Below are 56,658 nucleotides of genomic sequence, written 5' to 3'. Positions count from 1 at the left end.
GGACACTGGTGGGCGGAGCATCCGGACGTGGTGGAGACGGCGGACTTCCGCATCGACGCGCTGACGGAGCTGGTGGGGTTGGCACTCCCGGCGGCCCCGACCGGGGACGAGGAGGCGCGGGCAGCGCGGCCGAGGACGCTGCGGGCGGTGCGCTAGGACCGTGCGCCAGGACAGTGCGTCGGGCGGTGCCTTGCCGGGCGTCTCCCGAGGACCGACCGGCGTGCCCGCGCCGGAAACCACGCCGGAAACCGCGCCGGGAACCAGGGCGGCCTCCCACCGGATGTCCGGTGGGAGGCCGCCCGTGGTCGGGGCCCGGCAGATCCGCCTAGGCGGTGACCGCCTTGGTGGCCTTGCTGACCTCCGACCCACTGGCGTGGCCGGCGAGACGCGCGGTGACCTTCACCGTGATCGTCCGGCCCCGCTGGGCCGCCTTCAGCCGCAGCTTGGTGGCGGTGGCCCCGGAGATGGCCTTGCCGTTGGCGTACCACTGGTAGGTGTACGACGACGGCTTCGGCGTCCATGTGCCGCGGCCGACGGTGAGGGTGGCCCCCACCTTTGCCTTGCCGGAGATCACCGGCGCGGTCTTCGCCTTCGGCGCGGCGCCCTTGGCGACCGTGACCGCCGCGCTCGTCGCACTGCCGTCGGCGTGCCCGGTCAGCCGGGCGGTGACGGTGACGGTGAGCTTCTTGCCGAGCCGCGATGCCGGTACGACGTACGTGGCGGCCGTCGCGCCGGAGATCGCCGCGCCGTCCGCCTTCCACTGGTACGCGTACGACAAGGGCTTCGGTGTCCAGGCGCCGCGCCCCACCCCGAGCGTCGCGCCGACCTTGGGCGCCCCGGAGACCACCGGGGCGGCCGTCGCCTTCGGGGCCGCGCCCTTGGCGACCGTGACCGCCGCGGAGGTCCCCGTGGCGTCCGGGTCGCCGGTGCGCCGGGCCGTGACGGTGACGGTGAGCTTCTTGCCGAGCAGCGACGCGGGCACGGCGTACGTGGCGGCCGTCGCGCCGGAGATCGCCGCGCCGTTAACCTTCCACCGGTACGCGTACGAGGACGGCGTCACCGTCCAGGAACCGGTGCTCGCGCTCAGCGTCGCGCCGACCTTGGGCGCCCCGGTGATCACCGGCGGCTCGGTGGAGGCGAGCGGCGCGGGCGTGACGGTGAACGAACCCCGCGGGTGGGCAGTGGCGTTGTGCGTGACGACGGTGACGTTCCAGGTGCCCGGGGCGGCCCCGGTCAGGTCGAGGACCGCCGTGAGCGTCCTGCGGTCGGCGGAGACGGCGGTGGTCGTCGACTCCAGGTCCTTGCCGCCGAGGCTGAGCCGGACGAAGTCGTCCTTGTGCAGCGCCGTGCCCGTGAGTGTCACGGTCGCCTTGCCGCCGGCAGCGGCGGTGGTCGGGCCGACCGCGCCGATGGTGACCGTCTCCGCGCCGCAGCGGATGCCGGAGCAGACGGCCTCCGCCGAGTACGAGGTCTTCGCGGCGGTCTCCGGCAGCGACAGCACCAGGGTGCTCGGGGTGGGGTCCTTCGAGTAGGGCTCGTCGACGGCGCACTTGTAGCCGGTGGGGATGTACTTGGTGCAGCCGTTGTTGAGGCCGGCGTCGTACAGCGAGGGGACCGCCGTCGCCCCGGCGCCGTCGGTGTCGCTGATCTTCATATCGAAGCGGTCGCGGTAGGCGGTCGGGAGCGTCGCGCAGAAGGTGCTGTGCGCCTCGTCGAGGGTGCCGGTGACGGGGCCGTACCCGTAGCTGACGTTGGGCACCGCGACGCATCCTTCCGCGGGGCCCGCCGCGGTGGCGATGCGCACGGCGTCGAACCGGTAGTCGGGCGCGGCCTTCAGCCCGGCGCGCACGGTGACCAGGACCTGGTAGCTGGTGGAACCGGTGACCGCGCACGCCTGGTTCCGGTTGCACAGGCTCTCGCCGTTCGCGCCGTGGACCACCACGTTCGCGGTTCCCAGGGCGTCGCGGACGTCGACGTGCACGGTGTCCTCGGCGTCGGCGGTGGTGATCCGGCGGCAGCGCAGCTCACCGGGTGCGCCCGTCGCACCGCCCGAGGAGGGGCCGCCGGCCCGGACCGCCGGGTTGGGCGTGCAGCCCTTCGCGGTGGCGGTGACGTCCCTGCGGGTCAGCGTGTAGGTGGTCTTGCTGTCCCGGCCCGTGAACAGCACGGTGTACGCGGCGCCGGGCGTCAGCTCGCAGGTGGTCCAGGTGCTGGTCGAGGGGTGGACGGAGCAGGCCTGGACGCCCTTCTCGTCCAGCACCGTGAACTCGGCGGTCAACGTCTGCCCCGGTGCGGCCTGGAGCTGGAGGTTCTCCCGCCCGCTGTGCGCGTCGGCGGGGATGCTCAGGCACTGTGAGAAGACTCCGTCGCCGGTGGTGATCCGGGCGGCGGGGCTCTGTGCGGTGAAGTCGCCGGCCGGAAGGGCCGGGCAGCCGGAGGCGATGTCGGTACGGTGCAGCGCCAGGGCGTAGGCGCCGGTCGCCGGGTCGTCGTCGTCGGTGGAGACGTGCAGCCGGAAGGGCGCCTTGCCGCCCAGCTCGCAGGTCCCGGACGTGAGGGCGGTCCCCGCGCACTGGTAGGCGCCGTCGGCGTCGTACACCGTCGTCCCGGGGTGCGGGCCCGGCCCGCCGAGGGACTTCAGCGCGGCCATCCGCGCCCCGGTGGGAAGGTCCAGCAAGACACAGTCGATCTCTCCCACCGAGGCGAACCCGGCCCGGTGCACGCCCATGCCGGCGGGCACGCAGCCGGCGTCCGAGGCACGGTCGATGATCAGGGTGGCCTGGTCGGTGTAGACCGTGTAGTCACCGGCCGCGGGAAGAACGCACCCGTCCCAGGTGGTGCAGACGGTCTTGCCGGCGCGGTCGTAGACGGTGAGCCTGGTACGGGATGAGTCGACCGCGTAGACCTCGTGGGGGCCGGCGTGGGACGCGGTGAACGTCTTGCAGCCGGTGGCCGGAGTCACGGTGGTGGGCGCGGAGTCGTAGGCGTTGACCGGGATCCGGGCGCAGCCGGCCGGGTCGGACGTCCGGCGGACCTTCAGCGTGTACTCGGCCGGGAAGCCGCCCTCCGCCTCCTTCACATGGGACAGGACGCGGTAGGGGCCGTCGCCCGGGAGCACGCAGCCCTCGCTGTCGTCCTCGTTGAAGCGCGGGCAGATCCGGGCGCCGGTCCCGTCGGTGATCCAGGAGAGGCCGTGGCCGTACTTCGTCGTGGTGAGCTCGTCGGTGAGCCGCTCGCCCGGCTTCGCCTCGATCCGCACGCACTGCACGGCCGTCGGACCCGCTGCCAGGGCGACGAGGGGCGGGATGTCCCAGCCGGTCGCGATCGGGGCGGCGCAGCCCTCGTCCGTGCCGATCGGGACCAGGCCGAAGGTGAACCTACTGGTGTCCGCCCAGTTGTTGAACAGCCGCAGCGTGTACGTGCCGGTGCGCTCCAGCCGGCACCAGCCCTCGCCCCACTGCGGGTCGTCGCAGTCGACCCGTTCCTCGCCGTCGTGGACCGTGGTGTACACGTTTCCGGTGCCCGACTCCAGGAGGCGGTGCAGGCCCGGCTTCTCGACGGTGAAGGTGTAGCAGGCGGTTCCGTCGGCGGGGAGCGTGAGCGTGTTCCCCTCGGGCGCGGCCTCGCCGTACGCGGAGAGCGGGAAGGACGGGCAGTCCTCGGCGGCCGCCACCGGAGCGGCGGCCGGGGCGGCGGCGGTGCTCGCCCGCGCCGCTCCCACCGGGACCAGAAGCGTGACCAGAACGGTGAACGTGAGCAGGAGAGCGGTGTACGCCGCGGATCTCGCGGCCGTACACGGGCGTGGTGACATGGGTCCGTTCCCCCCGGAGCGGTGAAGGATGTGCGGCAGGCCTTCGCGGACAGCTCGTTCGGCGAGCCACCGAGCACAACGACATGTGCCCACCCGGTGAAGGGTGGGCACATGATGGTCGCACAGCTGAACGACCGGACGACCTGTCCGTCCGGAGCAGCCGCGACGCTCCCCGGTCCGGCCTCCTCGGAGGTGTTCCTCAGTCCCCCAGCACCGCCTGCATCACGCTCTTCGCGATCGGGGCGCCGAGCCGGCCGCCCGAGATGTCGGAACGGGAGATGTCCATGTCCGTCGGGTCGATGAACACGGCGACCGCGACCGAACGGCCGTCGTCCTTCTTGCCGTAGCTGACGAACCAGCCGTACGGGACCTCGTCGCGGACGTTCACGCCGCGCTGGGCGGTGCCCGTCTTGCCGCCGACCGTGACACCGTCGATCAGGGCGCGCTGGGCGCTGCCCTCCTTCGCGGTGTGCTCCATCATCTCCTGGACCTTCTTCGCCGTCTCGGGCGAGACGGCCTGGCTCATCTCCATCGGCTCGTTCTTCTCCAGCGTGGAGAGGTCCGGGCCGCGCAGCTCGTCGACGATGAAGGGCTGCATCAGTTTGCCGTCGTTGGCGAGGGCCGCCGTGACCATCGCCATCTGCATCGGAGTGCTGGTGAGGCTGCCCTGGCCCATGCCGGTGAGGGCCGTGCCGGGCTTGTCGAGCTTCGGCGGGTAGAGGCTCTTCGTGGCGAGCATGTCGCCGAACTCCTCGGCGTACACGTCCTCGTTGAAGCCGAACTTCTCCGCCGTCTCCCGCATCCGGTCCTCGCCCAGCTCGGACGCCGCGTCGAGGAAGACGTTGTTGCAGGAGTACTGCATGGCGGTCTTCATCGACGCCTTGTTGCAGACCGCGTCGCCCGCCTCGCTGCCGATCTTGTTGGTGGAGAGCGGCAGGGGGTACGGCGACACCGCGTCCGTCCTGGCGTCCACGTCCGTGACCACGCCGTGCTCCAGCGCCGCCGCGGCCGTGAGGATCTTGAAGGTGGAGCCGGGCGGGTAGGTCTCGCGCAGCGGGCGGTTGGCCAGCGGCTTGCCCTTCTTCTTCTCCAGCGCCGTGAAGCGGTCGCTCTCCTTGTACGAGATGCCGGCGAAGGTCTCGGGGTCGTACGAGGGGGTGGAGACCAGGGACAGCACCTTGCCGGTGCGCGGGTCCAGGGCGACCACCGCGCCCCGGGCGCCCAGGTCCGTCAGACCCTTGTAGGCCGCCTTCTGCGCCTTGGCGTCGATCGTGGTGATCACGTCGCCGCCGCGCCGGGGCTGTCCCGTCAGGACGTCCTTGGCGTGCCGGAAGGCGAACCGGTCGTCCTGGCCGCTGAGGACGCTGTCGTAGGTCCGCTCCAGCAGCGAGGTGCCCCGGGACTGGGAGGCGTACCCGGTGACGGGCGCGTACATCGCACCGTCCTTGTTGGTCCGGAGGAACGCGTAGTCCCGGCTCTCCGTCTCCTTCGATCCGGTGATCGCCTTGCCGCCGACGATGATGTCGCCGCGCGGGGTGGCGAACCGTTCGAACCGCACCCGGGCGTTGTTCTTGTGCTGGGACAGCTCCTGGCGGTCGACGTGCTGGAGCCAGTTCGCCCGCAGCAGCAGGGCCAGCACCAGCAGCCCGCAGAAGATGGCTATGTGCCGCAACGGCCTGTTCATTCCACTCCCCACCCGGGCGGGCTCCGATCCGCGCGGCGGAACACCCGCCGACCGGGCCCGCGTATGCGTTCCCCGGTGAACAAGGATGCCTTGTGGCCGTGCGCGGTTGCACCGGCGGCCCCGGGCACCCCTCCATCGAGGTACGCGGCGTACGTGTCAGAGGTACGCGGCGTAGTCGTCCAGCGTCCGCAGGACCTCCGGTGCGTCCGCCGGGGGCAGCTGGAGCACGACCTCCTCGATGCCCAGATCCGCGTAGTGGGCGAGCTTCCCCGGGCTGGGCAGGACCGCGTACGGCACCACCTGGAGGTCCTTCGGGTCGCGCCCGGCCTCCGCCCACGCCGTCCGCAGCTTCGGCAGGGACTCGGTGAGGCCTCCGCCGCCGATGGGCAGCCAGCCGTCCGCGTACTCCGCGATGTGCGCGAACAGCTTCGGGCCCGCCCCGCCGCCGATCAGGGTGCGCGGGCCGTTGACCGGGCCGCGCGGCCGCTGGACCGGCTTGGGGTGCGCCTCGCTCGCCTGTACGGAACCGAACGCGCCCGCGTACCCGGTCGGCTCGTCCGCCCACAGGGCCCGCATCAGGGCCATCCGGTCCCGCCCCAGGTCCCGTCGCGTCGACCACTCCACCCCGTGGTCGGCGGCCTCCTCGACGTTCCAGCCGTAGCCGACGCCGAGGGTGAACCGGCCACCCGAGAGGTGGTCCAGGGTGGCCGCCTGCTTGGCCAGGTCGATCGGGTCGTGCTGGGCGACCAGGGTGATGCCGGTGCCCAGGGCGAGACGCTCGGTGACGGCGGCGGCCTGACCGAGGGCGACGAACGGGTCCAGGGTGCGGCCGTACTCCCGGGGCAGGTCGCCTCCCATCGGGTACGGCGTGCTGCGGATCACCGGGATGTGCGTGTGCTCGGGCAGATACAGCCCGCCGAACCCCCGCTGCTCCAGCTCGCGGGCGAGCCTGACCGGGGTCACCGTCTCGTCGGTGAGGAAGATCGTCGTGGAGATCCGCATCGAGAACACCTCCGTCGTCCGTCAGCGCGTCATGCGTGCGAAGGGCCAAGGTATGCCGTACGACAAGGAAATCCGAGACCGTCGCCCGGGTGCGGCGGGAGCGGGCGGAGAGGAGTTGCGATGGGGCCGGGAGTGAGACCGGGACGAGGACCGGGGCTGGGACCGGGGCTGGGGTACTTCCTGTTGCCGGCGGGCGGCGCGCTGAGCCTGACCGGGGTCGTCACCGGCAACGGCACGCTGATCAGCCTGAGCTGGATCATGTGGGTGCTCGGGATCCTGCTGCTGTTCCGGAGCCGTTCGCGCCGCCCCGTCGATCCGGCGAAGCTCGCGGCGGCGGCCGCCGCCGGGGACGCCCGGGCCGTGCGGGGGCTGCGGGCGCTCGCCCTGACCGCGCGGGCCGAGGGGCGTCCCGAGACGGCCGAGCGGCTGCTGCGGCAGGCGGTGCGGGCCGGCGACGTGGAGTCGATGTGGGAGCTGGGCCGCCTGGTCGAACAGCGCGAGGGACTGGCGGCGGCCGAGCCGTGGTTCCGGATGGCGGCGGAGGCCGGGCACGCGGTGGCCAAGCGGCTGTTCCGGCCGGGCGGAGCGCTGCACCCGGACGGGGCAGACCCGGCGCCGTAGGCGCGGGGCAGGGCTCGGCGCCGTAGGCGCGGGGCAGGGCTCGGCGCCGTAGGCGCGGGGCAGGGCTCGGCGCCGTAGGCGCGGGGCGGGGCGGGGCTCGGCGCCGTAGGCGCGGGGCAGGGCTCGGCGCCGTAGGCGCGGGGCGGGGCGGGGCTCGGCGCCGTAGGCGCGGGGCGGGGCGGGGCTCGGCGCCGTAGGCGCGGGGCAGACCCGGTGCCTGGGCCCCTCAGCGCTACGCGCGGCCCAGCGCGGCCTCCCTCGTCAGGAACGCGAGCCGGGCCGTCTTCTCCGGCTTCACGATCTCCGGACCCAGCGCGAAGCCGGCCCGGACCATCCGGGCGAGGGCCTTCTCGTTGCGGGCGTCGGGCTCGACGACGACCCGCAGACGGGCCGGGTCGCCGAAGACGAAGCCGATGAACGCGGTGAGGAGGGCGTCCGTGTGCCCCCGCACCGCTCCCTCGCCCTCGGCGGGCGCGATCAGCAGGTGGATGCCGAAGTCGCCGGGCCGTACGTCGTAGCACGCCCCGACCGGGTCGGCGTCCGGCTCGTACGTCTGGAGGAGCGCGGCCGGGACCCCGTCGCGCAGGGCGAGGTAGGCGTGGTGCGTGGGCAGCGAGCCGACGAACTCGTAGATCTCCCGGACCTGTTCGCGGGTGTGGTCGCCCATGCCCCAGAACCGGGCCCGCTCCTCGGTGACCCAGCCGTGCAGCAGGTCCGCGTCGGCCGCGGGGTCGACGGGGACCAGGCGCACCGTCCCGAAGCCCTCGACCTTCTGCTCGTGGACGGCCGCGCGGAGGGCGGGAGCGGTGGGATCGGCGGGGTCGGTGGTGGCGGCGGCAGTGGTGGTGGCGGTGGTGGTGGGATCGGCGGGGTCGGTGGTGGTGGCGGCGGCAGTGGTGGCGGTGGTGGTGGGATCGGCGGTGGCGGTCATGGCGGGGGGTTCCTCCGGGTGGCGGGTCGTCGGGTGCAGCAGGTCCCAGTCCGTGACGACCGGGATGAGCGCGCCCCGCGCCCACAGGGGCGTCTGGTCGCGGTGGTGGGCGGATCCGGGGACTCCGGACGCGCCGAACGGGACGACCCACCGGCTGTCCTCGCGCCGGGCCAGGTCCCAGACGTAACGGGCGGCCGGGCCCCGGGCGAACAGGTCGGTGACACCGGGGACGGCGGAGGTGGACAGCACGCAGTCGTGGTCGCCCGCGAGCCCCGGCCGGGCCTCCTCGTCGTCGGGCGTGAGGTCCGGCAGGGCCTGCCAGGGGGACAGCCGGTGCAGCTCGCCCCACGGGCCGGGCGGTGTCTCCTCGGCCGCCGCGGCGACGGCCTCGGCCGAGGCCGCGACCACCGCCAGCCGGTCCTCGTACGGGAGGAGTCCGCCGGTGAGCAGGCTCTCCAGGGCGTAGCCGATCCGGGGGACGGCCGCGAGCCAGGGGCGGAAGAGCGCCGGGTGGGCGGCCGAGCGCCACGGGTCGTCCGCGCCCGTGACGCCCCGCAGCGCGCGGTGGCCGGCCAGCCGGTGGACGACGTCGGCGCGCAGGCGGGCGTAGAGCGTCGCGTCGGTGCTGTCCGCGTCCATGTGGCGGTCCCAGCGCAGCAGCCGGTCCCGGAGGCGTCTCGCGGCCGGGCCGAGGCCGGGGGCCCGGGCCAGCAGGGACAGCAGAGGGCGGGACGAGGCGAGGCGGGTGTCGGTGTGGACGGCGGCCAGGGCGGCGGGCGACCAGTCGGTGCGCGCGCCGAGCAGCTCCCGGATGCGGCGGGCCCGGTGCGGGGGCGCGAACTCCACGCCGAGCGGGGCGGCGAGGCCGCGTTCGTTGGCCATCACGGCGATCCCGCCGGGGCCGACCGCCTCGGCACGGGGCAGGGGCGCGGCCTCGCCCTCGCGCCAGGCGTACGCGGGGTCATCGGCCGGGACGACCCGCAGCCGGTTGACGTACGGGCGCACCGGGACGTGTCCGGCGACCCGGTGCAGGGCGCCCCCGGCGGTGTCGGCGGCGAGGACCACGTTGACGGGTTCGACCCAGCGGTCGAGGGCGGTGTCGAGGTCGGCGACCGTACGGGCCCGGAGCAGTGCGGGCAGCACGTCGAACCCCAACTCGCCGGTGACGCGGGGCGGGTGGCGCAGGCTGACGGCACGGGGGCCCTCCGTGGAGGCGTCGGCACCCGGACCCCCGCCCTGGTCACCGCCGGGGCTCCGGTCCAGGGCGCCGCCCGGGCCGCCGCCCGGCTCACCGCCCGCGCCCACGCCCAACTCGCCCTCCGGGCCGCCGATGATCACCGGCCCCCGGTCCGTCTCGATCACCTCGACCGTCTCCGGGTCCGCCCCCGCCACCTCGATCGCCTCGGTGTGGGCGTGGGCCCGGTACCAGCCGCCCGGGCCGAGCGCCTCCACCCCGCCGTCCGGAGTGCGGCGCAGGCGCTCGCGGTAGAGGTCCTGGTAGTCGGCCATGGCGTTGGTGATCGCCCAGGCGACGCCCCCGCCGTGCCCGAAGTGGGCGATGCCGGGGATGCCGGGGACCGCGAGGCCGATGACGTCGAACTCGGGGCAGGCGAGCCGGATCTGCTGGTAGACGCCGGGGGCTTCGATGAAGCGGTGCGGGTCGCCCGCGATCAGCGGGGCGCCGGTGGCGGTGCGGGCGCCGGTGAGCAGCCAGCCGTTGCTGCCCGCGGTGCCGGGGCCGTCGGTGGCGAAGAGGGCCGTCCGGTCGTCGCCGAGCCGGTGGGCGACCTCTTCGCGCCAGAGCTTGGTCGGGAAGCCGGCGAACAGGATGTGCGCGGAGAGCCAGACGCCGAGTGGGGTCCAGGGCTCCCAGCGGCCGGGGGCGAGGCCCACCGCGGCGAACTCGGGTGCGTGGGAGGCGCCTTCGGCGAGGCCGCCGTTGACGCCGTCGACGTACGCCGCCACCCAGGCGGCGGTCTCCGGCGCGAGGCGGTCGAAGCAGCGGCGGGCGGTGTCGGCCAGCCGGGCCCGCCGGACGAACCGGTCCCAGTCGACGGCTTCCGCACCGAGACGGGAGGCGCTGGTGCCGAGCGACCGGTGCCGTTCGGTCTCCAGTTGCCAGGCCCGGTCGAGTGCGGTGACGTATCCCTGGGCGCGGGCCAGCGCGAGGGCGTCGGCGGCCCGCAGGTGCGGTATCCCCCAGTCGTCGCGGAAGACCTCGAAGTCATCGCGGGACGTGTGCGCGTCGCCCTGGAACACCTCGGAACGGCCGTGCGCGCCCGCGCCCGGTCTCTCGCTGTCGACGCCGGTCGTCATCGTGTCGCCCATCCCCTTTGTCCGGTGGTTTTCAGCCACTCCCCAACCCCCGGAATTTAGGTTAGCCTAACCTAAAGTGACCTTTCGGACAGTGGGCCGGGGCACCGGGGCGAGGCGGGAGACACCGTGGGGCATGGCTGGGAAGGCGTCGTTCTCAAACTGTTCAGGGGGCGTGATTTCACGTTCACGGTGACCGGCACGGAACAGGTCACCGACCGCTTCCGCCGGGTGCACGTGACCGACGGCGGGCTGCTCGCCGCGACCGGCGGGGCCCACCCGACGATGTGGGTGCGGCTGTGGTTCGAGAAGGACGGCAGACCGCATCAGCGCGCCTACACCTTGGTGGACCCCGACCCGGAGGCAGGCACCTTCAGTCTGGAATTCGCCCTGCACGAGGGCCCCGCCTGCGACTGGGCGAAGTCGGTCAGGATCGGTGAAACGGTCGACGCGACGCTCCAGGGCACCGGCTTCACGCTGCCCGACCCGGCGCCCTCACGGCTCTTCGTGATCGGCGACGCGGCGGCGCTGCCCGCGATCAACTCCCTGCTCGACGCGATCCCGTCGACCCCGGCGACGATCTGGTTCGAGACCGCGCACGAGGAGGACCGGAAACTGCCGTTCCGCCTCGACGAGGCCCACCACACCCTGCACCACGTGGAGCGCCGCGAGGCGGGCGGGCGCCTCGTCTCCGAGGTGAAGGCGGCCCTGCCGGAGCTGCTGGGCGGGGACCACACGGACGCGTACGTCTGGGTCGCCTGCGACACGGCGACCACCCGGGCCCTGTCGGCGTACCTCCGCAAGGAGTTGGGCCTGCCCAAGGACCGGGTGAACGCGCTGGGCTACTGGCGGCCGTAGGACCCGCCCGCTTCGGCGCCGGGGCGAGCGGGTCCTACGGCCGCCCCGGGCGCTCTCCGTGCACGCCTACGCGCGCCCGGACCGCAGCGACCTGCGCAGCAGGACACCGCCGATCCCCACCAGGCTCGGAAACCCGCTCTTCGGCATGGCCACCGTGCCGACCACGCCGACGGCGGCCAGGGCGATGCCCGCCGCGCGCTGGGCCGGGATGTCGTCGTGCTCCTCCGCCGAGCGCAGCAGCCGGCCGCCCAGCCACAGGGTGGGGGCGGCGGCCATGAACCAGAAGGCGGCGGCACGGTCGCCCCGTTCGGGCACGGAGTCGACCACGTCCCGCCCGAGGTCGGCGAGCACGTCACGGTAGATCACCGCGCCGATGGCGCCGTGGGCGATACCGACCACCTGGAGCCATCGCCCCGTCGAACCTCGCGTCATGGCCTCATCGTACGAGGCGTCGCGCGGGCCGGGGGATCAGTCCTCGACGACGAGGGCCGGGGTCTCCTTCGTCAGGATCTCGCCCCGGAAGAACGCCGGGCTGCGGCGCTCCATCGCGACCATCAGCACCACACCGAGGAGCAGCAGCCCCACCCCGATGACGAACACCGATCCGACGCCGAGCACCGAGGATCCGGAGCCGTACGCCGGGTCCCACATGTCGTAGAGCGTCTTGGCGAAGACGGCGGCGAGCAGGGTGCCGCCGAGCAGCGGGAAGAGGCCCTTGAAGACCAGGTCCCGGGCGGAGCGCGTCAGTTCGGCGCGGAAGTACCACGCGCAGGCGAAGGCGGTCAGCGCGTAGTAGAAGCAGATCATGAGGCCGAGCGCGTAGATGGTGTCGACCAGGACGTGCTCGCTGACCAGGGTCATCACGGTGTAGAAGACGCCGGTGCCGATGCCCGCCGTGACGGTCGCCCGGCCGGGGGTCTTGAAGCGGGGGTGGACCTTGGCGTACGAGGCCGGCATCGCCTCGTACGCGGACATCGCGAGGACCGTGCGGGCGACCGGGATGAACGTGGTCTGGAGGCTGGCGGCGGCCGAGGCGAGGACCGCGAGGAAGAGCAGGACGCCGAGGCCGGGGCCCATCACCGGTCCGGCGAGGGCGGCGAAGACGTTGTCGGAGGTGTCCGGGTTGGCGAGGCCGAGCCCGGAGGTGCCGGAGCCGACCGCCATCTGCGCGGCGATGCCGGTGGCGAGGTAGGAGCCGACCAGGACGACCATCGCGATGAGGGCCGCGCGGCCGGGGGTCTTCTCGCTGCCGGTGGTCTCCTCGTTGGCGGTCAGGCAGGCGTCCCAGCCCCAGAACATGAAGATCGAGAGGGACAGTCCGGCGGTGAAGGCCGCGAAGGACTGGACGGCGAAGGGGTTCAGCCAGGACCAGGAGAAGTCGAGCGAGGCGGCGAAGCCCCCTCCGCCACCGCCCGCCTTGCTCAGGGCCATCGTCACGAACACGGCGAGGACCACCAACTGGAGCCCGACCAGGGCGTACTGGATGCCCTTGGTGGCGGTCATGCCCCGGTAGCTGATGGCGGTGGCGACGGCGATGAGGACCAGGCAGGTGAGGATGTGGACCGGTTTGCCGTCGTCCAGGGCGGCGACCGACGCGCTGCCGGTGATCTCCCCCGCGAGCAGCCAGAAGTACGAGGTGGCGACGCCCGCCAGGTTGGACAGCACGATGATCGTCGCGATCACCAGGCCCCAGCCGCACATCCAGCCGACGCGCGGGCCGAACGCCTTCACCGTCCAGGTGAAGGAGGTGCCGCAGTCCGGCATCGCCCGGTTCAGCTCGCGGTAGGCGAAGGCCACGAGCAGCATCGGCAGGAACCCGGCCAGGAAGACGGCGGGCATCCGCACGCCGACCTCTCCGGCGGTGGAGCCGAGGGTGGACGTCAGGCAGTAGACGGGGGCGACGGTCGAGACGCCGATGACGGCGCTGCCCATGAGGCCGACGGAGTTCCCGCCGAGCCCCTTGCCCCGTACGCCACCGCGGCCGTCACCGCCGTCGGCCGGGGCGCTTCCCCGTACCGTGTCTCCGGCCCGTGGCCGCGCGTCCAGCTGACTCATGAGGAGGACGCTATGCGCTGCGATATCCACATCCGGAGCGTGAGACCCCAGCGTCTCACCCTTGGATATGTCAGCCAACTCCCCCTGAACGCTTCATCAATTCAAGGTCACTTTCGCGCGAAGCCTTGCAATGCATGCCACTTGGCCAGGCGTGACGACGTACGGTAATCGCAGCGCTGTCCGTTTTGGGGTGATTCAAAATTTTCCCGCACCTCACGGAGGAGCCCACGGAGGGGGCCTCAGCCGGGCCAGACGATCGCCTGCGTCTCGCTGTAGGCGTGCAGTGCGTACGAGCCCACGTCCCGTCCCACCCCGCTCTTCTTGAACCCGCCGAACGGGGCCTCCATGTTCCGCCCGACCGTGTTGACGCCGACCCCGCCCGCGCGCAACCGGCGGGCGATCCGGAAGGCGCGGGCCACGTCGCCGGACCACACGTAGTCGATGAGGCCGTAGTCGCTGTCGTTGGCCAGCGCGACGGCCTCCTCCTCGTCGTCGAAGGGGACGACCACGACGACCGGCCCGAAGATCTCCTCACGGACCACCCGCATGTCCGGGGTGCAGTCGGCCAGCAGCGTGGGCGCCACGTAGAAGCCCCGGTCCAGGTGGCCGGGCCGGACGCCGCCCGTGACGACCCGCGCGCCCTCCTTCCGGCCCAGCTCCACATACGCCTCGACGCGGTCGCGGTGGGCCGCGGAGATGACCGGGCCGACGACGGTGGCCCGGTCGCGGGGGTCGCCGACGGTGAGCCGGTTCGCGTACGCGGTGAGCGCGGCGATCAGCTCGTCCTGCCGGGACCGATGGACCAGGACGCGGGTCGGAGCCGTACAGATCTGTCCGCTGTAGAACGAGAACGTCGTGCCGATGCCCGCGACGGCGGAGTCCAGATCGGCGTCGTCGAGGACGAGCGCCGCCCCCTTGCCGCCCAGCTCCATCAGCTGCCGCTTCATCCCGCGTCCGCACACCTCCGCGATGCGCTGCCCCACGGCGGTGGACCCGGTGAAGCTGACCATGTCGACGTCGGGCGAGTCGACGGAGGCCTCCCCCACCTCCGCGCCCGACCCGGTGACGACGTTCACCACGCCCGGCGGAACACCCGCCTCCGCGAGGGCGGCGGCCATCCGGTAGACGGAGAGCGGGTCCTGCGGGGCGGGCTTCACCACGACCGTGTTGCCCATCGCGAGCGCCGGCGCGATCTTGCCCGCCGGGTTGGCCCAGGGGTTGTTGTACGAGGTGATGCACGTGACCACGCCGACCGGCTGGCGTACGGCCAGCGCCCCGAAGACCCCGGCCCGCCCCATCGGCCCCGCCTCGTTGATCTGGGGTGCGACGGCCTCCTCGACGGGCTCAAGGGCCCCCCGCGCGTACCGCCGGAAGCGGGCGATGCCCACCCCCACCTGCATCGACCGGGCGGTGGAGGCGGTCGCGCCGCTCTCCGCCCGCGCGACCTCGGCGTGGGCGAGGAAGTCCCGCCGGACGAGGTCGGCGGCCCGGTCGAGGATCGCGGCACGCTCCTCGGGCCGGGTCCGCGACCAGGCCCCGAAGGCGTCGCGCGCCGCCGCGGCGGCCTCGTGCACCTGGGCGCGGCTCGCCTCGGGGGCGAGACCGACGACCTCCTCGGTCGCGGGGTCGATCACCTCGTAGTGCCCGGCGGCGGGCTCGGTCCACGCGCCGCCGATGAAGAGCCTGCCGGGGCTGCTGTCGCTCACGCCGTACTCACCGTCCGGGTGTCGCGGCCGGAGCGCAGCACCGTCCCCGGCACCGCGCCCGTCACCTTGTCGTCGCGCAGCGTCTCGATCCCGTTGACGCGTACGGAGACGATCCCGATGGCCTTGGAGTCCAGGCGCGGGCTGTCCCCGGGCAGGTCGTGGACGAGGGTGGCGGGCCCGGCGTCGATCCGCTCGGGGTCGAAGAGGACGAGGTCGGCGTGGAAACCCTCCTCGATCCGGCCGCGCTCGCGCAGCCCGAAGAGGCGGGCCGGGTCGTCGGTGAGCATCTTGACGGCGGCGCTCAGGGAGACGAGTCTCCGCCCCCGCAGACAGTCGCCGAGGAAGCGCGTGGTGTACGGGGCCCCGCACATCCGGTCCAGGTGCGCGCCCGCGTCGGAGCCGCCGAGCATGACGTCCTCGTGCTCCCAGGTCCGCTGCCGCAGCGCCCAGGAGTCCGGGTCGTTGTCGGTGGGCATCGGCCACAGGACCGTACGCAGGTCGTCGGCGGCGCAGATCTCGACCAGGCAGTGGAAGGCGTCCTGGCCGCGCTCGGCGGCGATGTCGTCGACGACCCGCCCGCCGAGCCCCTCGTTGGCGGCGCTGTAGGTGTCCCCGATGACGTACCGGCCGAAGTTCGCGAGCCGCCGGAAGACCCCGGCCTCCTTGCTGTCGGCGCGGCGCAGCATCTCGGCGCGGGTGCCGGCGTCCCGGAGGCGTTCGATGCGCTCGGGGACGGGAAGCGCGAGGATCTCGCCCCAGCCGGGGATGAGGTTGAGGGCGCAGAACGTGCCGAGCGACATGTTCATGGGCGTCAGGATCGGCATGGTGAGGGCCACGATCCGGCCGCCGGCGCGGCGGGCGCGTTCGCTGGGGACCAGCTGGCGCGGTACGCGTTCGGGGACGGCGGCGTCGATGGTGAGGACGTTCCAGTTGAGCGGGCGGCCGGCGGCGGCGGTCATGTCGACGAGGAGGTCGATCTCCTCGTCGGAGAACTGGTCCAGGCACCCGGCGACGATCGCCTCCAGCTGCGTCCCCTCGTGCTCGCCGACCGCGCGGGAGAGGGCGAGCAGCTCCTCGGGCCGGGCGTGCCGGGAGGCGACGGGCTCGCCGTCGCCGTCGGAGTGGGTGGAGGACTGGGTGGTGGAGAGCCCCCAGGCCCCGGCGTCCATCGCGTCGTGGAAGAGGGCGAGCATGGCGTCCAGCTGCGCGGGCGTGGGCTGCCCGCCGACCGCGTCGGCGCCCATGACGTGCCGGCGCAGGGCGCAGTGCCCGACCATGAACCCGGCGTTGACGGCGATGCGCCCTTCGAGGGCGCCGAGGTACTCGCGGAAGGTGGACCAGCTCCAGTCGACGCCTTCCTCCAGGGCCGCGAGCGCCATGCCCTCGACCCGCGACATCATCCGCCGGGTGTAGTCGGCGTCCTCGGGCCGGTCGGGGTGGAGCGGGGCGAGGGTGAACCCGCAGTTGCCGCCCGCGACGGTGGTGACGCCGTGGTTCATGGAGGGGGTGGCGTAGGGGTCCCAGAAGAGCTGGGCGTCGTAGTGGGTGTGCGGGTCGACGAAGCCGGGGGCGAGGACGAGCCCGTCGGCGTCCTCGCTGGTGACGGCCTCTTCGGTGATCGTCCCTGGCTCGGCGACGACGGCGATCCGGCCGTCGCGGATGCCGACGTCGGCGGTGCGGGCGGGGCCGCCGGTGCCGTCCACGACGGTCGCGCGGCGGATGAGGTGGTCGAGCATGACGGTTCCCTTCTCGGGGTTCCTTCTCCGGCTCGGGTCCTTCTCCGGCTCGGGGTTCCTTCTCCGGGCCGAGGTTCCTTCTCCGGGCCGAGGTTCCTTCTCCGGGCCGGTGGGACAGCCGGGGTGCGCACGCTTCTGGCCGCGGTACGCACCCCGGCTCATCAGGGCGACGGTCCGGGAAGACGCCGCCCGGTTCCAGCCCCGCCGGCGTCTGAGGCGCGGGGTTCGGGGCGGAGCCCCGACGTAAGCCCGAGGGTTCAGCTCGCGGCGGCGGCCCGGAACCGCGAGGTCCGATGCACGGGATCCGTGTCGATCTGCGGAATCACGTGCTCCCCGATCAACCGGATCGAGTTCAACGTGTCCTCGGGACTGATCCCGATCGGCAGCCCGAAGCTCAACTGGTCCGCCCCCGCGCGATCCCACCGCCGGCACTGCTTCAGCACCTCGTCGGGATCCCCGCAGATCATCAGCTCCTCCGCGATGAGCAGCTCGACGATCTCCTCGGTGTACTCCGGCAGCAGCTGCGGCCACTCCGGAATCCCCTCCGGCCGGGGGAACGTGTCGTGGTAGCGGAACAGCAGCGACTGGAGGTAGTTCAGCCCGCCGCCGACCGCGATCTCCACCGCCTTGGCGTGCGTCTCCGCGCAGATCGCGGTGGACGTCACCATCACGTTGTCGTTGACGAACGCGCCCACCGGTTCGGCGTCCTTGACCGCGTTCTTGTAGGACTCGACGACCCACTCCATGTCGGAGACCTTCTGCACGCTGAAGCCCAGCACGCCGAGCCCCTTCTTGCCCGCCATGGCGTACGAGGACGGCGACCCGGCCGCGTACCACATGGCCGGGTGGGACTTCCCGTACGGCTTCGGCAGGATCTTGCGCGGCGGCAGGGACCAGTGCTTGCCCTGGAAGCCGACGTACTCGTCCTGGAGCCACATCTTGGGGAACTCCGCGATCGTCTCCTCCCACAGCTCCTTCGTGTGGTTCATGTCGGTGATGCCCGGCATGAACCCGAGGATCTCGTGGCTGCCCGCCCCCCGCCCGGTGCCGAACTCGAAGCGTCCCTCGGAGAGATGGTCGAGCATCGCGACCTTCTCGGCGACCTTCACCGGGTGGTTGACGGGCGCGAGCGGGTTGAAGATGCCGGAGCCGAGATGGATGCGCTCGGTGGCGTGCGCGAGGTAGCCGAGGTACACGTCGTTGGCGGAGAGGTGCGAGTACTCCTCCAGGAAGTGGTGCTCGGAGGCCCAGGCGTACTTGAAGCCGGACTTGTCCGCCTGGATGACGTACTCGGTCTCCTCGATCAGCGCCTTGTGCTCTGCCTCGGGGTCCACCTTGGCACGCGCGGCGGGCACGTACCCCTGAACAAAGAGCCCGAATTCCACGGAGGTTCACCGTCCTCAAGTCTTCCGACAGCCTTTTCTGACGCATCGTCAGATTGTGATGCGACCGACTGTTCCACCGCCACCGCGACCCGTCAATACCTGACGCTTCGTCAGAACGGGCTGACCCCCGCCAGCCACCCCCCGTCCACGACGAACGGCTGCCCGGTGATGTACGAGGAGTCCGGGCCGGTCAGGAACAGCACCAGCGCGGCGACCTCCTCGGGCCGGCCGATCCGCCCCATCGGCACGAGCTTGCGGTAGTACGCGTCCAGGGCCGCGCTCGACGTCGACAGGTCGGCGTCCGCGTCCAGCAGCGCCGGGTTGCTCATCGCCGTGTCGATGGCCCCCGGGCAGACGGCGTTGACCCGGATGCCCTTCCCCGCCAGCTCCATGGCGGCGACCTTGGTGAGCCCCAGTACCGCGTGCTTGGTCGCGGCGTAGGCGCCGACCAGCGGCATGCCGGTGAGACCGGTGTACGAGGACGTGTTGACGATCGTCCCGCCCCCCGCGGCCTCGATCTCGGGCGCGACGGCACGCATCCCGAGGAACGCGCCCGTCATATTGACCCGCACCACCTGCTCGAACTCGGCCAGCGGGGTGTCGACCAGCTGGTTGAAGCGCAGGATGCCGGCGTTGTTGACGAGCCCGTCGATCTTCCCGAAGGCATCCTTGGCCGCGGCGACGGCGGCGGCCCAGTCCTCCTCGCTCCCGACGTCCAGCCGCACGAACCGGGCGGCGCCCTCCCCGTACACCTCACCCAACTGCCGTACCAGCGACTCCCCTTGCTCTACCAGCACATCGGCGACGACGACCCGCGCGCCCTCGGCCGCGAAGAGCCGCGCCTCCTGCTCGCCCTGCCCGCGCGCCGCCCCGGTGACCAGGACGACCCGCCCGTCCAGCTTGCCCATGTCCGTCTCCTTCACGTACCGAGGTGGGGGGCCACGTCCGCACCGAACGCCGCCATCTGATCGGTCAGTTCGTCCACGCTCCGGCTCCGGAACCGCACCTGGATCTGGTGCACGCCGATCGCCGCGTACTCCCGCAGCGACTCCGCGAGGACCTCCGGCTTCCCCGTGAGCGTCCGCCGCCCCACGGACCACCCGGGCTCACCCACGTACAGCGGCTCGGCGATCGCACCGACGACGATTCGCTCCTCGACCCCCGCCTCCTCCCGCAGGGCGTGCACCCGGGCGATCTGCGCGGGCAGCCGGTCCCGGGCATCACCCTGCGGCAGCCACCCGTCCCCGCGCTCGGCGGCCCGGCGGGTGGCGGCGGGCGAGGAGCCGCCCACCCAGATCGGCACCCGTTCCTGGGCCGGCCGGGGCCGCTGCCCGAGCCCGCTGAACGAGAACCGCCGCCCCGCGAACTCCGGGTACTCCTCGGGCCCGAGCGCGACCCGTAGCGCGTCGATCGACTCGTCGAGCACACCCCCGCGCCCGTCGAAGTCCGCCCCGACCGCCTCGAACTCCTCGCGTACGTGCCCCGCCCCGACGCCGAGGATCAGCCGGCCGCCACTGAGATGGTCGAGGGTGGCGTACTGCTTGGCGGTGACGAGCGGGTGGCGCAGCCCGACGACGGCGACGTGGCTCATCAGCAGGACGCGCTCGGTGACCCCGGCGAGAAAGGCGAGCGTGGCCACGGGGTCGTACCAGACGGTGCTCATGCCGTCCGCCAGCCGTCGCGGGATGGCGACGTGATCGCAGCCGGCGATGTAGGCGAAACCGCCGTGATCGGCGGCGCGGGCTATGCGGACGAGATCGGCGGGGGTCGCCGCCTCCTCCCAGGGTTCCGCGTAGATGACGCTCTGCGACTGGACCGGCAGCTGCATCCCGTACGACAGCGGCCCGCTGGGCAGTATCGGCACGGCGGCCTCCTTCCGCTCCGGCCCGGAAGGGTCCCACCCCGGGCGACGGCCGCCATCGTCATACCTGACGGCCCATCAGACAAGAGGTGAGGGGTACATCAGGGCGCATCGGCGGCGGATGCCGATGAGTTTCGCGGCCGCCGGCGGTCAGGGATGGTAGGCAGGACAGACCGACCGGGGGCGGCCCGGCCGGCACGCGGCACGCACGATCGACGGAGCAAGGAGAACGACCATGACGGCTTCCACCGACGACAGCACCGACCCCGCCGGCACCGGGGGCATCACGGGCCTCGGCGTCATCATCGGCAGCACCGACTCCGCCGCCCTGATCGCCTGGTACCGCGCCGCACTGGAACCCCTGGGCGCCCGCTGGGCGGAACACTTCCTGATCGTCGGCCCCGGGGCGATCATCGGGTTCGACGAGCGGGACGACGTGGCGGACCAGGCCGCCGAGCCGGGCCGACAGCTGATCAACCTCACCGTGCGCGACATCCGGGCGGCCGAGAAGCACCTCAACACGCTCGGGGTGACCTGGGTGCGGCCGGTCGAGGACACCGGGGGCGGCTGGTTCTTCTCCACGATCGTGGACCCGGTGGGCAACTACCTCCAGCTCCTCCAGGGCCCGGGAACACCCTGAATCCCCTCTTCCGCACGGCACGGGCGGCTACGTTGGCCAAGCAGTCCGAGCAAGGGGATTCCAGCGAACAGGCCGACCACACCAAACACGCCATCGACGACGACCTTCCGTATCGGCGGAGACCTGACCGTGGGCCGGCTGGGGTTCGGTGCGATGCACCTGCCCACCGAACGGCCCGAGGACCGCAAGGCGGCCATCGCCGTGGCCCGCCGGGCCGTCGAGCTGGGAATCACGCTGATCGACACGGCCCACATGTACGGGTACGGGGCCGACGAGGAGCTGCTGGCGGAGGCGCTCCACCCCTACCCGGACGACCTCCTGATCACGACGAAGGTCGGCGTCGTCCGCTCCGCCGAGACGGGCGACTGGGCCCTGGACGGCCGCCCGGAGTCCCTGCGCGCGGAGGTGGACCACGCCCTGCGCCGGCTCCGCGTCGACCGGATCGAACTGCTCCAGCTCCACCGCATCGACCCGGAGACCCCGCTCGCCGACCAGCTCGGCGCCCTGCGGGACCTGCGCGAGACGGGCAAGGTGGGCCGGATCGGCCTCTCCGAGGTGTCGGCCGCCGAGCTGGCCGGGGCGAGGGAGATCGTCGACATCGCGAGCGTGCAGAACCGCTACGACCTCACCGACCGCGAACACGAGCCGGTCCTCGCGGCGTGCGAGGCGGCGGGCATCGCCTTCCTGCCGTGGCGGACGGTGGCCTGGGGCAGGGCGGGCGACCGCGCGGAGGTGGCGGCCGTGGCAGCCGAACTGGGTGTCACGGCCACCCAGGTCTGCCTGGCCTGGCTGCTGGACCACTCCCCGGTGACGCGGCGGCGGCGGACATCGCGCTCACGCCGGAGCTGCGGGCGCGGCTGGACGGAATCGGGGAGGGTGCCCAACCACCACGACCGCGCCTTCGCGACCGTCGCGCGCACCACCGGACAGCCCCGCAGAATGCTGGAACCGAGGTAGCCGCCGGCCTCCGGCAGTGCTTGGCGGACTAGGGCGTCTCGTCCCGGACGACCCCCTCCGGGTCGGCGGCGGCAGCTTCGGCGAACTCCCGGAAGTCCAGGTTCGCGAGCTGAAGATTCCCGTGGACCATGTGGACGGCGCCCGGCACGACCCGCACATCGCGGGCCGGCGAGGCGTCGATGAGCTCCTGGTAGTAGACCGGGTCGAGGTCCTGATCGTCGTCCGCGCCGAGGTCGAGCGCGAGCAGCGGACGCAGGGGCGAGCGCATGGTGACACCGTCGGCGAGGAACACCACACTCAGCTCCTCGTCCCGCGCCGCCGCGACAAGAGCCTCGTCGCCCGTGACCCCGTCCCACCGCCGGTCGTCGATCAGGTGCGCCGGTGACTCCCACTCCCTGACATCGGCGACACGGCCCAGCTCGGCGACGACCTCCCGCCACGCGGAGTCATCGGTCCAGTCGGTCCGGATGACGAGAGGCGCCCACTCATCGGCCCTGCCCATCTCCGGCAGCTCCTTCACCGTCTGCTCCCTGGCCCGTTCGGTCGACCAACGGGACTTTCTCACGCACCACTGACAGCACCATGCGTTCCTACAGCACCGAGCCGGGAGTGGTGGAGAGCGCGGTGAGGCGTGCCATCTCCCGTTCACGGAATGTGGTGACCTCATGGCAGAGCTGGCTCATGACGAAACTCCCGAGCGAAACGCAGAAGCCCATTCCTACAACACGGCGGTCCTCGAAGCCGTCCAACGAAGGCGCGGTCTCGTGGATGACGTCGCCGAGGCCGTGGACGCACGTAGGGATCGTCGGCGCGTACTGCACCAGGGCAACCGCCGCTTCGCCTTCCTGGTGGAGGAATCCGTGCTGCGGGCGGGTGTGGGCGGAACGCCGGTCATGTCCGACCAATTGGCGGCACTGATCGCCGCTGGTTCACTGCCCAACGTGAGCATCGGCATCGTCCCGTCCACTCCGGACCGGGAGCGCCGGCCGGTGGAAGGCTTCTGTATCTACGACGCCGCACAGGTCAACGTCGAACTGGTTTCGGGCTACCTGACCGTTACGGCTCCGAGCGAGGTGGCTTCCTACGCTGCGGCCTTCTCCGAACTGGCTGCTGGCGCCGTGCACGGTGCGGATGCCCGCAGATTGATCACGGCCGCGCTCAACGCGCTCGACCACCCCGACCATCGCTGAGACAGGGCCGTGCCATCTCTGTAGCGGTATCGGGTAGGCACCCGCCACTTCCGGCAGCGGGCGCCCACCCGGTCGTCTCGGCATGAAACCAGGTCAGGACAGTCCGCGTTGACATGCGCAAGCGACCTCTAGCAGCTCGATCTCGATCTGCCCGCCTCGGCTTGCTCACCTCAACTCAATCGTGCGAGGATTCCCGCACAATCATCGTGCGACTATTTTCGAACAATTGAGGGTGGCCCATGTCCCCGCGGATCTACCATCACCCAGACACTGGCGAGATCGCGATCCCGCGCGTGCTCTTCGCCCTCAGCGAGCCGCTGCGGCTGAACATGGTGCGGATGCTGGCCGAGCAGGGCGAGACCGACAGCATCGACCTCGGCCCCGACCTGCCGCGCTCGACGCTGACCCACCACACGAGCCTGTTGCGCGAGTCCGGCGTGGTCTTCGTGCGCGCCGAGGGCCGCAAGTGCATGATCCGGCTGCGCGAGGATGACCTCGAAGCACGCTTTCCGGGCCTGCTCGGCACGGTGCTCACCGGCTACGGGAACGCCGACGACGACTGCGGGGAGGCCGACGCGTGATCCGCAAGGTGTGGCCCCTGACCGTCGCCGCCGTCTCGCTGGGGATCGACGCGTACGTGCTCGCGGGCGTCCTTCCCCGGATCGCCGGCTCGCTGACGAGCACGGTGTCGATGATCGGCCTGGGTGTCACGACGTTTACCGCCGCCTACGCGGTCGCCGGACCGCTGCTGTCGGGAAGGCTTACCCGCGGCAGCACCGCACGGGCGCTGCTCATCGCGCTCGGGCTGTTCAACCTCGGCAACCTAGTCACCACGGTCGCGCCGGGCATCGAGGTCTTCCTCGCCTCGCGCGTGGTGGCCGGCGTGGGCGCGGGCATCCTCACGGCCGTCGCGACCGCCACCGCCGCTGCGATGGTCGCCGACCACGAACGGGGCCGCGCCATGTCCCTGGTGACCTTCGGGCTCTCCACCGGCACGGTCGCGGGCGTGCCGGTCGGAATGATCATCGGCCGAAGTGCCGGGTGGCGCTGGACCATGGCCCTGGTCGTGCTCATCGGCGTGGTCAGCATGGCGGCGCTGGCCTTCCGCGCGAAGACGCTCCCACGTCTCGACGCAGCGGCGGGCGGGTCCGCGTTCACGGTGCTGAGATCGAGCCGGACCAGCGTCGGCATCGTGGCCGCCTTCCTCCTGGGCGTCGCGAGCCTGGGCCTTTACACCTACCTGCTGCCCATGGCCGAGGACCGAGGCCTCGGGAGCCTGGGCTTTGCCCTGGTCTGGGCCTGGGGCATCGGCGGCGTCACCGGCTCCGCGCTGATCGGCAAGCCGCTCGACCGCTACGGCCCCAAGACGCTGCTGGTCGCGCTGCCCGCCCTGCTGGCGCTGAGCTTCGCTGCGGCGTGGCTTTTCTCTTCGCCGATCGTGTGGCTGATCTCGGCTGCGGTCTGGGGCGCGGCCGGCTGGGCGAGCGTCCCGACGCTGCAGCAGACCCTCACCGCGCGACGGCCCGCGCGAGCTATGCCCATCATCGCGTTCCAGATGGCCGCGATGTACCTGGGCTCCGCCGTCGGGGCCGCCCTCGGCGGCGCGTTGCTCACCGCGGGCACCGGCCCGGCCGACCTCGCGGCCTGGGCACTCGCTCCTGCTGTTCTTGCCGTGGCGCTCACCGGCTGGATCGCGAGTCGCACTCCGGCACGGCAGGCGTCGGAACCTCCACAGACAGCCGCGTGCGAGAGCGCAACATGACCAAGGTTGTGAACAGCTCCGCTGAACGGCTGTTCCGTGCCCATGAACGCTGCCGATAGAAGCGGACAGAGCCAGTCCGACGCCTCCCCAGCGATCGACCACGCACAGCAGTACTTCAACCGAGCCGCATCGCCTTCCTGGGCGAAGGTTACGGAGCGAGCATCCGCCAGCCCGTCGCGGCGCACAAGGCGGACAAGCGCGTGACGGCCGTGGCCGCGCTGAATCCGTGGGGCGATCTGACCGCAAGAAGACGCCACGGCCACCGGCTGCTGCATCTCTTCGACCCGGACCGCGAGTCCTTGGCATGATTCTGCTTCGAGGGGCACCCGGCGCCGCGAGAACACCGCCTGGTCTGATCGAGGCGACACGATCAACCGGCCGGGCCGCACTACCCTGCTGGCACGAAAGCCTCGGGAGCACCCACCTGGTCGGCCGGTGATGCGACCTCGTAGAGGTGGCGCCTGTACGCCTCGGTCCGGAGCAACCCCGGAACGACCATCGGTTCGAACGTGCGGACCGCCTGCGAGTCCGCCTCCAGCATCAGGTAGTCCTTCAGCACGTCGTGGAGGAAGGGCCCTTGCCCGCTGCATCGGTCAACCTTGTGGATCTCCTTCGCCGGCCGCTTCAGGCTGGCTCGCTGCCGCCCATCCTCCACTCCGTAGAGGTTGAGGAGGGTCGTCAGGTCGAGCGGGCGGATGCCTCGCTTGCCGTTCTCGATCTGGCTGATCTTCGGCTGCCCGCACTCCGGGGCCTCTGCCGCGTCCTGGACCTTGAGGCCGGCGTTCAGTCGATCGACGCCCGGACCGCGCGACGCCTGATCAGCGCGCTCCGGTCCTGAACTCCGGGCCCGGGTAGAGCAGTTCACCGGTGCCGATCCAGGCAGGGCGTCAGGCTTCCGCCTCGCCCCACTCCTCGACGGCCACCTCGTCGCCCACCGACAGCTTCCCCGGCCGCACCACGGAGAACTTCGCGCCGAACACCACCCCGCCCGCCGAGAAGCGCCGGTAGCCCGCGAGCGTCCTCAGCGGCTCCGGGCCGCCCCGGGCCCCGGCCTCCTGGTCGACCAGGGTGACCGCGCAGCGCACGGCGAGCTTGGTGTAGCCCAGCTCGGCCGCGCCGATGGTCGCGCGGCGGATCCGGTCCTCGGCATGGGGTTCCGCCGCCCAGTCCCCGTCCCGGCGCCCCTCGGGATGGCTGTCGATGACGATGTTCGGGCGGAAGCGGTCCATGGCCAGAGGCGGGGCGCCGCGCTCGGCCATCCGCGCGTGCAGGTGGGCGAGCGAGGCGCGGGAGAGCAGGTGGACGGCGCTGCTGTCCGCGTAGGCGGAGGCGCCGGGGGTCAGACCATCGGTCTTCCGGTCGTGCTCCGGCGGCACGCGGACCAGCCGGCTCGGGACGCCCAGGAAGTCCGAGAGCCAGGCCGCGGCCTCCTCGCCCTGGTCGATGCCCTGGAACGTCGCGCCGAACAGGTCGATGTCGCGCCGGGGGGCGGTGGTGGTGATGTCGAGGTGCAGCCCGTCGTCACCGCCGCGAACGCCGTCCCCGCCCCCGTCCCCGCCCCCGTCGCTCTCCCGCTCCGCCGATGCGAGCGTGAGCCTGCTGCCGTCGGCGCTGACGGTGGGCCGGACGAGGGCGAGGCGGGGGTCACGGCGTTGGGTGCGGTAGACCCCGTCGACGCCGACGACCATGAAGCTGCGGTCGTGTGCGAGACCCGCCGGCGTGAGGGACGTACTGCCCACGGACGTTCCCGCGCACCCCTTGACGGGATAGGTGAACAGATCGACGACGGTCGCCATTTGCGGCCCGCTCCTTCGTGAGGTCCCCTGCCCCCGGAACTACCGCCGTCGGGCCCGTACAGCCAGGGTGCCAGGCCGGCGGATCTTGCTCGACGGCTTTTACGCCAAACCGCGGCGGGCCACGCTGCCCGGCCCGCCCCCGGCTCAGCAGTCCGGGATCACCGCCCCGTTGTTGTCGCGGGCCTCGTCGTTGCCCCAGCGCGAGAGGTAGTAGGCGGAGACGTACGCGTTGCGGCCGTTCTTGCCCGCGTACACCGTGTCCAGGTCGGTGCGCAGCCACCAGTGGTTGAACTGGGTGGCCGTGCCGACCCGCGCGCCCCACACCTTGCAGTAGACATAGTTCGTACCGGCGTTCAGGACTCCCTGGGCGTCGGCCGTGTTGGCGGCGGCGTAGCCGGTGGCGTTGGCGAAGGTGTCGACCCAGTACTTGCCGCCGCCGCTGCCACCGCAACCGTTGTCGCTGGTCAGGTACTTGTTGTAGTACGAGCCGGGATACGGGGCGAGCGACTGGCCGTTGATCACGATGTTCTGGCCGACGCCGTTGTACAGCTGCTCGTAGTGGATGTGGGCGCCGGAGCTGTTCCCGGTCGAGCCGGTGGTGCCGATCTGCTGCCCCTGGGCGACCTGGGCCCCGTTGGCGACGGAGAAGGCGGCGAGGTGGAAGTAGTACGTCTTCCAGCCGCCGCCGTGCTCGACCGCGATGTAGTTGCCCGCGCCGCTCGGCTGGGAGTAGCGGTAGGCGGTTCCGGCGGCCGAGGCGAGGACCGGAGAGCCCGCGGTGGCCCCGCCGTCCGTGCGGACGAAGTCGAGAGCCTGTCTGACCTCGGCGGAGTGATGGCTGTACGTCCATTGCTGGCCGCAGCCGTAGGGCGCCTTGAAGTTGGGGGCGGCCGCGGCGGGGCTCGCGGTGGCGGTGACGGTGAGCAGGCCTCCGAGGAGCGCCAGCAGGGCCAGAAGACTGGTACGGGTCGAGCGCATGGGCGGGGAAACCTCCGGGTCGACAACCGGGCAGTGGGGTGCGAGGCGCGGAGCGCGAGGCGCGAAGTGAGCTTCTGTCTACGCGAGTTGAACGGGCACCAGCGTGCCGCAACTTCCGGCGGAGGGACAGACCTCGCGGGGCACCTCCGGGGTCCCGCGGACTCCCAGGAGCCCGCCCACCCTGGCCCGCCCCGGCCACCCTGGTACCGTCGATCACATGTCTGCAGCTTCGTGCGCGGCCGCTTGCGCCGCGGTGACCAGGACCCTCCGCTAGCGGCGGGGCGTTCTTCTCACACACCTTCAGGGCGTCCAGCCGCTTCGTGATCAGATCCGAGCGGCCTGCTCGTGCTGCTCGGAGCCGCTTCTGAGCTACGGAGCACCTGATGTTCTCAGGCATCCTCTCTTTCCGCCGAACCTCACGCGGGCACAGCCCGTCCCCCGTACGCGCATGGCTGGTGCTGTGCGCGATGTCCATGCTGCAGTTCTTCATCGCGGTCGACGTGACCGTGGTCAACATCGCCCTGCCCTCGATCGGCGCCGACTTCGGGGTCGACGGGCACTCCCTCACCTGGGTCGTGGTCGGCTACACGGTCACCGGCGGCGGGATGCTGATGCTCGGCGGCCGACTGGGCGACCTGCTCGGGCGGCGGCGTGTGCTGGTGCTGGGCACCGGCCTGTTCGGCTTCGCCTCGCTGTTTGCGGGCCTGGCCCCCACGTTCGGCCTGCTGGTGGTCATGCGCCTGTTGCAGGGCGCCGGGGAGGCCGTCGCGCTGCCTGCCGCGATGGCCACCATCATCCTGATGTTTCCCGAGGGGCCGCGCCGGTCGCGGGCCCTCGGCGTATGGGCGGCGGTGGCCAGCTGCGGCCTCGTGCTCGGGTTCGTGCTGTCCGGCGTCATCACCGCTCACCTGGGGTGGCGGTGGATCTTCCTGATCTCGGTCCCGTTCATCCTGGTCGTCCTGCTGGCGGCCGTCTTCCTGGTCGACGGCGACCGGCCCGTGGGCGGGGACCGGCGGGCACTGGACCTCCCCGGCGCACTGCTGCTGACCGCCTGCCCGCTGCTGTTCACGTTCGGCGTGGTCGAGGCCGGTGAGCCCGGAACGTCCCCGTGGGTGGTCCCGGCGGCGCTGGCCGGGACGGTGGCGGCCGGGATCGGGTTCGTACGGGTCGAGGCGCGCTCGCGCAATCCGCTGGTGCCGCTGCGCTTCTTCGCCCACCGCACCCGGGTCGCGGCCAACCTGGCCACGATGCTGCTGAGCGGGGCCCTGTCGACGTCGTTCCTGCTGTTCACGTTCTATCTTCAGGACCGGCTGGGCGTGGGCCCGCTGGGTGCGGGGCTGACGATGCTGCCCCTCGCGGTCTCGCTGATCGTGTTCTCCCTGCTGGTGCCCCGTCTGCTGGGCCGTTGGGGGGCCCGCGCGTGCGTGCTCGCCGGCATGGGGTTCACCGCGGCGGCGATGGCCGCGATCGCGGCCGTCTCCGCCTCGTCCGCGGGCGGGGCCGCGCTGGTCCCGGCCATGCTGCTGATCGCGGCCGGCATGGGATTCGGCATCGTCGGACTCCAGTACGTCGCGGTCACCGGCGTCACCGAGGACGACGCCGGCATCGCCTCGGGTGTTCAGCGCGCCGCCGACCAACTGGGCGGCGCGGCCGGGGTGGCGGTCTGTGTCGGGGTCGGCTTCGCGCCCACCCTGCACTCCTTCGATCCGTTCGTGGTGGCCACGCTCCTCGCGGGTGTGGGGCTCGTGACGGGTGCGGTCATGGCCTGGCGGATGCCCGCGCACCTACCCACTCCGGCGGCCGGGACCGACCTGCGGGAACAGGCCGGGTGAGCCGTGCCCGACGGGTTGCGCCGCCCCGGGGCTCGGGGCGGCGCAACCCGTCGGGGCGAGGAGTACGCAGCTCAGTTCAGTGACCTGGCCCCGGGCGACGGCACACCTGTTTCCGGGGCCACCTCTTCTTCCTGGATGTCGGCACCGGTCAGTACGCGCGGGTCCACCCGGCCCTCCACCCGGAACGGCGGCACGAGACCGATCTCCGGCACCGGGCGGTAGCCGGGGCCGTCCTGGTGCAGGGCGGCCATCACGTCGTCCCAGCCCCTTGCTGATGGGCATCTTCTCGTCGGTCGGCATCGGGAAGACGCCGAAGCGCAACTCAGCGAAGCGGGCACCTCGGTCCATGCTGTCGGTGGGTTGTTCTGCTCCCACTTGCTGCACGGGGAAACTGGGTGCTGTGATCGTCATGACGACAGTTCCTTGACCGGGGAGGCCCCACGGAAGCCCTGCCCTCAACGCGGGTTCAGCGCCCGGCGGGCCGAGTTGATGACGTTGTGGTCGTCGGCCCCGTACACGGCCGACTCGCGGAGGGTGCGCCAGACCTTCGAGTACAGGGCGATGTTGTCGGCGTCGTCCAACCACATTTCGGCGTGCCAGTCCTCCGCGACCACCAGGCGGTCATCAAGGACCCAGAACGGGGACATCGACCCCTTCGTGGCGACGGAATCCCTTCGGGCAGCGCTGGCCGAGGTCGGGATCGTGCTCCCGTCCCTGCGGGTGGACCCCGCATCCCCCGCGCCACGGCTCGTTGAACTGGGGCGGGTGCGCGCCGATGTGGCCGCCCGCCTCGCCGAAGCACTTCAGCGAGGGGGGGGCGAGAGTGACCCAGCAGAAGCCAGCAACGACCCTCAACCACGGGAAGCTGCCATGGCCGCGCGAGACGCTCGTGGTGGACACGATCTCGGAACGCACGGGCCTGCTGGTGGGTGTGGTTGAGGAGCGTACAAGTCGAACGGCAAGCTGCACAGGCGTCAGGCGTTCATGCGACCCCAGGGCGGTGGCCAGGAGTGGGATGTGCCCCTGGATCGCATTGAGCCGGTGTCCGAGGACGACGAGGGTTAGCTGCTCCCCCGGGCGATGGCGTCCCGCACGACGCCCTCCCAGCCCAGGTCGGCGGCCACCCGCAGCGCGTCCTTGGCCACCACCGTGTCGCGTTCGGTTCGACGGACCTGGTGTCCGCCGACCCCGGCTTGAATGATCAGCGATCTGAGCTTCGCGTCGTGCCCCGGCGCGAACCTGTTCTGGGTCGTCGCGGCGCAACCGGTGGCCTTGAGTTGCCACACCTTGTCGCCGCTGATGTCCTCGTGCACCGGCACCTCGAACGAGTAACTACGGCACAGACAGGCGGGGTTGGGGTTCTGCGTGGTCATACCGAGGATCATAAGTGCGGAATATGCGGTTCTGTGAACCGGTAACACGCCATGGCAAGATTCAGCCCATCATCGGGCTGAACACAAGAGCGCCCCGCAGCCTCAACTCACGCGGCGGCGGGGCGCAGTTGCGTTACCCTGCCGAAAGTACAGTTCGCAGAGGGTGCTACCTGGCCCTCGATAACCAGAAGAAGTACGGGAACCCGCTCGGCCCGACGGCGGACCAGCTCTATCTGAAGTACGGCTCCTGGGAGAAGGTCTCCGAAGCCGCCACGCGTTCGAGCGCGGCCGTGGACCGGGAGCTCGGACTGGAATTCCGCCACTGCTCCTGTGACGTCCTCCGGGCGGCCTGACCACCCCGTTCCCGGCCCGATCACCGCCGCTCCCGGCCCGATCACCCCCGTGCCCGGCCCGACCACCCCGTCCAGGCCGGGCACGGCTCCGCCGGGGCTGGGCACGGCCCCGCCGGCGCCCGGCCCGGCGGCACGGGCCACACGCCCTCACTTCCGGTACAACGCCTCGATCTCCCCCGCGAAGTCCCGCGCGATCGCGTCCCGCTTCAGCTTCAGCGACGGCGTCAGGTGGCCCTTCTCCTCCGTGAAGTCCACCGGCAGGACCGTGAACTTACGGATCGACTCCGCGCGGGAGACCAGGCGGTTCGCCTCGTCGACCGCCTTCTGGAGCGAGGTGCGCAGGTCCTCGTCATCGACCAGGTCCCGCATCGGGATGTCCTGCTTCTTCGTCATCCGGCGCCAGTGCTGGAGGCCGTCCGGCTCCAGGGTGATCAGGGCGGTGACGAACGAGCGGTTGTCGCCGACGACCATGCACTGGCTGACCAGGGGGTGGGCGCGCAGCCAGTCCTCCAGCGGGGCCGGGGTGACGTTCTTGCCGCCCGACGTGATGATGATGTCCTTCTTGCGGCCCGTGATCGTCAGATAGCCGTCCTCGTCCAGTGCGCCCAGGTCGCCCGTGGGGAACCAGTCGTCCGGCAGGAGCGCCGGGGTCACCTCCGCCCGTTCGCCGTCCCAGTAGCCCCGGAAGACCTGGCCGCCCCGCAGCAGCACCTCGCCGTCCTCCGCGATGCGCACCGATGTCCCGGGCAGTGGCCAACCGACCGTGCCCAGGCGGGGTTTGAGGGGCGGGGTCACCGTGTGGGCGGCCGTGGTCTCCGTGAGTCCGTAGCCCTCGAAGATGCCGATGCCCGCGCCCTCGTAGAACGCGGCGAGCCGGCGGCCGAGCGGGGAGCCGCCGCAGATGACGTACCGGACCCGGCCGCCGAGCGCCGCCCGGATACGACGGTAGACCAGCGGGTCGTACAGGGCGCGGGCGGCGCGCAGCCCGAGGCCGGGGCCGGGTCCGGTGCCGTGTTCGGCGGCCTCGACCGCCTTGCCGTAGCGCTGGGCTATGCGGGCCGCCCGGTCGAACGAGGAGGCCCGGCCCATCTTCTCGGCCGTCGCCCGGCCCGTGTTGTAGACCTTCTCCAGGACGTACGGGATGGCGAGCAGGAAGGTCGGACGGAAGCCCGCCAGGTCGGCCAGGAGGTCCTCGGTCCGGATGGACGGGGCGTGGCCCAGGCGCACCCGCGCCCGCATGCAGCCGATCGCCACCATGCGGCCGAAGACGTGCGAGAGAGGGAGGAAGAGGAGGGTGGAGGCCGGGTCCTGCGAGACCGACTTGAAGACCGGATGGAGGAGTTCGATCGCGTTGTCGACCTCGGCGAAGAAGTTGCCGTGGGTCAGGACGCAGCCCTTCGGGCGGCCCGTGGTGCCCGAGGTGTAGATCAGGGTGGCGGGGGTGTCCGGTTCCAGGGAGACCCGGCGGGCCGTCACCGCCGCGTCCGGGATGTCCTTGCCGAGGGACTTCAGTCGGCCGATCGCCCCCGTGTCGAACTGCCACAGGTGTGCCAGGTCGCCGAGTTGCCTGCGCTCCTGGCTGATCAGGCGGCCCTGTTCCTTCGTCTCCACCGCGCAGGCCACCGCGCCCGAGTTCTGGAGGATCCAGCGGGCCTGGAAGGCGGAGGAGGTCGGGTAGATGGGGACCGTCACCAGGCCCGCCGCCCAGGACGCGAAGTCCAGCAGCGTCCACTCGTACGTCGTCCGGGCCATGATCGCGACCCGGTCACCCGCCCGCAGGCCCTCCGCCATCAGGCCCTTGGCCACCGCCAGCACCTCGGCGGCGAACTCTGCGGCGCTCACGTCCCGCCACTCGCCCCCGGCGTCCTTGCGGCTGAGCACCGGGTCGGACGGGGCCTGACGGGCGTTGTCGAACGGGATCTCGGCGAGCGAGCCGCGCGTCACGGTCGGTGCGAACTTCGGTACGGAGACCTCCCGGACGCTCCCGTCGGGGCCTCGCTTCTTCGTCGGCTCGACCAGAACGGGCGTGGCTTCGGGGGCGGTCGCGGCGGCGGAAGGTGGCGTTGACACGTGCGGCTCCTCGGTTCGGGGGTCGGGCGGGTCGGTTCGCCGGGTCGTCCGTCCGGCTGGGGTCTCGGGGAGAGGCTGGCGGGTCAGGGGCGTTCGAGGATGGCCGTCACCCCCTGGCCGCCCGCCGCGCAGAGGGAGATCAGGCCCCGGCCCGGCGCGTCCCGTTCCGCGAGGAGTTTGGCCAGGGTGGCGACGATCCGGGCGCCCGTCGCGGCGAAGGGGTGGCCGGTGGCCAGGGAGGACCCGGCCACGTTGAGGCGGGTCCGGTCCACCGGCGCCAGGCCCTGCCCCTCCCAGGACGCGAGGGTGGCCAGCACCTGGGAGGCGAACGCCTCGTGGATCTCGTACAGGTCGAAGTCCTCGATGCCCAGCCCGGCCCGCTCCAGCAGGCGCGGCACCGCGTAGGCCGGGGCCATGAGGAGGCCGTCGTCGCCGTTCACGTAGTCCACGGCCGCCGTCTCGTACAGGGAGAGGTAGGCGAGCGGCTCCAGGCCCCGCTCCCGCGCCCACTCCTCCGTCGCCAGCAGGACCGTCGCCGCCCCGTCCGTCAGCGGGGTCGAATTCCCGGCTGTCATGGTGGGGTTGGGGCCGGACGTCCCGAACACCGGTTTCAACCGCGCCAGTTTCTCGACCGTCGACCCCGGGCGGAGGTTCTGGTCGCGGTCCAGGCCCCGGTACGGGACCACCAGGTCGTCCAGGAAGCCCCGTTCGTACGCTGCCGCCAGCCGCTGGTGGCTGGTGGCTGCCAGCAGGTCCTGGTCCTGGCGGCTCACCGCCCAGCGGCGGGCGGTGACGGCGGCGTGCTCGCCCATCGACAGCCCGGTGCGGGGTTCGGCGTTGCGCGGGATGTCCGGAACGAGGTGACGGGGGCGGACGGCGGACAGGGCCTTGAGGCGGGCGGGCGTCGTCCTCGCCCGGCGGGCGGCGAGCAGGATGCGGCGCAGTTCGTCGTTGACGCCGAGCGGGGCGTCGCTGGTGGTGTCGGAGCCGCCGGCGATCGCGGAGTCGGCGGACCCGAGCGCGATCGTGTTCGCGGCGGCGATCACGGCCTGGAGGCCCGTGCCGCAGGCCTGCTGGATGTCGTACGCCGGGGTGCGCGGGTCGAGCGCGGAGCCGAGGACCGTCTCCCTCGCCAGGTTGAAGTCGCGGCTGTGCTTGAGGACCGCGCCCGCCACGAACGCCCCGACCCGGTCCCCGGCCAGGCCGTGGCGCTCCACGAGGCCGTCGAGCGCGGCCGTCAGCAGGTCCTGGTTGGAGGCGGTGGCGTACGGGCCGTCGGAGCGGGCGAAGGGGGTGCGGCTGCCGCCGATGACCGCGACGCGGCGCGGCTGGGGCAGGGCGAGGGGGATCGACGGGCGCGGTGTCGTCACCGTGACCATCTCGTCTCGGTCGGTCCGGGATTGTTCATCTCGACCAGCTCCTGACTCTTAAGTAACCTTACTCAAGAGTAAATCTACGACCGAGCAGGGAGTCAGGACAATGGCCGATCGCTATCTGCACCTCACCGGCACAGCACCCGGCCGCTTCCTCACCCGGCGGCTCGGCCTGCCGCAGCCCGCCCCGCTGCGCCGCTGGACCCTTGAGACCCCCCGCCTGGACGGGCCGCTGCTGCACCTGACCGCCGGGACCTCGGCGATCCGGGACGGGCTGGCGAAGGTGCTGGCCACGACCGGGCTCACCGTCGAGGAGCGGGCGGAGCGGCCCGCCGGGATCGTCCTGGACGCCACGGGGGTCACCTCCACCCGGGGACTCGCCGAGGTGCACGCGGCCCTGCATCCCGTCGTACGGTCGCTGGCTCCCGGTGGCCGGATCGTCGTCCTCGGCACGCCGCCAGCCGTAGAGGACCACCATCAGGCCGCCGCCCAGCAGGCGTTGGAGGGTTTCGTCCGGTCGCTGGGCAAGGAGGTCGGGCGGGGCTCCACGGTCCAGCTCGTGCGGCTGCCGGCCGACGGGACGCCGGAAGCCGCCGAGTCCACCCTCCACTTCCTCCTCTCTCCCCGCTCCGCGTACGTCAGCGGCCAGGTGATCGAGCTGACCGCCGCCGCACCCGGCCCCGTGCCCGACCGGGCCGCCCCGCTCGCAGGCCGCACCGCCCTCGTCACCGGCGCGGCCCGGGGCATCGGCGCGTCCGTCGCCTCGGTGCTCGCCCGCGACGGGGCGCACGTGATCGTGCTGGACGTCCCCGGGGCCCGGGACGACCTGGTGCGCACCGCCGACCGGCTCGGGGCCACCGCGCTGCCGCTGGACATCACCGCTCCCGACGCCGCGGCCCGCATCGCCGCCGCCGCTCCGGACGGGCTCGACGTCCTCGTCCACAACGCGGGCATCACCCGCGACCGCCGCCTCGCCAACATGCCCGCCGAACGCTGGGCCCAGGTCATCGAGGTCAACCTCGGCAGCGTGCTCCGCACCACCGACGAACTGCTGGCCGCGGGCGCCCTGAACCGGGGCGGCCGGATCGTCGCCACCGCCTCCATCGCGGGCATCGCGGGCAACGACGGCCAGACCAACTACGCGGCCAGCAAGGCGGGCGTCATCGGCCTCGTCCGCTCGCTCGGCCCGCGCGCCGCCGCCAAGCACGGCGTCACCGTCAACGCGGTGGCCCCCGGCTTCATCGAGACGAGGATGACCGCCGCCGTGCCCTTCCTCATCCGCGAGGCGGGCCGCCGGATGAACTCCCTCTCCCAGGGCGGGCTTCCGGCCGACGTCGCCGAGGCCGTCGCCTGGTTCGCCCAGCCCGCCTCCGGCGCCGTCAACGGCCAGGTGCTGCGCGTCTGCGGCCAGAGCCTGCTGGGGGCGTGAGTCCGATGACCTCACTCAGCGCCTCGCTCGCGCTCGGGGCCCTCAGCTCGCCGTTCAAGCGCGCCGGACGCCCGGACGCCACCCTGCCCCCCGGCCGCCTCACCCGCCCGGCCGCGCCCGTGGCGCCCGGCCCCCTCGCCGCGTACGGGAGGATCTGCGGGTTCCCGGAAACCGGGCCGCTGCCGCTCACGTATCCGCATGTGCCGGCCTTCCCGCTCACCATGCGGCTGATGACCGGACGCGCCTTCCCGCTGCCGGTGCTCGGGCTCGTCCACACCTGGATCGAGATCACCCCCCACCGGACCGTGCGGCCGACCGAACCACTCGAACTGACGGTGTACGCACAGAAGTTGACTCCACATCGGCGCGGCACCGAGGTCACGATGGCGACCGAGGCGCGGGTGGCCGGGGAGCTGGTGTGGGAGTCCCGCAGCGGCTATCTGTCCCGCCACCGGCAGGCGAAGCGGGAGGGGGCCGCACCGGACCGCGCCACACCGGACCGGGCGACAGCCGCGCCGGGGGCCGGCCCGGTCACCGCCGCCGCCCCGGCCGCCGGCGGCCTGCCCGACCGCGCCGAGTGGCGGCTGCCCGAGGATCTGGGACGGCGGTACGGAGCCGTCTCCGGGGACCGCAACCCGATCCATCTGCATCCGCTGACCGCCCGGCTGTTCGGCTTCCCCCGGGCCATCGCGCACGGCATGTGGACGGTGGCCCGCTGCCTGGCCGAGGCCGGCGACCCGGCCGGAATCCGTTTCGTACGGGCCGAGTTCAAGGCCCCCGTCCTGCTGCCCGCCACCGTGACGTACGCGGCCGACGCCGCCGGGAGCGTCTTCGCCCTACGGAGCGGGAGCGGGCACGTGCACCTCGTTGGGTTGGTGTCCCGGGAGGCTTCCTAGGAAGCCGGGGGCTGCCAGGGCCGGGCGTGCATCAGGTTCTCCAGGCCCGCCCAGGCGAAGTTCATGAGGGTCGCCGCGGCCTCCTTCGCCGAGACGTCCGGGGTGTCGTTGGCCCAGCCGGCCAGCGACTCCGCGGCCCCCACCAACGCCTGCGCGAGCCCCGCCACATCCCGGTCCGCGAGTGCGGGGTCGCTGTGCGCTTCGCGGGCGGCGGCCCCGATCAGACCCGTCACGAACGCGACGATCTCGTCCCGCATGGCGCCGAGCTCGCTGACGAACGGCTCCCCGTGCGAACGCGCCTGGCGGTGCAGGACCGACCAGCCGTCCGGGTTCTCGGCGGTGTGGAGGAAGAACGCCCGCAGCCCCGCCCACAGTTGGCCGTCGGCGGGCAACCCCGGCTCCACCCCGGCCCGCACCGCTTCCAGCAGGGCGTTCGCCTCGCGGCGGATGCAGGCGGAGAACAGCTCCTCCTTGGAATTCAGGTAGAGGTAGACCAACGGCTTGGACACACCCGCCAGCTCCGCGATCTCGTCCATCGACGCGGCCCCGTAGCCGCGCTGCCCGAACGTCCGCACCGCGGCGTCCATCATCTGCCGCTCGCGCACGGCGCGCGGCATCCGTTTGCTCTTCACTGCACCCATGTCGATCCTCCCCGCCCCCACTGCCCTGCTCCCGCCCCAGGGTACGGCGGCGCGCGGCCCGGCGTGGCGGAGAACGATCACCCTCGGCGCGGTCGGCCCGGTGCGACCGGCGGAGGAGAGGGGTCATCCCCTGGTCCGACAGCGGGTCCACCCGGCGTCCGATGTGCCCGCAAGGTCGCCTGCCTAGCGTTGCGGACATGACGATCTCCCTCCGCAACAGACCGGCCGGGGTCGCCGCGACCGCCGCGGCGCTCGCGCTGACCGCTCTGGCCGCGCTGGCCATGGCCGCGCCCGCCTCGGCGTCCGGCCCGGCGCAGTCCACCTCCTTAACCCCCGCCTCCGCCGCCCCCGGCGACCTGGCCGAGCCGTCCCCGCCGACGCTCCCCCACCCCACCGGCCGGTACCACACCGGCCGCGACACCCTGTTCCTGACCGACCACGCCCGCACCGACCCGTGGGTACCGGCCGCCGGGCCGCGCCGGCTGCCGGTGTCGCTGAACTACCCGGCCCGCCCCGGCACCGGCGGCGACCCGGCCCCGTACATGACGCGGGAAGAGGCGCGGCTGATGCTCGCGCAACGCGGTCTCGGGGACGTCGTGCCGCCCGAGCTGGTCAGCGGTATCGGCGCCCATGCCCGTACGGCGGCCCGCCCGGCCCCGGGACGCTTCCCACTGGTCCTGCTCTCCCCCGGCTTCGGCACGCCCAGGGCCACGCTGACCGGGCTCGCGGAGGAACTGGCGAGCCGGGGTTACGTCGTGGCGACGGTGGACCATCCGTACGAGTCGGCCGGCACGGAACTGCCCGACGGGCGGGTCCTCACCTGTGCGGCCTGCGACAAGGTGGCCGCACAGCCCGACGAGGCCGCGCGGCGGAAGGTCCTGGCCGACGTCTCCGCCGGGCGGGCCGACGACTTCTCGTTCCTGCTGGACCGGCTGACCGGCCCGGCCCCGGCGTGGCGGCACGCCGGGACGATCGACGCGCGCCGGGTGGGGATGGCGGGCCACTCCATCGGGGGCAACGCGGCCGCCTCCACGATGGCCGCCGACCGCCGGGTGGACGCGGGGGTCAACATGGACGGCATGTTCTTCGACCCGGCCCCCGTGCGGGGACTGGACGGGCGGCCGTTCCTGATGCTGGGCACCGACCCCGGGCACGGCCCCGGCGGCGGCGACACGTCCTGGGACGACGCCTGGGACCGGCTGGACGGCTTCAAGCGGTGGCTGACGGTGCGGGACTCCGGGCACTTCACCTTCACCGACACCCCGGAGATCGGTGAGCAGCTCGGCATCGAGGACCCGGACGCGCCGCTCTCCGCCGCCCGCTCGACCACGATCACCAGGAGCTATGTGACGGCCTTCTTCGACCGGAGCCTGCGCGGCCGGCCGGCCCGGCTGCTGGACGGCCCGACCCCGGCCAACCCCGAGGTCCTCTTCCAGCGCCCCTGACCGGGCGCGGGGCCCCAGGACACGACCGTGCCCCCGGCCCACGTACGGAAACGTGGGCCGGGGGCGCGGTCGTGCTGCGGGGCGGGCGTCGCCCGCGAGGTCACGCGGGGGCCGGCAGGGTCAGCTTCTGCTCGGCGTCGCGGACGTCGTCCTGGCCGAAGGAGTCGATCGGGGAGGACGAGGCGGAGTTGTACGCGTCGTGGTCGAGGATCTTCTCCCGGGCCGAGACGATCACCGGGACCAGCGCCTGGCCGGCGACGTTGGTGGCGGTGCGCATCATGTCCAGGATCGGGTCGATCGCCATGAGCAGGCCGACGCCCTCCAGCGGGAGGCCCAGCGTGGACAGGGTGAGGGTCAGCATGACCGTGGCGCCGGTGAGACCGGCGGTGGCCGCCGAGCCGATCACCGAGACGAAGGCGATCAGGACGTAGTCGCCGATGCCCAGCTGCACGTCGAAGATCTGCGCGATGAAGATCGCCGCCAGCGCCGGGTAGATCGCGGCGCAGCCGTCCATCTTCGTGGTCGCGCCGAACGGGACGGCGAAGGAGGCGTACTCCTTCGGAACGCCGAGGCGCTCGGTGACCCGCTGGGTGACCGGCATGGTGCCGACCGAGGAGCGGGAGACGAAGGCGAGCTGGATCGCGGGCCAGGCGCCCTTGAAGAACTGGAGCGGGCTGACCTTGGCGACGGTGGCCAGGAGCAGCGGGTAGACGCCGAACATCACCAGGGCGCAGCCGATGTAGACGTCGGCGGTGAACGTCGCGTACTTGCCGATGAGGTCCCAGCCGTAGTCGGCGATCGCGTAGCCGATGAGACCGACGGTGCCGATCGGGGCGAGGCGGATGACCCACCACAGGGCCTTCTGGAGCAGCTCCAGGATCGACTGGCTGAGGGTGAGGATCGGCTTGGCCTTCTCGCCGAGCTTGAGGGCGGCGATACCGGCGACGGCGGCCATGAACACGATCTGGAGCACGTTCAGTTCGGTGAACGGCGTGATCACGTTGTCCGGGACGATGCCGGTCAGGAAGTCGATCCAGCTGCCCTTGGTCTCGGAGAGCTCACCGTCCTTCGGCGTGAGGCCGGTGCCGGAGCCCGGGTTGGTGATCAGACCGATCGCGAGGCCGATGGCGACCGCGATCAGCGAGGTGATCATGAACCAGAGCAGGGTGCGGGTCGCGAGCCGGGCGGCGTTGTTGACCTGGCGCAGGTTGGTGATCGACACGAGGATCGCGAAGAAGACCAGCGGGGCGACGGCCAGCTTCAGCAGCTGGACGAAGAGCGAGCCGATCTCGTCGAGGGTGGTGACGAGCCAGCCGATGTCCTGGCTGCGGGCCAGCCAGCCGAGCAGCACGCCGAGCACCAGGCCGATGACGATCTGGGCCCAGAACGGGAACCTGGATATACGGGGGCGAGACCCGGAGCCGGTGGGCTCCTCGGCCTCGGGGGCGGCGGACGCGGGGTTCGCGGACACGGACACACTCCAACTGGGGACGCAGCGGGACGCACGGAGGCAGTCCGTGCGGTCGTGCGGTGGAACGGGGACGGGGTCGCGGCGCCCGCGTCGAGGGGCGGCGCCGCTGCATGATGCCGTATCAGACCTCGCGGCAACAGACCGCGGACATACAGCGGCAGAGATCGACATGCAGGCGCGCCACGAGCGGGATGCTCACGGCATGACGGAGGCGCACAGCTGTCTTCATGTCGAATACGTTAACACTTGAACTTTGGGAACCTCAAAGCCTTTCTTTGGCTGCCGGGCATGGCTCCGCAGGGCAGAAAGGCCGAAAAGATGCTGGAGAACAGCGGAGAACGCCGCGGACCCCGGTGCTGGAGCCTGTTGGCTCCCGCCCGGGGTCCGGCGGAGAAGGGTGCGCGCGGCGCGCGTGTGTGTGAGGAAGCTTACGTGGCACCTACAGGCGCTACTGGACCGCGTCCTCGCGGGTGCGGTTGGCGTCGAGGCGCGCCTTGGTGCGGTCGACGCTGGAGACGATCTGCTCGGACATCTCGTCGCGCTGCCTGCGCAGCAGCACGTAGCTGAGCGGGGCGGAGAGGAGGAGGCCGAGGAGGATCACCCAGACGACGTTGGAGCCCCCGAGCCCTGCGGGCACCAGCCCGAAGTGGACGGCGACACCGGCGGCGAGGAAGCAGCCGACGAAGATCAGCAGGCGCAACGCCGTGTAACGGATCAACGCGCTCGGCTTGGCAGCGGACACGGCTGGCCCTCTCTCTTCCCTTGGACTCTCGACACACTTCTGCCCGTCCAGTGAAGCATGGCCCGAATTCTCTCGGTTCAGGGGGTTGCCGGGCCCGCCGTGAGCCCTCGGCTCACGAGAGCTCCGGGCCCAGCGGCAGCAGCATGACGATGTCGTCCCGGTCGTCGCCGGGGGCGACCCGGATCGCGTCCGGCACCCGGCCGACCTCCTTGTAGCCGCAGGCGGCGTAGAAGCGGTCGGCGCCGGTGCCGCCCCGGCAGGTGAGGCGGATCGCCTCGATGCCCTCGACGGAGCGGGCCGCGTCGGCGGCGGCGGCCATCAGGTCGCGGCCGTACCCCTTGCCCTGGTGGCGGGGGTGGACCATGACGGTGTAGAGCCACAGCCAGTGCTTCATCAGCCGGTGGTCGTTGAGGGTGAGGAAGGCGGTGGCGGCGACGGCGCCCTCCTCGTCGCGGCCGACGAGGAGTCGGGCGCGGCCCTGCTCGATGGCCACGAGGTGCTTGAGCAGGTCGGGCCGGATCTCCTCGGCCGTGACGGGCGGCACGAAGCCGACGGCTCCGCCCGCGTTGGTGACATCGGCCCAGAGGGCGGTGATGCCGTCGCGCAGGGCGGGGGTGAACGAGGGATCCACGTCGAAGGTAAGTGCCATAGAGGCAGACTAACCATTACCGGCAGCAGGGCTCAACCTTGTCCGAAACACGAGAAAGCCCCGGCCGGGGACGGCGGCCGGGGCTTTCGCCCGGAGCGGGGTCTGGGCTTTCGCCCGGAGCGGGGTCGGGCGGGGTGGGCGTCAGACGCGCATCGGCTGCGGCGACTCGCGCCGGCCCGCCTCCGGACCCGGGTACTCGCGCAGGATCTCGTACCGGGTGTTCCGCTCGACCGGCCGGAAACCGGCGTCGCGGATCAGGTCCAGCAGGTCCTCGCGGCCGAGCTTGTTCGGCGTGCCGAAGTCGTCGGCGTCGTGCGTGATCTTGTACTCGACGACCGAGCCGTCCATGTCGTCCGCGCCATGCTGGAGCGCGAGCTGAGCGGTCTGCACACCGTGCATCACCCAGAACACCTTGACGTGCGGCACGTTGTCGAAGAGCAGCCGGGAGACCGCGAAGGTCTTCAGCGCCTCGGCGCCGGTCGCCATCGTGGTGCGGGCCTGGAGCTTGTTGCGGACCTTGCCGTCCTTCATGTCCACGAAGTCGTGCTGGTAGCGCAGCGGGATGAAGACCTGGAAGCCGCCGGTCTCGTCCTGCATCTCCCGCAGCCTCAGCACGTGGTCGACGCGGTGACGGGGCTCCTCGATGTGCCCGTACAGCATCGTCGCGGGGGTCTTGAGCCCCTTCTCGTGCGCGAGGCGGTGGATGCGCGACCAGTCCTCCCAGTGGGTGCGGTGGTCGACGATGTGCTGGCGGACCTCCCAGTCGAAGATCTCCGCGCCGCCGCCGGTCAGCGATTCGAGGCCGGCCTCGATCAGCTCGTCGAGGATCTCGGAGGCCGAGAGGCCGGAGATCGTCTCGAAGTGGTGGATCTCCGTCGCCGTGAACGCCTTCAGCGCGACGTCCGGGAGGGCTTCCTTGAGCGCGCTGAGCGAGCGCGGGTAGTAGCGCCACGGCAGCGTCGGGTGGAGTCCGTTGACGATGTGCAGCTCGGTGAGGCTCTCGCCCTCCATCGCCTTGGCGAGGCGGACGGCCTCCTCGATGCGCATCGTGTACGCGTCCTTCTCGCCCGGCTTGCGCTGGAACGAGCAGTACGCGCACGAGGCGGTGCACACGTTGGTCATGTTGAGGTGGCGGTTCACGTTGAAGTGCACCACGTCGCCGTTCTTGCGCGTGCGCACCTCGTGCGCAAGACCGCCCAGCCACGCCAGGTCGTCGGACGCGTACAGGGCGACCCCGTCCTCGCGGGTCAGCCGCTCGCCGGCCCGGACCTTCTCCTCCAGCTCGCGCTTGAGTCCCGCGTCCACTAGGGCGCCTCCCATATCTCCGTGTATCAGACTCCGGCCAACCGTACTCCCCCACCTTTCGGGCAGGAGGCGCCCCCTCTACGGCGCTCCGCGCCTACGCCTCTTCGGGCAGTTCCCCGACCCGGTTCTCCCACTTGGTGGACAGCACGATCGTCGTACGCGTCCGGGAGACGCCCTTCGTACCGCTGAGGCGGCGGATCGTCTTCTCCAGCCCGTCCACGTCCCCGACCCGGACCTTCAGCATGTACGAGTCGTCGCCCGCGATGAACCAGGCGTCCTCGATCTCCGCGAGGTCCTTCAGCCGGCGCGCCACGTCCTCGTGGTCGGCCGCGTCCGAGAGCGAGATCCCGATCAGCGCGGTCACGCCGAGCCCCAGCGACGCGGAGTCGACGGTGGCGCGGTAGCCGGTGATGACCCCGGCGGTTTCCAGCCGGTTGATGCGGTCGGTGACGCTGGGGCCGGAGAGCCCCACGAGCCGTCCCAGCTCGGCGTACGAGGCCCTGCCGTTCTCCCTGAGGGCCTGGATGAGCTGCCTGTCCACCGCGTCCATATGACTGAAACCTTCCATTGTTCAGCAGTACCGCGAGTTTACGTGTAGAATCTAAGGCATGCAGGGCTGAAGCCCTGCAAATCTTCTAGAACATCCAAGAAACGCTTTCGAATCTTCAGGAGTGAACTTCACCGTGTACACGATCGAGATGGCCTACGCCCGGATGCGCGAGCTGCAGGACCTGGCCAACCGCTCGCGTGCCCACCAGCCCGCCGCCGCGCACCGCGTCGACAAGACCCGCACCCCGCGCGCGCACAAGCAGCGCTGACCAGGGCCTACCGGTCCTGAGGGTCTCGGGAACCGCCACCGAGCTCTCCTTCCCAACGGCGGTACAGCCGGTGCGGCACGCCTCCCGCGTCCAGCACCCGGCCCGCGACGAAGTCCACGAGATCCTGGATGTGCGTCGCACCCGCGTAGAACGCCGGAGAGGCGGGCAGCACGATCGCGCCCGCCTCGTCCAGGGCCACCATCTGCTTCAACGTCTGGCCGCTCAGCGGAGTCTCGCGCACCGCGACGACGAGCGGGCGGCGCTCCTTGAGCGTCACGCTCGCGGCCCGCTGGAGCAGATCCTTCGACAGACCGAGCGCCACTCCGGCCACACAGGCCGTCGAGGCCGGCACGATGAGCATCCCCTTCGCCGGGTACGACCCGGAGGACGGCCCGGCCGCCAGATCACCGGCGGACCAGTGGCGTACGCGCTCCAGCTCCGCGTCCCCGACCACGAACGCGTCCGGCTTCCCGTCGGCCCCCCGCTCCAGCCAGGTCCGCAGGTCCTCGCGCCAGTGCCCGTCCCGGAACGCGATGCCGGTCTCGTCCAGCAGCGTCAGCCGCGAGGCCCGGCTCACCACCAGGTCCACACTCTCGCCCGCCGCCAGCAGCCCGCGCAGGACCGCCGCCGCGAACGGGGTACCCGAAGCACCGGACACCCCGACAATCCAAGGCCGCCGCTGCTGATGAGTCACTGAAGTCCTGGATTCCACACCTGCGAGCCTATCCGGCACCCCCTCGCGCCCGGCACCCGGAACCGGGCGGGCGCCGCAGACGTTCACCGGGTGACGGGCAACCGGGGGCAGGGGCAGACCATGGGCGATTACTGGACCACCGACCGCACCACGGGCAACGGCGCCACCGGCAGCGCACGGGCCCTGACCGCCGGACTCCTGATGGCGGGCTGGGTGGCCCTGCTCTGGGTCCTCGAAGGGATCGACACGGCCACGGGCAACGCCCTGGACACCTACGGCATCAGCCCGCGCGAGGCGGCGGAGCTGCGCGACGTGGTGCCCGCCGCGTTCCTGCACAGCGGTTGGGAGCACCTGGCCTCCAACAGCGTCCCGCTGCTGGTCCTCGGCTTCATCGCCGCCCTCGCGGGGCTGCGCCGGTTCGCCGCCGTCGTCGTGACGATCATCCTGGTCAGCGGCCTCGGCGTCTGGCTGACCGCCCCGGCGAACACGATCACGCTCGGCGCGTCCGGCGTGGTCTTCGGGCTGCTCGGCTATCTACTGGTCCGCGGCTTCGTGGACCGCCGCCCCTGGGACGTCCTCATAGGCGTCGGCGTCGCCGTGGTCTACGGCTCGCTGCTGTGGGGCGTCCTGCCGACCGACTCGGGCGTCAGCTGGCAGGGCCACCTGTTCGGGCTGGCCGGCGGGGTGGCCGCGGCCTTCCTCTTCCGCCGCCCGCGCCGCGCACCGGACAACCTGGTCACGGTCTGAGGGGCCTGGCGACAGGACCTACGGCGTGAGGCCGCGCACCAGCAGGTCGAGCAGCGCGCAGGCGAACAGCGCGATGCCGATGAAGCCGTTCACCGAGAAGAACGCCCGGTTCAGCCGGGACAGGTCGTGCGGCCGCACCACCCGGTGCTCGTAGACGAACGCCACCGCCACGATCGCCATGCCGATCCAGTAGAAGACCTCGGCGTGGGTGGCGAGACCGAACCACACCAGCAGCCCGGTCGTGACCACGTGGCACACCCGCGCACCCCACAGCGCGGCCGGAATCCCGAAGCGCGCCGGGAAGGACAGCACCCCGTCGGCCCGGTCCGCGGCCACGTCCTGGCAGGCGAAGATCAGGTCGAAGCCGCCGATCCAGATCCCCACGGCGAGCCCGAGGATCACGGCGTCCCACGACCAGCTGCCGGTCACCGCGAGCCAGGCGCCGACCGGCCCGATGGCCTGCGCGAGGCCCAGGATGGCGTGCGGGAAGTTCGTGAACCGCTTGCCGTACGGATAGACCACCATCGGCACGACGGCCAGCGGCGCGAGCACCAGGCACAGCGGGTTGAGCAGGGCGGCCGCGCCCAGGAAGACGGCCAGCGCGACGAGCGCACCGGTCCACGCGGACTTCACCGACACCGCGCCGGTCACCAGCTCACGGCCCGCGGTCCGCGGGTTCCGGGCGTCGATCTCCCGGTCGATGATCCGGTTGGCGGCCATCGCGAACGTCCGCAGCCCCACCATCGCCAGCGTGACGAGCAGCAGCGTGCCCCAGTGGATGCTGCCGTCCAGCTGGAACATCGCGGTCAGCGCGGCGATGTACGCGAAGGGCAGCGCGAAGATCGAGTGCTCGATCATCACGAGCCGCAGGAAGGCCTTCACCTTGCTGTCCGAGGGCGCGGGACCGGGAACGGACGCCGCTTCCGCCGTACTGCTCACAGCCCGTATTCCTTCCAGCGACGGTCGACCTTCGCCGCCGTCTCCGGGTCGGAGACGACCATCTCCGGCCACCCGCCGTCGCGGGTGTAGCCCTCCGTGGGCAGCTTCCTCGTGGCGTCGATGCCCGCCTTGCCACCCCAGAACTGCTGGTACGAGGCGTGGTCCAGGTGGTCGACCGGCCCTTCGGTGACCGTGAGGTCGCGGGCGTAGTCGGTGTTGCCGAGCGCCCGCCAGGCGACCTCGTGCAGATCGTGGACGTCGCAGTCGGAGTCGACCACCACGATCAGCTTGGTCAGCGACATCATGTGCGCGCCCCAGATCGCGCTCATCACCTTCTGGGCGTGCTTCGGGTACTTCTTGTCGATCGAGACGATCGCGCAGTTGTGGAAGCCGCCCGCCTCGGGGAGGTGGTAGTCCACGATGTCCGGCACGATGATCTTCAGCAACGGCAGGAAGAAACGTTCCGTGGCCCGGCCCAGCGGCCCGTCCTCGGTCGGCGGACGGCCCACCACGATGGACTGGAGCAGCGGCCGCTTGCGCATGGTGACGCAGTCGATGGTCAGCGCGGGGAACGGTTCCTGTGGGGTGTAGAAGCCGGTGTGGTCCCCGAACGGGCCCTCGGGGAGCATCTCGCCCGGCTCCAGCCAGCCCTCGATGACGACCTCCGCCTGCGCGGGGACCTGGAGCGGCACGGTCTTGCAGTCGACCATCTCGATCCGCTTGCCCTGGACGAACCCGGCGAAGAGGTACTCGTCGATGTCCCCGGGCAGCGGCGCGGTGGAGGCGTACGTCACGGCGGGCGGGCAGCCGAAGGCGATGGCGACGGGCAGCCGCTCACCGCGCCTCGCCGCGACCTGGTAGTGGTTGGCGCTGTCCTTGTGGATCTGCCAGTGCATCCCGATGGTGCGCTTGTCGTGGCGCTGGAGCCGGTAGAGGCCCAGATTCCGGACGCCGTTCTCGGGGTGCTTGGTGTGGGTGAGCCCCAGATTGAAGAACGAGCCGCCGTCCTCGGGCCAGGTGAACAGCGCGGGGAGCTGGTCCAGGTCGACGTCGTCGCCGGTCAGCACCGTTTCCTGCACGGGCGCGTCGCCGGACCTCACCTTCTTCGGCGGCACGTGCACCATCGAGCCGAGCTTCCCGAAGGCCTCCCGCACCCCGACGAAGCCCTGCGGCAGCTCCGGCTTGAGGAGTCCGCCGATCTTGTCGCTGATGTCGCTGTACGACTTCAGCCCGAGGGCCTTCAGGAGGCGCCGGTCGGTACCGAAGACGTTCATGGCCAGGGGCATCGAGGCCCCCTTGACGTTTTCGAACAGCAGGGCGGGCCCGCCCGCCTTGTTGACCCGGTCGACGATCTCGCCGACCTCCAGGTGGGGGTCGACCTCGACCTTGACGCGCTTGAGATCACCATCGCGCTCGAGAGCCCGGAGCAGGGAGCGAAGATCGTCGTAAGCCATGCGGTCCAGTTTGTCATCCCCGCCCCCGCGGCCCCGGAGGGGCTCCCCCCGCGCCGCGCGCCGAAAGTCCGCCGACCGTCCGCGCACCCGCCCCGCGGGTCCGGCTCGGGCCCCGGTTCCTTCATCCCGAGCCGGTACCCTGGCCGCGACACCGGGCGTCATCCCGCCCACCGCCGCTTCCTGGGGGACGCACCATGAGAGCCCTGATGTTCATCGTCCCGCTGGCTCTGACGATCTACGCGTTCATCGACTGTCTGAACACCACGGAGGAGGACACCAAGCATCTGCCGAAGATCGCCTGGGTCTTCATCATCCTGCTGTTCTGGATCGTCGGCCCGGTCGTGTGGCTCGCCGCCGGCAAGAACCGCCGCAACAGGGCCGGGGGCGCGGGACCCGCCTCCTGGCAGCGGCGCGGGCGGCAGCAGTGGGTGGCCCCGGACGACAACCCGGACTTCCTCAAGTCGCTCAAGGACGACAAGGACGCCGAGGCCGAGGAGGAGCGGGGCCGCCGCGACGGCGGTACGGGCCCCGACGACAAGACCCCGCCGACCTCCTGACGGCGTACCACCGACCCACGACACCGACCACGACGCGACGGCTCCCCGGGCGAGAATCCGCCCGGGGAGCCGTCGTACGTCGTGCGCGGGTTTCTCGGACCGCGGGTTTCTCAGACCCCCGCGTAGGAGTGCAGGCCGGAGACGAAGATGTTCACGCCGTAGTAGTTGAACAGCCAGCAGGCGAAGGCGACGAGCGCCAGGTAGGCGGCCTTGCGGCCCTTCCAGCCGGCGGTGGCGCGGGCGTGCAGGTAGGCGGCGTAGGCGACCCAGGTGATGAAGGACCAGACCTCCTTGGGGTCCCAGCCCCAGTACCGGCCCCAGGCGTCGCCCGCCCAGATCGCGCCGGCGATGATCGTGAACGTCCACAGCGGGAAGACGGCCGCGTTGATCCGGTACGAGAACTTGTCCAGCGAGGACGCCGAGGGCAGCCGCTCCATGACGGAGGAGGCGAACTTCCCGGGCGTGCCGCCGGAGGCGAGCTTGCTCTCGTAGCTGTCGCGGAAGAGGTAGAGGACCGTGCCGACCGCGCCCAGGTAGAAGACGGCGCCGCAGATGATCGCGGTCGAGACGTGGATCCACAGCCAGTACGAGTGCAGCGCGGGCACCAGCTGGTCGCTGTCGGTGTAGAGCGTCGTGACCGCGATGCCGAGGTCCAGCAGGACGGTGGTGACCAGCGGGAGGCCGATCCAGCGAACGTTCTTCTTCAGGGCCAGCAGCACCAGGTAGGTGCCGACCACCACCGTCGAGAAGGTGATGGAGAACTCGTACATGTTGGCCCAGGGGGCCCGCTGCACCGACAGGGCGCGGGTGGCGACGCCGCCGGCCTGGACGAAGAACGCCACCACGGTCAGCGAGACCGCGATCCGGCCCCACAGGTCGCCCTTGAACGTGCCGCCGGCCGCACCCGGGCCGTCGGGCACGTCACGCGTCCCGGTGGCGGAACGGGTGACGACCTCGGGCCGGTCCAGCACGGCCGTGCCGCCTGCCTGCGCCTTCCCCGCGCCGGCGGTGGCCTTGGCGGAAGCGCCCGCTCCGGGTGCGGACAGCGCGGCGGCCGTGCGGCCGACCTTGCTGCGGCTGCCGAGGACCCACTCCGCGATGTGCGCGAAGAAGGCCAGGGTGTAGACGGCCATCGACGAATAGATCAGCACATTGCTGGTGTTCGCCAGGCTCTCGTTGGTTGCGGCGGCGAGATTCACTTCTCAGCCCCTTCGGCAGGTGCTTCGGCAGGATGTACGGGCCGGCTCCCGGCCTCGTTCGTGGCATCGGTCGTGGCGCCGGCCGTGCCGGGCCCGTCCGGAGAGACGGTTGCATCCGGACTCTCCGGTGTGTCCGGTGTGTCCGGGGCCTCCGCGGCGGCGGGGGCGACGGGCGCCGTGGTGACCAGGACGGCCGACAGGTCGCCCAGTTCCTCGGGGAGTTTCGCGGACTCGCTGCGGCCCAGGCCCGCCATCTCCACGACCGTGACGCCGTCGGCGCCCCGGACCGCCCGCACCCAGACCCGGCGGCGCTGGATGAACAGCGACCCGGCGAGACCGGCGATGGCGGCGACGGATCCGCCGAGCGCCCAGCCGTTGCCCGGCTGCTGCGAGACCTGGAAGCTGGCCCACTCCTCGACGCCGTCGAAGGTGATCGATCCGGCGCCGTCGGGCAGGTCCAGCTTCTCGCCGGGCATCATCATCTTCTTGAGGAGCTCGCCGTCCTCGCCCTTGAACTCCTTCATCTTGGACGTGTCGAGCTGGTAGACGTTCTGAGCGAGCCCCGAGTCGACACCGAGGGAGCCCTGGTAGGCGCTGAGCGCCAGCACGGGGAAGTCCAGCGCGGGGAACTGCGAGAACATCTGGCCCTTGCCCTCGCCGGCGAAGGTCGGCACGAAGAACGCCTTGAAGCCCAGCTGGGTCTTCTCGCCGTTCTTGTCCTTGTAGCCGTCCATCACCTTGATGGCGCCGGACGAGGTGATGTTGTTGTCGATCGGCAGCAGCGGGACGGCGGACCGCGAGACGACCTTCCCCTTGCCGTCCCGGACGGTCACGACGGGCGCGTAGCCGTGGGCGATCAGATAGATCTTGGTGCCGTCCACGACGAGCGGTTCGTTGACCTTGATGACGTCCTTGCGCTCCGCGCCCTCGGCCCCCTCGGTGTACGTCACCCGGGCCTCGAAGGTCCGCGGGGTGCCGCGCTGCGGGCCGCTCTTCTCGTACGTACCGACGAAGTCGTCGAGCACGAAGCTGAACGGGGCCAGCGAGTCGGAGTCGTAGAGCGAGCCGGACTTGAAGTCGTCGTACTGGGTGAGCGTGTTGGAGAAGCCGTCGCCCTCGACGATCAGCTTGCCGCCCTCGGACTTGAAGAGCTGCCCGGAGGCGAAGGCCACCAGCATCACGATCAGGGCGATGTGGAAGACCAGGTTCCCGGCCTCGCGGAGGTAGCCCTTCTCGGCGGCGACCGCGTCGCCCACCTCGTGCGCCCGGAAGCGCCGCTTGCGCAGGACCGCGAGGGCCGCCTCACGGACCTCCTCGGGCTCCGCCTCCGTACGCCAGGTGGTGTACGCGGGCAGCCGGGTCAGCCGCTTCGGCGCGCCCGGCGGGCGGCTGCGCAGCTGGCCGACGAACTGGCCGGTGCGCGGCACGATGCAGCCGATGAGCGAGACGAACAGCAGGATGTAGATCGCGGAGAACCACACCGAGCTGTAGACGTCGAAGAGCTGGAGCTTCTCGTAGATCGGGGTGAGGGTGGTGTGCTGGTCCTTGAAGGCCTGCACCTTCATGTCGTCGACGCTGGTCTGCGGGATCAGCGACCCCGGGATCGCGCCGAGGGAGAGCAGGAAGAGCAGGATCAGCGCCACCCGCATCGAGGTGAGCTGACGCCAGAACCAGCGCGCCCAGCCGATCACGCTCATCGCGGGTACGCCCGCCCCGGTGTCGGGGCGCTCCTCGCGGGGCGCGGTGGAGAGCCGTTCGCCCGCCGCGCCGTGGGCGGAGCCCTGGTCGCGCTCGTCCTCGCGCTGCCGCGTCTCCGTGCTGTTCGACTTGCTCATGAACTCAAATCCCTACGATGAAGCCGCTGGACCAGCTCTGCATGTGCTGCATGAGCGTGGCCCACACACCGGTCAGCAGCAGGATTCCGGTCGCGATCATCATGCCGCCGCCGATCCGCATCACCCATGCGTAGTGGCGCTTGACCCAGCCGAACGCGCCGAGCGCCTTGCGGAAGGCGACCGCGGCGAGGATGAACGGGACACCGAGACCGAGACAGTACGCGACGGTCAGTATCGCGCCGCGTCCGGCGGTGGCGCTGTCGGTCGACAGAGCGAGTACGGAGGCGAGGGTCGGGCCGATGCACGGCGTCCAGCCGATCCCGAAGAGCGCGCCGAGCAGCGGCGCGCCGGCCAGTCCGGCCACCGGCCGCTTGTGGATGCGGAACTCGCGCATCGTCACCCCGGGCAGGAGCCCCATGAAGAAGACGCCCATGGCGATCATCAGCACGCCGAGGACCTTGTTGAGCACCTCGGAGTGTTCCTGAAGCTCTTGGCCGAAGTAGCCGAAGAGCGCGCCGGTGGAGGCGAACACCACGGTGAAGCCGAGGACGAACAGCGAGGCCCCCGCCACCACCCGGCCTCGGCGCGCCTCGGCGAGGTCCGTGCCGCTGACTCCGGTGACGTAACTCAGATAGCCGGGTACGAGCGGCAGGACGCAGGGCGAGAAGAAGGAGACGAGACCGGCCAGCAGGGCGAGCGGCAGAGCGACCAGCAGCGCCCCGGTCAGGACGGTCTCGTTGTACGCGGCCAGCGTGACGGCCTCGTGGTGGGCGGCGAGCGGGATCACCGGATCACTTCTCCGCGATGATCGGGTCGATCATCTTGCGCAGTTCGTCCGCGTCGAGCGCCTGGAGCGTGCGGGCCGCGATCTTCCCGTCCCGGTCGATGACCACGGTGGACGGGATGGCCTGCGGGTTCAGGGTGCCCTTGGGGAAGCGGAGGATGAGCTTGCCGATCGGGTCGTAGAAGCTCGGGTACTCGACCCCGTAGTCCTTCTCGAAGTTGATCGCCTTGTCCCGCTCGGGGTCGCGGGTGTTTATCCCGACGAACTGGACGCCCTGGTCCGCCGTCTCCTCGGAGACCTGCGCGAAGTACTTCGCCTCCAGGCGGCAGGGGCCGCACCAGGAGCCCCAGACGTTGAGCACGACGACCTTGCCCTTGTGGTCGGCGAGGTCGAGCGGCTTGCCGTCCAGACCCTCGCCGTCGAGCTTCGGCGCCGCCACCCGGTCGCTCTTGGCGACGGTGGAGATGCCCCCGCTGCCGGCGATGAAGTTGGTGTTGCCGCCGCCTCCGGCCTTGCTGCCCCCGCCGCACGCGGACAGCGTCAGGGCACCGGCCACAGCGGTGGCGGCGAGCAGGGTGAAGCGGCGTCGGGACGCGCGGCCAAAGCTCATGTGAAAAGTTTCGCATGGCGGATTCCGGGCTCCCCCGCGCCCCCCTCGGTGCCCGTAAAGCCCCTTGTCAAGCCTGTTTAAAGAAGGAGTTCCAGCCGCCGGCGGGCGCCTGTCCGACGTCCAGCGTCCGGAGCTTGGCGAGCACGGCGGGATCCTGGACGTCGAGCCAGTCCACGTACTGCCGGAACGAGACGAGACGCACGTCGTCCTTGTCCGCCACCTTCTTGATCACTTCTTCCACGGCGTCCATGTAGATGCCGCCGTTCCACTCCTCGAAGTGGTTGCCGATGTAGAACGGTGCGCGATTCGACTCGTACGCGCGCTGGAAACCGGCGAGATACGCCCCGGTCGCCTGGGTGCGCCAGCCCGGATAACGCGAGGGCATGCCCTTCGTCGAATTCTGCGACTGATTGGCGAGGATGTTGTAGTCCATCGAGAGCACCTCGAAGGAGTGCCCGGGGAACGGCATCGCCTGGAGCGGAAGATCCCAGACGCCCCCGCGCTTCACGGGCCAGGTCTGACGGCCGCCGGGTGAGCTGGCGTCGTAGCGCCAGCCCAGCTTGCTCGCGGTCGGCAGGAGATTGTCCTGGCCGAGCAGGCAGGGGGTGCGGCCGCCGATCAGTTCCTCGCGATAGTCGAACGGAAGCGGATCCTCGTTCTCCCAGCCGGTGTTCGTCCGCCATTCCGTGACGAAGGACACAGCCTGATTGATCTCGCTGTGCCATTGGGCGGGCGTCCAGCGCTGCACCGATCCGGAACCACCGCAGAAATGCCCGTTGAAGTGGGTGCCGATCTCGTGGCCGTCCAGCCACGCCTGGCGCACGTACTTCAGCGTGTCCTTGACGTGATCGTCGGTGAGATAACCGATGTCGGAGGCGCCGCGGGGGTTGTTCGGCGGGCGGTAGAGGGATTTCTTCGACTCGGGCAGCAGATAGATTCCGGAGAGGAAGAACGTCATGGCCGCGTCGTGTTCCTTGGCCAGTTCCAGAAAGCGCGGGAAGAGTCCGTTGCCGACCTCGCCCGCGCCGTCCCAGGAAAAGATCACGAACTGCGGCGGCTTCTGGCCGGGTTCGAGCGGAACGGGCGCCTGCGGCTGGTGGGGCTGCTTACCGGTGTCGGCGGTCGAGCCGTCACCGATCAGCCGGACCTTGTTCTTCGGCGCGCCGTTTCCCGTGCTGTTGCCGTTGCCGCTGTTGCCGGTGTCGCCCTTGCCGCCCTGGCCGACTCCTCCGTCGCCGGAGGAGCCCGAGGCGCCACAGCCGGCGAGGCCGATCGCGGCTGCGGCGCCGAGCCCCGCCCCGAGCAGGCCCCTTCGATTGATGTCGCGCATACCGTCCCCATCTGCGGTCGTTTTATCTCAAGCCCATACAAACTGCTGAAGGGTTAGATGAGGCGCGTAACACGTCGGTTCCGTGCATTTGGGGACTTTCTTTACGCTTTACCTTGCAGTCCGACCGACCGTCCGCCTCAGTAGGGCGCGATGTCCGTACGGTGCTCGCACATGCTTACGGGCCGCCCTGGTGAGGGACGCGGGAGTGGCCCTCCGCAGTTCTGCCGTCGACGGTCGGATCACCGACCGCTTTCAGGGGCCACCTATCGGCGCCGACGGCTCGGCTTCCCTGGATCGTCGAACTCATGCGCGGGCCGGGCCCGGAGACGGCCCAGGGCTGGGGCTGGGGCTGGGGCTGGGGCCGCCGGCAGGGCGAACACCGAACTCTCCACGGCACGCCGGCGGACCGGCGGGGGTCGAGCGGGTCGGCCAGTGCGCCGGGAACGTCACCGACCGCCGCTGGAACAGGACGGGACCGCCCGCCGCGGTGCGCGGCAAGCGGTCCCGTACGTCCCGTCCCGTGGCGTCGGACTACGCGCCGAACGCCTTGGACTGCCCCTTCGCGGCCTTCCCCCTCACCGGCTTGGCCCCGGCCAGCAGGTGCGCGGGCACCAGGTCCCGGGCCGGCTCCGAGTAGCCGACCGAGACGATCCGGTCGCCCCGGTAGGTGAAGCTCGTCAGCGAGGCCAGCGTGCACTGCCGCTTGCGCGGGTCGTGCCACAGGCGGCGGCGCTCGACGAAGGAGCGCAGGATCCAGATCGGCAGCTGGTGGCTGACGCAGACCGCCTCGTGCCCGCGCGCCGCGTCCCGGGCGGCGTCGAGCGCGCCCATCATCCGGACGACCTGCTCGATGTACGGCTCGCCCCAGGACGGCCTGAACGGATTGGTGAGGTGCTTCCAGTTGTCCGGCTTGCGCAGCGCGCCGTCGCCGACGCCGAAGGTCTTGCCCTCGAAGACGTTGGCGGCCTCGATCAGCCGGACGTCGGTGGCGAGGTCCAGGCCGTGCGCCTTGGCGACGGGGGCGGCCGTCTCCTGGGCGCGCTCCAGCGGGGAGGCGACGACATGGGTGATGTCGCGCTTCTCCAGGTGCTCGGCGACCCGGTCGGCCATCTGCCGGCCCAGGTCGGAGAGGTGGTAGCCGGGGCGGCGCCCGTAGAGCACGCCGTCCGGGTTGTGCACCTCGCCGTGCCGGACCACGTGCACCACGGTCAGCTGCTCGTCACGGCTGACGCTCGCGTGGTCCGTGCTCTTCTCGCTCATGCGGTGGCCTCCGCCGCGGCACGGGCGGCGGCGGGCAGGGCGGCGGCGATGCGCTCGACCGCCCGCTCGTCGTGGGCCGTGGAGACGAACCAGGACTCGAACGCCGAGGGCGGCAGGTAGACGCCCCGCTCCAGCATCGCGTGGAAGAACGCGGTGAAGCGGAAGACGTCCTGCTTCTTGGCGTCCTCGTAGTCCCGGACGGGCTCGTCCGTGAAGAAGACGGAGAACATGTTGCTCGCGGCGGACACGATGTGCGCGACGCCCTCCTTGGTGAGCGCGTCGCCCACCAGGGAGCGCAGCTCGGCGGAGACCGCGTCGATCCTCGCGTACGCCGTGTCGTCCAGCAGCCGCAGCTGGGCGAGCCCGGCGGCGGTGGCGACCGGGTTCCCGGAGAGGGTGCCCGCCTGGTAGACCGGGCCGGCCGGGGCCAGGTGCGCCATCACGTCGCCGCGACCGCCGAAGGCCGCCGCGGGGAAGCCGCCTCCCATCACCTTGCCGAAGGTCATCAGGTCGGGCCGGACGCCGTCGACGCCGTACCAGCCGGCCTTCGACGTACGGAAGCCCGTCATGACCTCGTCGGAGATGTACAGCGCGCCGTTCGCCGCGCACAGCTCCTTGAGCCCGGCGTTGAAGCCGTCCGCCGGCGGGACGACACCCATGTTGCCGGGCGAGGCCTCGGTGATCACGCAGGCGATCTCGCCCGGGTGCGCGGCGAAGGCGGCACGCACCGCGTCCAGGTCGTTGTACGGCAGCACGACGGTGTCCCCGGCCGTGGCGCCCGTGACTCCCGGGGTGTCGGGCAGCCCGAAGGTGGCCACGCCCGACCCGGCGGCGGCCAGCAGCGCGTCCACGTGCCCGTGGTAGCAGCCGGCGAACTTCACGACCTTGGCCCGGCCCGTGAAACCGCGGGCCAGCCGGATCGCCGACATGGTCGCCTCGGTGCCGGAGGAGACCAGGCGCACCTGCTCGACGGGCTCGATCCGCGCCACGATCTCCTCGGCGAGCGCGACCTCGCCCTCACCCGGCGTACCGAAGGAGGTGCCCCGGGAGACCGCCTCCTGGACGGCGGCGATGACCTCGGGGTGAGAGTGGCCGAGAATCATCGGTCCCCATGAGCACACGAGGTCGACGTACTCGCGGCCGTCGGCATCGGTGAGGTACGGACCGGTGCCGGACACCATGAACCGGGGCGTACCACCCACGGCCCGGAAGGCACGCACCGGAGAGTTCACGCCGCCGGGCGTCACGACGGACGCCCGGTCGAACAGCGACTGCGAAACTGGGGCTTCGTATGAATACGCCACTTTGGTCCTGATCTGCGATTCGGGTATCGGGAGGCCGGGCCGGGAAATCACTGACAATCTCGGCCACCGGTGAGCAGGGAGCGCGCTCCCCTCGTATCACGAAAGAGCGTCAGCCCCCTCGCGTCTGCGAAACTGGGGCGTCATAGGGAAAGCTCACACATGCCATGGTGTCAGAGGCACGCACGGTCTTGCGGGCAGGTGTTTCACCGCACGCCGGCGGGGGAGGTCACTGACACGATGATCGGGTTGCGCGGCGGGGGCT

Annotated in this window: 48 protein-coding genes and 4 pseudogenes (1 of these 52 only partly in view); 16 read left to right on the top strand and 36 right to left on the bottom strand. The window is 71.6% G+C overall.

The annotated features are described in order from the left end of the window. Positions 1–156, top strand: partial view of an HAD family hydrolase gene (locus tag ACIRJT_RS12055; protein WP_403908235.1) — the 3' end only. It extends 546 nt beyond the left edge of the window; the window shows 156 of its 702 coding nt (coding positions 547–702); its start codon lies off the left edge, out of view; it ends in the stop codon at positions 154–156. 169 nt (positions 157–325) lie between these two features. Here ACIRJT_RS12055 and ACIRJT_RS12050 read toward each other — a convergent pair whose 3' ends face one another. The 3 genes from ACIRJT_RS12050 to ACIRJT_RS12040 form a co-directional block, all read right to left on the bottom strand. After that, positions 326–3,811, bottom strand: a complete 3,486-nt coding sequence (locus ACIRJT_RS12050) for a hypothetical protein (protein WP_403907699.1) — start codon at positions 3,809–3,811, stop codon at positions 326–328. Positions 3,812–4,010: 199 nt separating this feature from the next. After that, a complete protein-coding gene (locus ACIRJT_RS12045) occupies positions 4,011–5,495 on the bottom strand; it encodes a peptidoglycan D,D-transpeptidase FtsI family protein (protein ID WP_403907697.1) in 1,485 nt (494 codons plus the stop codon). 156 nt (positions 5,496–5,651) lie between these two features. Beyond that, complete coding sequence (locus ACIRJT_RS12040) at positions 5,652–6,497, bottom strand: LLM class F420-dependent oxidoreductase (RefSeq protein ID WP_403907695.1); 846 nt, start codon at positions 6,495–6,497, stop codon at positions 5,652–5,654. Between the two features lie 120 nt (positions 6,498–6,617). On the opposite strand from ACIRJT_RS12040, the gene ACIRJT_RS12035 reads away from it, so the two are divergent. Next, positions 6,618–7,118, top strand: coding sequence for a sel1 repeat family protein (locus ACIRJT_RS12035; RefSeq protein ID WP_403907693.1), 501 nt, complete (start codon positions 6,618–6,620; stop codon positions 7,116–7,118). 232 nt (positions 7,119–7,350) lie between these two features. Here the strand turns inward: ACIRJT_RS12035 and ACIRJT_RS12030 are convergent, their stop codons facing one another. After that, positions 7,351–10,377, bottom strand: coding sequence for a GNAT family N-acetyltransferase (locus ACIRJT_RS12030; RefSeq protein ID WP_403907691.1), 3,027 nt, complete (start codon positions 10,375–10,377; stop codon positions 7,351–7,353). Between the two features lie 114 nt (positions 10,378–10,491). On the opposite strand from ACIRJT_RS12030, the gene ACIRJT_RS12025 reads away from it, so the two are divergent. Beyond that, on the top strand, positions 10,492–11,220 hold the full coding sequence (locus tag ACIRJT_RS12025) for a siderophore-interacting protein (protein ID WP_403907689.1): 729 nt from the start codon (positions 10,492–10,494) through the stop codon (positions 11,218–11,220). 66 nt (positions 11,221–11,286) lie between these two features. Here the strand turns inward: ACIRJT_RS12025 and ACIRJT_RS12020 are convergent, their stop codons facing one another. From ACIRJT_RS12020 to ACIRJT_RS11990, 7 genes are all read right to left on the bottom strand, one after another. Further along, positions 11,287–11,652 carry a DUF6463 family protein gene (locus ACIRJT_RS12020; protein WP_403907687.1) on the bottom strand — a complete coding sequence of 122 codons (366 nt, stop codon included), beginning with the start codon at positions 11,650–11,652 and terminating at the stop codon, positions 11,287–11,289. A 36-nt stretch (positions 11,653–11,688) separates the two neighbouring features. Continuing rightward, positions 11,689–13,275: an APC family permease gene (locus tag ACIRJT_RS12015; RefSeq protein WP_403907685.1), complete on the bottom strand. Its 1,587-nt coding sequence runs from the start codon at positions 13,273–13,275 to the stop codon at positions 11,689–11,691. Positions 13,276–13,514: 239 nt separating this feature from the next. After that, complete coding sequence (locus ACIRJT_RS12010; RefSeq protein ID WP_403907683.1) at positions 13,515–14,981, bottom strand: aldehyde dehydrogenase family protein; 1,467 nt, start codon at positions 14,979–14,981, stop codon at positions 13,515–13,517. Beyond that, positions 14,978–16,717: an amidohydrolase family protein gene (locus ACIRJT_RS12005; protein WP_403907681.1), complete on the bottom strand. Its 1,740-nt coding sequence runs from the start codon at positions 16,715–16,717 to the stop codon at positions 14,978–14,980. The genes ACIRJT_RS12010 and ACIRJT_RS12005 overlap by 4 nt, the downstream gene beginning before the upstream one ends. A gap of 257 nt (positions 16,718–16,974) precedes the next feature. After that, complete coding sequence (locus tag ACIRJT_RS12000) at positions 16,975–18,102, bottom strand: LLM class flavin-dependent oxidoreductase (RefSeq protein ID WP_403907679.1); 1,128 nt, start codon at positions 18,100–18,102, stop codon at positions 16,975–16,977. Positions 18,103–18,212: 110 nt separating this feature from the next. Then, complete coding sequence (locus tag ACIRJT_RS11995; RefSeq protein WP_403907677.1) at positions 18,213–19,010, bottom strand: SDR family NAD(P)-dependent oxidoreductase; 798 nt, start codon at positions 19,008–19,010, stop codon at positions 18,213–18,215. A gap of 11 nt (positions 19,011–19,021) precedes the next feature. After that, on the bottom strand, positions 19,022–19,966 hold the full coding sequence (locus tag ACIRJT_RS11990) for a TIGR03619 family F420-dependent LLM class oxidoreductase (protein WP_403907675.1): 945 nt from the start codon (positions 19,964–19,966) through the stop codon (positions 19,022–19,024). Between the two features lie 232 nt (positions 19,967–20,198). Between ACIRJT_RS11990 and ACIRJT_RS11985 the strand changes: the two genes are divergently transcribed. Further along, entirely contained in the window at positions 20,199–20,603 is a 405-nt protein-coding gene (locus ACIRJT_RS11985; protein WP_403907673.1) for a VOC family protein, read from the top strand. Between the two features lie 153 nt (positions 20,604–20,756). Then, positions 20,757–21,592, top strand: a pseudogene (locus ACIRJT_RS11980) (aldo/keto reductase). On the opposite strand, the gene ACIRJT_RS11975 reads toward ACIRJT_RS11980, so the two are convergent. Beyond that, positions 21,589–22,080 carry a DUF6924 domain-containing protein gene (locus tag ACIRJT_RS11975; protein WP_403907671.1) on the bottom strand — a complete coding sequence of 164 codons (492 nt, stop codon included), beginning with the start codon at positions 22,078–22,080 and terminating at the stop codon, positions 21,589–21,591. The pseudogene ACIRJT_RS11980 and the gene ACIRJT_RS11975 sit on opposite strands and share 4 nt — an antisense overlap. A 244-nt stretch (positions 22,081–22,324) precedes the next feature. Here ACIRJT_RS11975 and ACIRJT_RS11970 point away from each other — a divergent pair, with 244 nt between their 5' ends. The 3 genes from ACIRJT_RS11970 to ACIRJT_RS11960 all read left to right on the top strand — a co-directional run bounded on the left by ACIRJT_RS11970 (position 22,325) and on the right by ACIRJT_RS11960 (position 24,512). Continuing rightward, on the top strand, positions 22,325–22,750 hold the full coding sequence (locus ACIRJT_RS11970) for a Scr1 family TA system antitoxin-like transcriptional regulator (RefSeq protein WP_403907670.1): 426 nt from the start codon (positions 22,325–22,327) through the stop codon (positions 22,748–22,750). Positions 22,751–22,989: 239 nt separating this feature from the next. Further along, positions 22,990–23,331, top strand: coding sequence for an ArsR/SmtB family transcription factor (locus ACIRJT_RS11965; RefSeq protein WP_402022538.1), 342 nt, complete (start codon positions 22,990–22,992; stop codon positions 23,329–23,331). Further along, positions 23,328–24,512 carry an MFS transporter gene (locus tag ACIRJT_RS11960; protein WP_403907668.1) on the top strand — a complete coding sequence of 395 codons (1,185 nt, stop codon included), beginning with the start codon at positions 23,328–23,330 and terminating at the stop codon, positions 24,510–24,512. Before ACIRJT_RS11965 ends, ACIRJT_RS11960 begins: the two co-directional genes overlap by 4 nt. Positions 24,513–24,933: 421 nt before the next feature. Here the strand turns inward: ACIRJT_RS11960 and ACIRJT_RS11955 are convergent. From ACIRJT_RS11955 to ACIRJT_RS11945, 3 genes and pseudogenes are all read right to left on the bottom strand, one after another. Next, a pseudogene (locus ACIRJT_RS11955) lies at positions 24,934–25,302 on the bottom strand (Scr1 family TA system antitoxin-like transcriptional regulator); the annotation flags it as partial. Positions 25,303–25,399: 97 nt separating this feature from the next. After that, complete coding sequence (locus ACIRJT_RS11950) at positions 25,400–26,308, bottom strand: MOSC domain-containing protein (protein WP_403907666.1); 909 nt, start codon at positions 26,306–26,308, stop codon at positions 25,400–25,402. Positions 26,309–26,452: 144 nt separating this feature from the next. Next, positions 26,453–27,286 carry a M23 family metallopeptidase gene (locus tag ACIRJT_RS11945; RefSeq protein WP_403907664.1) on the bottom strand — a complete coding sequence of 278 codons (834 nt, stop codon included), beginning with the start codon at positions 27,284–27,286 and terminating at the stop codon, positions 26,453–26,455. A gap of 467 nt (positions 27,287–27,753) precedes the next feature. Here ACIRJT_RS11945 and ACIRJT_RS11940 point away from each other — a divergent pair, with 467 nt between their 5' ends. Further along, positions 27,754–29,118 carry an MFS transporter gene (locus ACIRJT_RS11940; RefSeq protein ID WP_403907662.1) on the top strand — a complete coding sequence of 455 codons (1,365 nt, stop codon included), beginning with the start codon at positions 27,754–27,756 and terminating at the stop codon, positions 29,116–29,118. Positions 29,119–29,189: 71 nt separating this feature from the next. Here the strand turns inward: ACIRJT_RS11940 and ACIRJT_RS11935 are convergent, their stop codons facing one another. The 3 genes and pseudogenes from ACIRJT_RS11935 to ACIRJT_RS11925 form a co-directional block, all read right to left on the bottom strand. Next, a complete protein-coding gene (locus ACIRJT_RS11935) occupies positions 29,190–29,369 on the bottom strand; it encodes a hypothetical protein (RefSeq protein WP_403907660.1) in 180 nt (59 codons plus the stop codon). A 204-nt stretch (positions 29,370–29,573) separates the two neighbouring features. Beyond that, positions 29,574–29,756: pseudogene (locus ACIRJT_RS11930) on the bottom strand (transcriptional regulator); the annotation flags it as partial. A gap of 423 nt (positions 29,757–30,179) precedes the next feature. Next, complete coding sequence (locus tag ACIRJT_RS11925; protein ID WP_403907658.1) at positions 30,180–30,491, bottom strand: hypothetical protein; 312 nt, start codon at positions 30,489–30,491, stop codon at positions 30,180–30,182. Between the two features lie 125 nt (positions 30,492–30,616). Here ACIRJT_RS11925 and ACIRJT_RS11920 point away from each other — a divergent pair. Beyond that, positions 30,617–30,844, top strand: a pseudogene (locus ACIRJT_RS11920) (hypothetical protein); the annotation flags it as partial. Between the two features lie 147 nt (positions 30,845–30,991). On the opposite strand, the gene ACIRJT_RS11915 reads toward ACIRJT_RS11920, so the two are convergent. Both ACIRJT_RS11915 and ACIRJT_RS11910 read right to left on the bottom strand, forming a co-directional pair. Then, positions 30,992–32,914, bottom strand: coding sequence for an AMP-dependent synthetase/ligase (locus ACIRJT_RS11915; RefSeq protein ID WP_403907656.1), 1,923 nt, complete (start codon positions 32,912–32,914; stop codon positions 30,992–30,994). A gap of 83 nt (positions 32,915–32,997) precedes the next feature. After that, positions 32,998–34,293, bottom strand: coding sequence for an acetyl-CoA C-acetyltransferase (locus ACIRJT_RS11910; protein WP_403907654.1), 1,296 nt, complete (start codon positions 34,291–34,293; stop codon positions 32,998–33,000). Between the two features lie 100 nt (positions 34,294–34,393). Between ACIRJT_RS11910 and ACIRJT_RS11905 the strand changes: the two genes are divergently transcribed. Together ACIRJT_RS11905 and ACIRJT_RS11900 are read left to right on the top strand one after the other, a co-directional pair. Then, positions 34,394–35,716, top strand: a complete 1,323-nt coding sequence (locus ACIRJT_RS11905) for a 3-oxoacyl-ACP reductase (RefSeq protein ID WP_403907652.1) — start codon at positions 34,394–34,396, stop codon at positions 35,714–35,716. Between the two features lie 5 nt (positions 35,717–35,721). Continuing rightward, on the top strand, positions 35,722–36,612 hold the full coding sequence (locus tag ACIRJT_RS11900; protein ID WP_403907650.1) for a MaoC family dehydratase: 891 nt from the start codon (positions 35,722–35,724) through the stop codon (positions 36,610–36,612). Here the strand turns inward: ACIRJT_RS11900 and ACIRJT_RS11895 are convergent. Then, the gene (locus ACIRJT_RS11895) at positions 36,609–37,253 is read right to left on the bottom strand and encodes a TetR/AcrR family transcriptional regulator (protein WP_403907648.1); all 645 of its coding nucleotides are present in this window, start codon (positions 37,251–37,253) and stop codon (positions 36,609–36,611) included. The two genes, ACIRJT_RS11900 and ACIRJT_RS11895, sit on opposite strands and share 4 nt — an antisense overlap. A gap of 197 nt (positions 37,254–37,450) precedes the next feature. Here ACIRJT_RS11895 and ACIRJT_RS11890 point away from each other — a divergent pair, with 197 nt between their 5' ends. Next, complete coding sequence (locus tag ACIRJT_RS11890) at positions 37,451–38,698, top strand: alpha/beta hydrolase family protein (protein WP_403907646.1); 1,248 nt, start codon at positions 37,451–37,453, stop codon at positions 38,696–38,698. A gap of 100 nt (positions 38,699–38,798) precedes the next feature. On the opposite strand, the gene ACIRJT_RS11885 is transcribed toward ACIRJT_RS11890, so the two are convergent. The 5 genes from ACIRJT_RS11885 to ACIRJT_RS11865 all read right to left on the bottom strand — a co-directional run bounded on the left by ACIRJT_RS11885 (position 38,799) and on the right by ACIRJT_RS11865 (position 43,415). Beyond that, positions 38,799–40,169, bottom strand: coding sequence for a dicarboxylate/amino acid:cation symporter (locus ACIRJT_RS11885; RefSeq protein ID WP_403907644.1), 1,371 nt, complete (start codon positions 40,167–40,169; stop codon positions 38,799–38,801). Between the two features lie 448 nt (positions 40,170–40,617). Beyond that, positions 40,618–40,911, bottom strand: coding sequence for a DUF4229 domain-containing protein (locus ACIRJT_RS11880; RefSeq protein ID WP_403907642.1), 294 nt, complete (start codon positions 40,909–40,911; stop codon positions 40,618–40,620). Positions 40,912–41,023: 112 nt separating this feature from the next. Further along, positions 41,024–41,560, bottom strand: coding sequence for a GNAT family N-acetyltransferase (locus ACIRJT_RS11875; protein ID WP_403907640.1), 537 nt, complete (start codon positions 41,558–41,560; stop codon positions 41,024–41,026). 141 nt (positions 41,561–41,701) lie between these two features. After that, positions 41,702–42,865, bottom strand: coding sequence for an aminofutalosine synthase MqnE (mqnE, locus tag ACIRJT_RS11870; RefSeq protein WP_403908233.1), 1,164 nt, complete (start codon positions 42,863–42,865; stop codon positions 41,702–41,704). Positions 42,866–42,959: 94 nt separating this feature from the next. Next, complete coding sequence (locus ACIRJT_RS11865) at positions 42,960–43,415, bottom strand: Lrp/AsnC family transcriptional regulator (protein WP_003968405.1); 456 nt, start codon at positions 43,413–43,415, stop codon at positions 42,960–42,962. A gap of 121 nt (positions 43,416–43,536) precedes the next feature. On the opposite strand from ACIRJT_RS11865, the gene ACIRJT_RS11860 reads away from it, so the two are divergent. After that, positions 43,537–43,683, top strand: coding sequence for a hypothetical protein (locus tag ACIRJT_RS11860; protein ID WP_179892168.1), 147 nt, complete (start codon positions 43,537–43,539; stop codon positions 43,681–43,683). 7 nt (positions 43,684–43,690) lie between these two features. On the opposite strand, the gene ACIRJT_RS11855 is transcribed toward ACIRJT_RS11860, so the two are convergent. Beyond that, complete coding sequence (locus tag ACIRJT_RS11855) at positions 43,691–44,377, bottom strand: UbiX family flavin prenyltransferase (protein WP_403907638.1); 687 nt, start codon at positions 44,375–44,377, stop codon at positions 43,691–43,693. Positions 44,378–44,497: 120 nt separating this feature from the next. Here ACIRJT_RS11855 and ACIRJT_RS11850 point away from each other — a divergent pair, with 120 nt between their 5' ends. Beyond that, a complete protein-coding gene (locus tag ACIRJT_RS11850; RefSeq protein WP_403908231.1) occupies positions 44,498–45,124 on the top strand; it encodes a rhomboid family intramembrane serine protease in 627 nt (208 codons plus the stop codon). An 18-nt stretch (positions 45,125–45,142) separates the two neighbouring features. Here the strand turns inward: ACIRJT_RS11850 and mqnP are convergent, their stop codons facing one another. After that, a complete protein-coding gene (gene mqnP, locus ACIRJT_RS11845; RefSeq protein ID WP_403907636.1) occupies positions 45,143–46,063 on the bottom strand; it encodes a menaquinone biosynthesis prenyltransferase MqnP in 921 nt (306 codons plus the stop codon). Then, entirely contained in the window at positions 46,060–47,517 is a 1,458-nt protein-coding gene (locus tag ACIRJT_RS11840; protein WP_403907634.1) for a menaquinone biosynthesis decarboxylase, read from the bottom strand. Before ACIRJT_RS11840 ends, mqnP begins: the two co-directional genes overlap by 4 nt. A 206-nt stretch (positions 47,518–47,723) precedes the next feature. Between ACIRJT_RS11840 and ACIRJT_RS11835 the strand changes: the two genes are divergently transcribed. Further along, entirely contained in the window at positions 47,724–48,074 is a 351-nt protein-coding gene (locus tag ACIRJT_RS11835) for a PLD nuclease N-terminal domain-containing protein (RefSeq protein WP_403908229.1), read from the top strand. Between the two features lie 110 nt (positions 48,075–48,184). On the opposite strand, the gene ccsB is transcribed toward ACIRJT_RS11835, so the two are convergent. The 7 genes from ccsB to hemL all read right to left on the bottom strand — a co-directional run bounded on the left by ccsB (position 48,185) and on the right by hemL (position 56,360). Beyond that, positions 48,185–49,273, bottom strand: coding sequence for a c-type cytochrome biogenesis protein CcsB (ccsB, locus tag ACIRJT_RS11830; protein ID WP_403907632.1), 1,089 nt, complete (start codon positions 49,271–49,273; stop codon positions 48,185–48,187). Then, positions 49,270–51,108: a cytochrome c biogenesis protein ResB gene (locus ACIRJT_RS11825; RefSeq protein ID WP_403907630.1), complete on the bottom strand. Its 1,839-nt coding sequence runs from the start codon at positions 51,106–51,108 to the stop codon at positions 49,270–49,272. The genes ccsB and ACIRJT_RS11825 overlap by 4 nt, the downstream gene beginning before the upstream one ends. 4 nt (positions 51,109–51,112) lie before the next feature. Beyond that, positions 51,113–51,895: a cytochrome c biogenesis CcdA family protein gene (locus tag ACIRJT_RS11820; protein ID WP_403907628.1), complete on the bottom strand. Its 783-nt coding sequence runs from the start codon at positions 51,893–51,895 to the stop codon at positions 51,113–51,115. 4 nt (positions 51,896–51,899) lie between these two features. Further along, positions 51,900–52,502, bottom strand: coding sequence for a TlpA family protein disulfide reductase (locus ACIRJT_RS11815; RefSeq protein ID WP_403907626.1), 603 nt, complete (start codon positions 52,500–52,502; stop codon positions 51,900–51,902). Positions 52,503–52,569: 67 nt separating this feature from the next. Further along, positions 52,570–53,832 (bottom strand): hypothetical protein, encoded by a 1,263-nt coding sequence (locus ACIRJT_RS11810; protein WP_403907624.1) that lies wholly within the window; start codon positions 53,830–53,832, stop codon positions 52,570–52,572. 531 nt (positions 53,833–54,363) lie between these two features. Beyond that, complete coding sequence (locus ACIRJT_RS11805; protein ID WP_403907622.1) at positions 54,364–55,092, bottom strand: histidine phosphatase family protein; 729 nt, start codon at positions 55,090–55,092, stop codon at positions 54,364–54,366. Continuing rightward, a complete protein-coding gene (hemL, locus tag ACIRJT_RS11800; RefSeq protein ID WP_403908227.1) occupies positions 55,089–56,360 on the bottom strand; it encodes a glutamate-1-semialdehyde 2,1-aminomutase in 1,272 nt (423 codons plus the stop codon). The genes ACIRJT_RS11805 and hemL overlap by 4 nt, the downstream gene beginning before the upstream one ends. Positions 56,361–56,658 lie beyond the last annotated feature (298 nt).

The organism is Streptomyces sp. NPDC102283 (assembly GCF_044766265.1).
GTDB lineage: Bacteria > Actinomycetota > Actinomycetes > Streptomycetales > Streptomycetaceae > Streptomyces.
The sequence above is the reverse complement of the archived record's forward strand: the minus strand, read 5'-3'. Positions and strand labels throughout refer to the sequence as shown.

Excerpts from the sequence above, each read along its gene's own strand:
- ACIRJT_RS12050 (WP_403907699.1), bottom strand. The coding sequence starts at position 3,811 with ATGTCACCACGCCCGTGTACGGCCGCGAGATCCGCGGCGTACACCGCT.
- ACIRJT_RS12045 (WP_403907697.1), bottom strand. The coding sequence starts at position 5,495 with ATGAACAGGCCGTTGCGGCACATAGCCATCTTCTGCGGGCTGCTGGTG.
- ACIRJT_RS12040 (WP_403907695.1), bottom strand. The coding sequence starts at position 6,497 with ATGCGGATCTCCACGACGATCTTCCTCACCGACGAGACGGTGACCCCG.
- ACIRJT_RS12035 (WP_403907693.1), top strand. The coding sequence starts at position 6,618 with ATGGGGCCGGGAGTGAGACCGGGACGAGGACCGGGGCTGGGACCGGGG.
- ACIRJT_RS12030 (WP_403907691.1), bottom strand. The coding sequence starts at position 10,377 with ATGGGCGACACGATGACGACCGGCGTCGACAGCGAGAGACCGGGCGCG.
- ACIRJT_RS12020 (WP_403907687.1), bottom strand. The coding sequence starts at position 11,652 with ATGACGCGAGGTTCGACGGGGCGATGGCTCCAGGTGGTCGGTATCGCC.
- ACIRJT_RS12015 (WP_403907685.1), bottom strand. The coding sequence starts at position 13,275 with ATGAGTCAGCTGGACGCGCGGCCACGGGCCGGAGACACGGTACGGGGA.
- ACIRJT_RS12005 (WP_403907681.1), bottom strand. The coding sequence starts at position 16,717 with ATGCTCGACCACCTCATCCGCCGCGCGACCGTCGTGGACGGCACCGGC.
- ACIRJT_RS11995 (WP_403907677.1), bottom strand. The coding sequence starts at position 19,010 with ATGGGCAAGCTGGACGGGCGGGTCGTCCTGGTCACCGGGGCGGCGCGC.
- ACIRJT_RS11985 (WP_403907673.1), top strand. The coding sequence starts at position 20,199 with ATGACGGCTTCCACCGACGACAGCACCGACCCCGCCGGCACCGGGGGC.
- ACIRJT_RS11965 (WP_402022538.1), top strand. The coding sequence starts at position 22,990 with ATGTCCCCGCGGATCTACCATCACCCAGACACTGGCGAGATCGCGATC.
- ACIRJT_RS11950 (WP_403907666.1), bottom strand. The coding sequence starts at position 26,308 with ATGGCGACCGTCGTCGATCTGTTCACCTATCCCGTCAAGGGGTGCGCG.
- ACIRJT_RS11945 (WP_403907664.1), bottom strand. The coding sequence starts at position 27,286 with ATGCGCTCGACCCGTACCAGTCTTCTGGCCCTGCTGGCGCTCCTCGGA.
- ACIRJT_RS11940 (WP_403907662.1), top strand. The coding sequence starts at position 27,754 with ATGTCCATGCTGCAGTTCTTCATCGCGGTCGACGTGACCGTGGTCAAC.
- ACIRJT_RS11935 (WP_403907660.1), bottom strand. The coding sequence starts at position 29,369 with ATGGCCGCCCTGCACCAGGACGGCCCCGGCTACCGCCCGGTGCCGGAG.
- ACIRJT_RS11925 (WP_403907658.1), bottom strand. The coding sequence starts at position 30,491 with ATGACCACGCAGAACCCCAACCCCGCCTGTCTGTGCCGTAGTTACTCG.
- ACIRJT_RS11910 (WP_403907654.1), bottom strand. The coding sequence starts at position 34,293 with ATGGTCACGGTGACGACACCGCGCCCGTCGATCCCCCTCGCCCTGCCC.
- ACIRJT_RS11905 (WP_403907652.1), top strand. The coding sequence starts at position 34,394 with ATGGCCGATCGCTATCTGCACCTCACCGGCACAGCACCCGGCCGCTTC.
- ACIRJT_RS11900 (WP_403907650.1), top strand. The coding sequence starts at position 35,722 with ATGACCTCACTCAGCGCCTCGCTCGCGCTCGGGGCCCTCAGCTCGCCG.
- ACIRJT_RS11895 (WP_403907648.1), bottom strand. The coding sequence starts at position 37,253 with ATGGGTGCAGTGAAGAGCAAACGGATGCCGCGCGCCGTGCGCGAGCGG.
- ACIRJT_RS11890 (WP_403907646.1), top strand. The coding sequence starts at position 37,451 with ATGACGATCTCCCTCCGCAACAGACCGGCCGGGGTCGCCGCGACCGCC.
- ACIRJT_RS11875 (WP_403907640.1), bottom strand. The coding sequence starts at position 41,560 with ATGGCACTTACCTTCGACGTGGATCCCTCGTTCACCCCCGCCCTGCGC.
- ACIRJT_RS11865 (WP_003968405.1), bottom strand. The coding sequence starts at position 43,415 with ATGGACGCGGTGGACAGGCAGCTCATCCAGGCCCTCAGGGAGAACGGC.
- ACIRJT_RS11850 (WP_403908231.1), top strand. The coding sequence starts at position 44,498 with ATGGGCGATTACTGGACCACCGACCGCACCACGGGCAACGGCGCCACC.
- ACIRJT_RS11840 (WP_403907634.1), bottom strand. The coding sequence starts at position 47,517 with ATGGCTTACGACGATCTTCGCTCCCTGCTCCGGGCTCTCGAGCGCGAT.
- ACIRJT_RS11835 (WP_403908229.1), top strand. The coding sequence starts at position 47,724 with ATGTTCATCGTCCCGCTGGCTCTGACGATCTACGCGTTCATCGACTGT.
- ACIRJT_RS11825 (WP_403907630.1), bottom strand. The coding sequence starts at position 51,108 with ATGAGCAAGTCGAACAGCACGGAGACGCGGCAGCGCGAGGACGAGCGC.
- ACIRJT_RS11815 (WP_403907626.1), bottom strand. The coding sequence starts at position 52,502 with ATGAGCTTTGGCCGCGCGTCCCGACGCCGCTTCACCCTGCTCGCCGCC.
- ACIRJT_RS11810 (WP_403907624.1), bottom strand. The coding sequence starts at position 53,832 with ATGCGCGACATCAATCGAAGGGGCCTGCTCGGGGCGGGGCTCGGCGCC.
- ACIRJT_RS11805 (WP_403907622.1), bottom strand. The coding sequence starts at position 55,092 with ATGAGCGAGAAGAGCACGGACCACGCGAGCGTCAGCCGTGACGAGCAG.